This is a genomic window from Streptomyces sp. NPDC059010 (assembly GCF_042740355.1).
Taxonomy (GTDB): Bacteria; Actinomycetota; Actinomycetes; order Streptomycetales; family Streptomycetaceae; genus Streptomyces.
Genome location: NZ_JBHYJA010000028.1, coordinates 38,010 through 94,723 on the forward strand (window position 1 = coordinate 38,010; position 56,714 = coordinate 94,723).

Here is a 56,714-nt window from a genome sequence, read left to right on the forward strand (position 1 = left end):
TGCCCGCCCCGGGGGGGGGGGGGGGGGGGGGGGGCGGGGGGGGGGGGGGGGGGGCGATCGAGCCGCGCGGGGGCGGCCCCCCGCGGGGCGCGGCGGGGCGCCCCACGGCGGTCGCCGTGGCCGCGGCCCGCCAGCGCCGGGCCACCAGCAGCAGCCCGATGAACGCGGCCGGCGTCAGCTTGATCGCCGCCGCGAGACCGATACCGACGCCCGCCCAGCGCTCCCGCCCCGTGGCCAGCAGCCGACAGTCGAGCAGCACGAGGGCCAGCAGCAGGATGTTCACCTGGCCGAAGCTGAAGGTGTCCCGCAGCGGTTCGAACAGGGCCAGCGCGCAGACGGCGAGCGCACAGCCGTACCAGCCGTAGCGCTGCCAGGCCCGTCCGGCCAGGACGCGCAGCGCGAAGGCCAGGGCCGCCAGGTTGAGCAGCAGCGCCACGGCGATCGCGACATGCAGGCCGACCAAGGACATGGGCAGCATGACGACGGCGGCGAACGGCGGGTAGGTGAACCCGTATGTCGTGCCGGGCACCTGGTAGTCGTAGATACGGCCGCCGTGGTGGATCCAGCTGTCGATGGTGCCGTAGTAGACGCGCAGGTCGAACCAGTCGCGCAGCAGCGGAACGGTCGCGGTGAAGACGGTCACGGCGGCGGCGAGCACGAGCACCAGGGCGAGCCGGCCGCGGTCGGTACGCGGAAGTCTCATGCGGTGCGCTCCAACGCCGGGGCCTGCGCGGCCAGATGCGCCTGCCACAGGACGACCACGGCGAGCACGCCCCCGGACACGGCGAGGACCAGCTGTCCCACGTCCGCGGGCCCGCCGCTGGGCAGGACGGCGAGCGCGAGCACTCCGGTCAGGGCCGCCACCCGGTGCCGTACGGATGTGCTGGGCGCCGCGGCGGCGATGAGGAACAGGCCCCACAGCGCGTACCAGGGGCGGATCGCCGGCCCGAAGGCGGCCACGGCGGCCAGGCTCAGTCCGAGCGCATACACGGGGCGCGGACGCCAGCGCCACCATATGAGGACCACGAGCACCCCCGTGAGCACCATGCCGATGGCGTGCCACGCCGGGACGGCCAGCGGCGCCAGATCGCTGCCGACCTCGTCCAGCAGTGAGGCGGTGGCCCGGCCGAGCAGGCTGGTGAGCGCCCAGTTCTGGGTGGACACCGGGGTGTCGAGGGCGCCTATCCAGCCGTATCCCGTGCCCGCCACGGCCGTTGCGGCGACCGTGGTGGCGGCGGATGCGGCGACCGTGGTGAACACGGCCTTGGCCGGGTGGTGACCGGCCCGTATCTGCAGCAGCACCACCGCGGCCAGGCCCAGCGCGGCGGGCGCCTTGACCAGGGCGGCGAGGGTGACGAATACGGCGCCCAGGATCGGCCACCGGCCGAGCGCCGCGACCAGACCGGCGCCGAGCAGGCCCAGCATGATGGCGTCGTTGTGGGCGCCCGCGACCAGGTGCAGCAGCACGAGCGGGTTCAGGGCGCCCAGCCACAGCGCCGCGGCCGGGTCGGCGCCGCTGTGCCGGGCCAGGCGCGGCAGCGCGGCCGCCATCAGCGCCACCCCGAGCAGCGCTATCAGGCGCATGCCGAGGAGCCCGGCGGGGAGTTCGCCGCTGGTCAGGCCGGACAGCGCGGAGGCCACGCCGAGGAACACGGGGCCGTACGGGGCGCCCGTGTGCCGCCAGAGCGGGGCGACCTCGTCCGCGAGCGGGCCGCCGAGGTGGGAGGGGCCGTACGCGTACACGTCGATGTGCGCGTCGACCATCGCCCCTTGGGCCAGGTAGCTGTACACGTCCCGGCTGAACAGCGGCGGCGCGATCAGCAGCGGGGTGGCCCAGACCGCCAGCACCAGCAGCAGGGCGCGCGGGGTGGGCGGATCGGCGCTGCGCACGAGCCGGCCGAGCAGCAGCCAGGCCGCTATCAGCAGGACGACGCCGAAGTACACGCCGACCAGGCCCAGGGCCGCGTGCGCCGAGGACGGGGCCAGGAGTTCCCGGACCGGTAGCGCACCGGCCGTCTCACCGCCCAGGGCGAGAAAGGCGGTGCCGGCCAGACCGAGTATCTGGCAGCGGCGGAGATCGACGGGGAAAGCCATGGCCAACACTCGGTCAGCGTGTCAACGCCGAGTGGCCGGAAAGCGAAGGGGGACCCTCGGGGCAGCGACCTGCGCATGACCGCCGTGTGATCCATCCCGGTCAGAGCGTCACAGGAACCGCGAACTGGCCACCGGACCCGAGGAGGTAAGGCCGGCCCGGTCCCCCCGGAGCCAGCAGCCGCGCACGGCGGTGACGAAGTCGGTCAGGGCCTCGGCCCCGTCGGCGGGGGTCTGGCCGTCGCCCTCGTCGGGCGAGGCGTCGGCCGCCAGGATGTCGGCGGCGATCTCCCGCTCCGGCCGGTCGTCGGGGGCGCCGCGCTCCACGCTCCCGTCGCCGTCCGCGCGCAGCTGCCCCTCCCAGGGTGCCGTCGCCGACTGGTGCAGCAGGGCGACGCTGTCGGCGGTCACCACCGGCGGGTCGGTCCAGTTGCTCGCGTGCTCGTGCAGGACCTGCCCCGGAGCTCGTTCGAACAGCCCGCCGATGATGTCCGGGCCCCCGTCGGCGGCGGCCACCTCGTTCAGGTCGTACGCGACGACGACCGTGTCCTGGCGGTCGGGCGTGAACGGCTCCGCCGGCAGCCGAAGCGTCTCGGCCGCGGCGAGACCGAGGATCCTGCTGCTCCGGTCGGGCAGCAGCGACACCGATGTGGGGCGCACCCCGGCGGCGTCGAGGACCGTCTTCAGCCGCAGCAGACCCCGCAGGCAATGGTCGTGGGAGTCCTGCAACCAGGCGTACCGCCCGGCCATGCCCGCTTCGAAGCCGTAGGGGGACATCGAGCCGAGCACGGTGCCGCCGATGACGTACTGCCAGCCGCGCAGATCGCCGTGGTCCAGCGGGCTGACCGGCTCGGCGCTCGCGGCCCGGTCCAGCATGCGGCGCTGTCGGGCCTGGGTGGGCAGCCACATGGCGTCGTCGGGGTCGGACAAGCGGGCGTGCTGACGGCGGGCCAGAGCGAGGTCGCCGGACATGAGGGCGTTGAAGACCAGCAGATAGCGGTCCGGCCAGTCGGTGAGCCCGCTCTCGCGCGCGGCCAGGAGGTCCGTCGCCTCGCGGTGGCGGCCCTCGCGCTCGTAGGCCGAGACCAGCTCCCGCAGGACCGCCACCGACTCCGGCGCCTGGTTCAGTGCCCCGCGCAGGGCGGGTATCGCCAGGTGGGGCACGCCGCGCTCGATACAGGCGTACCCGAAGTCGTAGAGTGCCCGGGCCTTTTCGGGGCGGGCGGCGAGGGCGGCGGCCGCCTCGTGGAGGTCCTCGAAACCGGCCGCTCCGGCGGCCCGGGCGACCACGAGGGCGACCTCGCCCAGGGGGAGGTCGTCGGCGCCGTGCCGCAACTGGCGCAGGGCGCCGGGGATGTCACCCTCGTCGAGCGCTTCCCAGGCCTTGCGGAGTTCGGGGGTCTTCGGTCGGCGATTCCTGCGCGAGAACATGAGGAGGATCCTCACCGAAGATCCGGATCCTCCTCAACCGCATTACGCAAGGGTCTTGACCTGCTGGTCCTCGAAGTCGGATGAGTGAGCGTAACCATGTATGAGTGAGTGTCGTTGTCAGAGCGTGAATCTGACGGAATGGGCGAAGATGCAGGGTGTGCATCCGCAGACCGCGTATCGCTGGTTCCGTGAGGGGGCGTTGCCGGTACCGGCTCAGCGAGTCGGGCCACGCACGATTCTGGTGAATATCGACGCGAACACCACGCCCGAGGCCATCGGAGGCCTGGGGCTGTATGCCCGCGTTTCCGCGCACGATCAGAAGACCGACCTGGAACGCCAGGTCGCTCGGCTGTCGGTGTGGGCAGCGAAGGCCGGTCACCGAGTCGTTCGTGTTGAGGCGGAGATCGCTTCCGGGATGAGCGGCTGCCGTTCCAAGGCCCGGCGTCTGCTGGCCGACCCGCAGGTGACCTGCGTGGTGGTGGAGCACAAGGACCGGCTCGGCCGGATGAACGTCGAGCTTGTCGAGGCCGCCTTGTCCGCGACGGGCCGTCGCCTGCTGGTCTTGGACGACGGCGAGGTCGAAGACGACCTGGTGCGGGACATGGTGGAGGTACTGACGTCGTTCTGCGCCCGTCTGTACGGGCGCAGGTCGGCGAAGAACCGCGCCCGCAAGGCACTGGAAGCCGCCGAACATGGCTGACCTCCGCCCGATCACCGCGCCGTTCGTCGCTCTGGGCCCGTCTGGTGTTGCGATCCGTACCCGGCTGGGGGACATCACGCCCGAGGAGGAGAAGGTTCTGCGCCTGGTGGGGGCGCACCTGGGCTCGCTCGCCTCGAAGGACCTCAAAACGCGTTGCGTGGACGGCCTGGAGCACTCCACCGAGTCATGGGCGGCCCGTAAGAGGGACGTGACGGCCCAGTCGTCGTCCAGGTGGGCCGGGTCGATCACGAAGGCCACGCATGACCAGTGGGCGCTCGCCCGGCGCGGCCAGGCCGCGCACGTGAAGTCCCTCGAAGCCGGGATCACGACGATCAGGCACCGGCTTTCGCTGCCGGTCGGAGAGAAGGGCACCAAGCGGGCTCCGGGCGGCTACCGCTCCGCGCACGAGTGGTTTAACAAAGCACGCCGCCTGCATGCGCTGGAGGACCGGCTCGACCATGTTCGGGCTGACCGGGAAGCGGGCCGGGTGCATGTCGTGCGTGGCGGTACACGTCTGCTGGGCACCCGCCACAACCTCGACAAGGCGCAGCTCACCGAGGCTCAGTGGCGTGAGCGGTGGGAAGCCGGGCGCTGGTTCCTGCAGGCAGACGGTGAGTCGGGGAAAAGGTTCGGCAACGAGACGATCCGCATCACGCCCGAGGGTGAAGTGTCGATCAAGCTCCCGGCCCCGCTCGCCGGCCGGGCGAACGCCAGGCACGGCCGGTACGTACTCGCTGCGAGGGTGCGGTTCCCTCACCGGGGGCAGGAGTGGGCCGACCGTGTGGCGGCGAACCGGGCCGTGGCTTACCGCGTCCACTACGACACGGGGCGCGGGCGCTGGTACGTGGACGCCTCCTGGCAGATCCCACCCACCAGGACCATCCCGCTCAAAGCCGCCCTCGCCGAGGGCGTGATCGGCGTGGACACCAATGCCGACCACCTCGCCGCATGGCGCCTGGACCCTCACGGCAACCCGATCGGCCAGCCGCGCCGGTCCGTCTACGACCTGTCCGGCAACGCCCAGCACCGCGACGCCCAGGTACGGCACGCCCTCACACGGCTGCTGAACTGGGCCAAGAGCTGCGGCGTCAAGGCCATCGCGGTCGAAGACCTCGACTTCCAGGCCGAGAAAACCAGAGAGAAGCACGGGCGCAAGCGCCGATTCCGGCAGCTCATCTCCGGCATGCCGACCGGCAAGCTCCGCGCCCGGCTGACCTCCATGGCCGACGCCACAGGTATCGCAATCATCGCCGTGGACCCGGCCTACACCAGCAAGTGGGGTGCCCAGCACTGGCAAAAGCCGATGACCGGCCCCACTCGTAAGACCACCCGGCACGATGCGGCGAGCATCGCGATCGGACGACGCGCCCAGGGACACCCGATCCGGCGACGGACGACACCGCCCCGTGCACACCAGAGCGATGTGCACGGGCATCGGACCGTCCAGGCCGACCGGCGTGCCCTCGGGCGTGAGGGACCCCGCCCCCGCATCCCCGGACCACGGACACGATCCGTGCCGCCGGACGCGGCGAGAACGCGGGCGACCAGGACATCCAAAACCGTTCGGGGTGTCCGCAGTGACCAGGTATGGGTCCAGGACTCACTCCTGCTCACTGATTAGGAACGGTCAGAAGACCGACAGCCCGGTCAGCGTCGTGAAGCGGTCGAGGGCCGCCACGCCGGCCACCGAGTTGCCGCGCTCGTCGAGCCCGGGACTCCATACGCACAGCGTGCAGCGGCCCGGTACGACGGCGATGATCCCGCCGCCGACGCCACTCTTGCCGGGCAGCCCCACCCGGTAGGCGAAGTCGCCCGCCGCGTCGTACGTCCCGCAGGTCAGCATCACCGCGTTGACCTGTTTGGCCTGGCTGCGGGTGAGCAGGCGGGTGCCGTCGGCGCGGACTCCGTGGCGGGCCAGGAAGGACGTGGCCAGGGCGAGGTCGGCGCAGGACGCCGTGAGGGAGCACTGGCGGAAGTACTGGTCGAGCAGGACCGGCACGGGGTTGTCCATGTTGCCGTACGACGCCATGAAGTGGGCGAGCGCGGCGTTGCGGTCGCCGTGGGCCGACTCGGAGGCGGCGACGTCCTTGTCGAAGTCCAGGGCGGGGTTGCCGCTCTCGGCGCGCAGGAAGGACAGGAGTTCGCCGGCCGCGTCTCCGGTACGGGTCTGGAGGCGGTCGGTGACGACGAGGGCGCCCGCGTTGATGAACGGGTTGCGGGGGATGCCGTTCTCGTACTCCAGCTGGATCAGGGAGTTGAAGGGGTTGCCGGAGGGTTCGCGGCCCACGTGCTCCCAGAGTGCGTCGCCCTCGCGGGCCAGGTCGAGCGCGAGGGTGAAGACCTTGGTGATGGACTGCGTGGAGAACGGCTCGCGCCAGTCCCCCACGCCGTACACCGTGCCGTCGAGTTCCGCGACGGCCATGCCGAAGGCCCGAGGGTCGCGGGCCGCGAGCGCCGGGATGTAGTCGGCGGGCCGGCCACGGCCTGGGGTCCGCCCGATCTCCTCCGCGATGCGCTCCAGGATCGGCTGGAAGGTCAGTGACGACGTTGACGCTGCCATGATCACCATTGTGCCTCCCTGCCGGTCCCGGTGCGCATCGGCGGATTTCTGGAAAGGGTCAGGCCAGGGCCTGGCCGCTGCCCGCGACGACCTCCGGGCGCAGCAGGTCGGCGAGCCTCTCGGCGGGCAGCAGGCCCTTCTCCAGGACGAGTTCGGCCACGCCCCGGCCGCTGGCGAGGGCTTCCTTGGCGATGTCGGTGGCGGCCGTGTACCCGATGTGCGGGTTGAGGGCGGTGACCAGGCCGATGGAGTTCTCCACGGTCCGGCGCAGCGACTCGGTGTTGGCGGTGATGCCGGAGACACAGCGCTCGGCCAGCGTCACGCAGGCGTTCCTCAGATGCGTGATGCTCTCCGACAGCGAGTGCAGGATGATCGGCTCGAAGGCGTTGAGCTGGAGCTGTCCGGCCTCGGCGGCCATGGTGATGGCGACGTCGTTGCCGATCACCTCGAAGGCGACCTGGTTGACGACCTCGGGGATCACCGGGTTGACCTTGCCGGGCATGATCGACGAACCGGCCTGCACGGGCGGCAGGTTGATCTCGCCGAGGCCCGCGCGCGGCCCGGAGGACAGCAGACGCAGGTCGTTGCAGCTCTTGGAGAGCTTGACGGCGATGCGCTTGAGGACGCCGGACATCTGGACGAACGCGCCGCAGTCCTGGGTCGCCTCGACCAGGTTGGCGGCGGTGACCAGCGGCAGCCCGGTGATCTCGGCGAGGTGGCGGCGGGCCGACTCGGCATATCCGGCCGGTGCGTTGAGGCCGGTGCCGATGGCCGTGGCGCCCAGGTTGATCTCATGGATCAACTCGACCGCTTCGGCAAGACGGGACCGGTCCTCGTCAATCATGACGGCATACGCGGAGAACTCCTGCCCGAGGGTCATCGGTACCGCGTCCTGCAACTGTGTACGGCCCATCTTGAGCACCTCGCGGAACTCGACGGCCTTGCGGGCGAACGCGTCCTGCAGTACGGACATCGCCTTGAGCAACCCGCGCACCGCGAACACCGTCGCGACCTTGACGGCGGTCGGGTAGACGTCATTGGTGGACTGACCCAGGTTGACGTCCTCGTTGGGGTGCAGGTACTGGTACTCGCCCTTCGCGTGCCCCAGCAGCTCCAGCGCCCGGTTGGCGACGACCTCGTTGGCGTTCATGTTGGTCGAGGTGCCGGCGCCGCCCTGGATGACGTCGACGACGAACTGCTCGTGCAGCTTGCCGGTCCGGATCTCACGGCAGGCGGCGACGATCGCGGCGGCCTTCTTCGGCTCCAGCAGGCCGAGCTCCTCGTTGGCGAGGGCGGCGGCCTCCTTGACGGCGGCGAGCGCGTCGATGAGGTGCGGGTAGGCGGAGATGGGGGTGCCGGTGATGTGGAAGTTCTCGGTGGCACGCAGGGTGTGGACACCCCAGTAGGCGTCGGCGGGGACATCCCGGTCGCCGAGCAGATCGTGCTCGCTGCGGGTGACGGCGTTCATGAGGGAACGGTTCTTCTTTCTGAAAGTGAGGGTGAGCGCCCCTGTAGGGGCGCGGGGAACTGCGCGACAAGCCACAAACAACCCGCAGCCGCCGCACAGGAAGACCGGCACATCCCTAGGCGCATGCCGAAACAGCAACCGGCTCCAGCGAGCGAACGGGCTGCACACACCCGACCGCCTGACCGCCCCCGAGAAGTGCCTCGCCCTGGAACTCGGTGAGCAGGTCCGGATTGACCCCGGCCCACGCAAGAGCGGCGGCAGCAACCGGCACCCGCGCCCGGTTCGCCCCGTCGGCGATCTTCACGGCGATGGCACGGCCGTCGGGCAGCGCAGCGACCTGAACGCCCTCGAACCCGTCCTTTGCGAGCAGCCCCGGCACGGCCCGCATCAACGCGGCGACGTCCCGCCCGCTGCCGGAGGCCATCTCCGCGTGGTCCCGCATCGCGTCGGCGACCCGGGCCTCGGGCGTCCCCGGCACCGCGGTGGTGATCCGGGCGGCGGCACGGGCGAGGCCGTGCAGCGACACGGAGAACAGCGGGGCCCCGCAGCCGTCGACGGTCACCTGGGCGATCCGCTGACCGGTCAGGTCCTCGACGATCTCCGCGATGGCCTGCTGGAGCGGGTGCCCGGGGTCGAGGTAGTCCTCCAGGGACCAGCCGTTCAACCGGCAGGTGTACAGCATCGCCGCGTGCTTGCCGGAGCAGTTCTGGGCGAGGCGGGAGGGCAGGCGGCCCTCCCGCACCCAGGAGTCCCGGACGACGGGGTCGTACGGCATGTCCGGGACGTTGCGCAGGTGGTCCTCGGTGAGCCCGGCGAGTTCGAGGATGCGCCGGGTTCCGGCGAGGTGGCGTTCCTCGCCGGAGTGGCTGGCGGCGGTGAGCGAGAGCAGCTCAGCGTCGAGCGGGAGCCCGGCCCGCGCCATGGCGACGGCCTGGACGGGCTTGAGCGCCGAGCGCGGGTAGAAGGCGGCCTCGATGTCACCGAGCTGGAACCGGACCTCGCCGTCGTCACCGAGGACGACGACGGAGCCGTAGTGGATGCCTTCGATCATTCCGCCGCGTATGAGGTGGGCGACGGGGGCGTGGAGAGGTGCGCGGACAAGGGGTGCGTCCGCTATGGAACTGCTGAACATCACTGCCTGGTTGTGTTGAGTGGTCGATGTGGAGTCGTCGACCGGCACGGGTTTCACGTGTCGGCCTTCAGGGCGGTGCGGGCGACCCGACGGCGAATGCCGTACCAGCCCCCGACCAGTGCCAGGACGATCAGCGGCAGGCACTGCACGGTGGTGCGGCCGGCGCCTCCGTCGGCGTACATGAGGACCAGGACGGAGGCGAGGAAGGCCAGCGTCACGAGTTCGGTCCAGGGGGAGCCCGGCAGTCGGTAGCCGGGGCGGGTGAGCTCGCCCTTCTGGGTCTTCTGCCAGAAGAGCAGGTGACAGACCATGATCATGCCCCAGGTGGCGAGGATGCCGATCGCGGCGAAGTTCAGCACGATCTCGAACGCCTCGGCGGGGACGACGAAGTTGAGCCCGACGCCCAGCACACAGATACCGCTGGTCAGCAGGATGCCGCCGTACGGGACCTGGCTGCGGCTCATCACCGACGTGAACTTCGGGGCGGAGCCGGACATCGCCATGGAGCGCAGGATGCGGCCGGTGGAGTACAGGCCGGAGTTGAGCGAGGACATGGCCGCGGTGAGGACGACCAGGTTCATGACGCCGCCGGCCGCCGGGACACCGATGTTGGACAGCACGGTGACGAAGGGGCTCTCGCCCGCCTTGTACGACGACCAGGGCAGCAGCATCGACAGCAGGACGACCGAGCCGACGTAGAACAGGCCGACGCGCCACATGATCGAGTTGATCGCCTTCGGCATGATCTTCTCGGGGTTCTTGGTCTCACCCGCGGCGACGCCGACCAGCTCGACAGAGGCGTAGGCGAAGACGACACCCTGGACGATCAGCAGCATCGGCAGCAGACCGTTGGGGAAGACGCCGCCGTTGCCGGTGATCAGGGACGGGCCGGGGGTGTGGCCGTCCACGGGCTGCTGGGTGACCAGCAGGAAGATGCCGATGAGCATGAAGACGACGAGCGCGCCGACCTTGATGATCGCGAACCAGAACTCCAGTTCGCCGAAGAACTTCACCGAGATCAGGTTCACCGTCAACACGACCGCGAGGGCGATCAATGCGATCACCCACTGCGGGATGTCGGAGAACATGCCCCAGTAGTGGGTGTAGGTGGCCACCGCGGTGATGTCGGCGATGCCGGTGGTCGCCCAGTTCAGGAAGTACATCCAGCCCGCCGTGTACGCGCCCTTCTCACCCATGAACTCGCGGGCGTACGACACGAAGGCGCCGGACGAGGGCCGGTACAGGACGAGTTCGCCGAGGGCGCGCACGACGAGGAAGGCGAAGATGCCGCAGACCGCGTAGGCGATGAACAGGGACGGGCCGGCGTCGGCGAGTCGCCCGCCGGCACCGAGGAAAAGGCCGGTGCCTATGGCTCCGCCGATGGCGATCATGTTGACGTGCCGGGCCTTCAGCGACTTGCTGTAGCCGTGGTCTCCGGCGTCTACGTGACCGGACTGGGGGCGCGTCTCTTCTTTGAGGTGCTGTTCGCTCACGCCTCGGGTCCGCCTTCCGTGGTGCTGTCCGTGCGCGGGGGGCGCACGATGTCGGTGAGGGTGGTCTCGACGCGATCCAGGTGGTGGGCCATGGCGTCGGTCGCGTCGAGTTCGGAACCGTCGGTCAGCGCCTCCACGATCGCCCGGTGCTCCCGGTTGGACTGCTCGCGGCGACCGCCCAGTTCGTTGAGGAAGGCCGACTGACGCGCCAGTGCGTCGCGGATCTCCTCGATGACCCGGCGGAACACCGGGTTCTGGGCGGCCTCGGCCACGGCCAGGTGGAAGAGGGTGTCCATCGCTACCCACGCGGTGGTGTCCGTCTCCCGCTCCATGCGGTCGAGCAGGTGAGCCAGGTGGTCGAGGTTCTCCGGGGTGCGGCGCAGGGCCGCGTACCCGGCGACCGGGATCTCGACGTGCCGGCGCACCTCCAGCAGGTCGCTCGCCGAGTAGTCACCGAAGGTGGGGTCCTCGACGGCGTTGGCGACGACGAAGGTGCCCTTGCCGGTCTTGGAGACGGTCAGGCCCATGGTCTGCAGGGCCCGCAGGGCCTCGCGCAGGACGGGCCTGCTGATCTCCAGGGTCCGGCACAGCTCCGCCTCGGAGGGGAGCTTGTCGCCCACGGCGTATTCGCCGCGCTCGATCGCGTCGCGCAGATGCGCCAGCACCGCTTCCATGGCACTGACACGTCGCGGAGGCTGTCCGGCTGTCCGGCTGTCTGACAGGTTCACGGGAGAGATACTCCGGGTGAGCCGTGGGTGGTGTCAAGGGATGCGAATGGAGAGATTCACCGGGCGTGACGCTTGAAAGCCGGCATCACGCCCGGGCCGCTGCCCGGCATCACGCCCGGGCCCGGGTCAACTGTGGATCGCCCCGGCGCCCAGCAGCCCGAACAGCAGCAGGCCGACGACGATCCGGTAGATCACGAAGGCGTTGAAGGAGTGCTTGGCGACGAACCTGAGCAGCCAGGCGATCGAGGCGTACGCGACGGCGAAGGAGACGACGGTGCCGACGGCCAGCGGCAGCGCACCCGTGCCCGTCGTACCGAGGGCGTCCTTCAGCTCGTAGATGCCGGCGCCGGTCAGGGCCGGGATGCCGAGGAAGAAGGACAGCCGGGTGGCGGCGACGCGGTCCAGGTCGAGCATCAGCGCCGTGGACATGGTGGCACCGGAGCGCGAGAAGCCCGGGAAGAGCAGGGCGAGGATCTGGGAGCTCCCGACCAGCATCGCGTCCTTGAAGGAGGTGTCGTCCTCTCCGCGCTTGTGGCGCCCTGTCCGGTCCGCCGCCCACATCACCCCGCTGCCGACGATCAGCGAGCCCGCGACCACCCACAGCGAGGCGAGCGGCCCCTCGATGAGCGGCTTGGCGGCCAGGCCGACGACGACGATCGGGATGGTCGCGTAGATCACCCACCAGGCGAACTTGTAGTCGTGGTGGTACCGCTCCTCCTTGTCCCGCAGCCCCCGCAGCCACGCCGAGACGATCCGCACGATGTCCTTGAAGAAGTACACGAGCACGGCGGCGATCGCGCCGACCTGGATGACGGCCGAGAAGCCGACGACCGCGTCGTCGTCGACGGGGATGCCCATCAGACCCTCGGTGATCTTCAGATGGCCGGTCGAGGAGACGGGCAGGAACTCGGTCACCCCCTCGACGGCTCCGAGGACGACGGCCTGACCGACGCTGATGGCGCTCATGGGATCCAGTTCCGGGAAGGTGGGCAGGACAGTTGCGCGCACTGTCTACCAGGTCCAGGTATGGCTCCGTGGCCGTCGACGCGGACGCGTCCGCCTACGACCACCACGCCTGGGCGAGCGACGCGCCCAGGAACGCGGCACCGAGGCCCACGCCCACGCTGCCCACGACGTTGGCGGCGGCGTAGCGCCCGGCTCCCGTCTCGGTCAGCCGCAGGGTCTCGTAGGAGAAGGTCGAGTACGTGGTCAGGGCGCCGCACAGACCGGTGCCGAGCAGCAGCTGGAGGTGGGAGCTCGCGGCGCCGGCCGCCACCGCACCGGTGAGCAGGCCGAGGATCAGGCAGCCGGTGGCGTTGACGATGAAGGTGCCCCAGGGGAACACCGAGTCGTGCCGGGACTGCACCGCGCGGTCGGTGAGGTAGCGCAGGGGTGCGCCGACGGCGGCGCCCGCGATCACCAGGAGCCAGTTCACGGCGACTTCTTACCTTTCGTGTCCGATGTGCGCGGAGTGTCGTCCGTGTCTGGGGCGTCGTCACGGCCGGCGTATCTGATGACCTCGCAGTCGTCGAGGGTCACCAGGCCCTCGGTGACGAGCTCGTCGAGCTGCGGCAGGAAGGCCCGTACCCGCTCCTCGGTGTCCACGATCACGATGGCCACCGGCAGGTCCTCGCTCAGGGACAGCAGGCGCGAGGTGTGGATCACGGAGGAGGCGCCGAAGCCCTCGATGCCGCGGAAGACGCTGGCGCCCGCGAGACCGGCGGTGTGGGCGCGGTGGACGATCTCCGAGTACAGGGGCCGGTGGTGCCAGGTGTCGTGCTCGCCGACGAGGACGGTCAGGCGCAGGGCCCTGCCGGTCAGCCGTGTCATGACTGCCTCCACTTCAGGATGCGGCGGGCCGCCGCCGCGGCGAGCCAGACCGCCGTGAGCGCCGCGACCGGTGTCGCGGCGAGGTAGGCCAGTGCGGTGCGGGGGTGGCCGGCGTCGACCAGCCGCTGGATGTCGACCGCGTAGGTGGAGAAGGTGGTGAAGCCGCCGAGGACCCCGGTGCCGAAGAAGGGGCGGACGAGACGGTGGGCGGCCCACACCTCGGTGATGACCACCATGAACACGCCGATCACGGCACAGCCGACGACATTGGTCCAGAAGGTCGCCCAGGGAAATCCGCCCTGCTGGGCCGGCCACCCCAGGGAGAGCGCGTAGCGGGCCGTGGCACCGAGGGCGCCGCCTGCCGCGACCACCGCGACGACCGGCGCCTGGGTCCGCCAGGCGCGCTGCCGTCGGGGGCGGGCGGGGGCGCGGAGGCTCTCGGTTTCCGGGACTGTCATGGGCGTACGTCTCCTACTCGCCGGGGCCCGGGCGTGCGGGCCGCGTCGTCGCAAGTAGGGACCGTTGGCGGCGCCACTGCCGCGGTTCGGGTACGGCGGGCCCCACCGCCGCGCCGCGAGGGTGATCGCGGCCGGTCAACAGCGTAACGCTCCCGCCGGCCGGCCCGCCGCTGCGCTGCGGATGCCCGGCGTACCCCGCGCGGCTACTGTCGAAGGGCCCGCTGAGCAGCCGAGGCTTCGTCCCGCGGAAGGAGCGTGGTCGGCTTGGCCCGGAACCGCCGCCTCATCATGAGCTCGCCGTCCGAGGTCTGGAGCCTGCTGGCCGACGGCCGTCGCTACGGGGAGTGGGTCACGGGGACCCAGCAGGTGCTCGCCGTGGACCCGGGCTGGCCGGAGGTGGGCGCCCGCCTGCGTGTCCGGGTCGGTGTCGGCCGCCTGACCCTCGACGACACCGTCGTCGTCCGCATCTGCGAACCGCGGCAGCGCCTGGAGCTCGAAGCGAGGGCGGAACCCTTCGGGGCGGCCCGGATCGCGATGAAGCTGATCCCCTGGGGCGAGCACACCCTCTTCGCCATCGACTGGCACCCCCTGCGGGGCCCCGGCACCCGGATGCACGGGCTGCCCGTCGACTACGTCGTGGCGATCCGCAACGGCATGATGCTGACGAAGCTGGCCCGGATCGCGGTGCGCGAGCATCACGACCTCGGTGCGGAATCGGTACTGCGCGCGGGCTAGGCGGTTCCAGACCGGAAGCCAGTGGGTGCATCTGCCGGCGCGGACGGCCCTGTACCAGGACGGGTGTCGCGGGCACCTTCCTCTGGTCAGCCCGATGGTCCAAACACAAACTGCCTAGTCACCGTGGTCGCCGTTCAGCACTCTGCGACGTTCCTGTTCGCGCTTGGAGTAGGCGGCTGCCCGGATCGCCTCGTCGCTCTCCAAGCCCGATCCAAGGGCGCCGCCCACGGTGGCGACCGAAGCGACGAACCAGGACAACGTCCAGTACTCCGTGGCGTGCAGTGGGTTTCGTGTCATGGAAGCGAACACTTGGTCGTTGAGGATGAACAGCGCCCACATCAAGTTGATGACCATCAGACCCACGTAGCAGACGAGCACCCCGATCCCCACGGTCACGACCGTCGAGGCGTTGTAGAGCCGCGCCCTCTGCCTCGCCTCCGGCGAGCTCTCTGGTGATCGATGCCACAGCTCCGCGTCCACGATCAGCCAGCCGATCATGATCGCCACAGACCCGACCGTGGCGATCACGAGGCGTGGCGTGCTCAGGGACGCGGCCAGGCTCCAGACGGTGGAGTTCACGGTGGCGACTGCTCCCGTGGCGAGTGCGGCCGCCAGGGCTTTCGACAAGCCCGGCACCAACCGCCACGGCCGGTTGGCGCGGACCATTCCGACGAGCACCCGCAGGTAACCGCGCGGCCCGCTGACGACGTACCGAAGATCGTCGGTCCCCTTCTCACCGGATTGGCCGGGATGAACAGGCGCGAGACGATTGACGGAGGACCCCGGAAGCGGCTGACTTCGCGGAGGTCCTTCAGCCCCGGTGGTTTGCGGACCCGCCAAGCCAAGCACAGCTTCTTCGACGGCCCGCCGGGCCCTCGTCTGCAGCCGCAGGCCCCCCAGTGAGGGAAGAGAGAGCAGCGCCAGGCCGTGTTCGTGATTCAGATTCACAGCGAGCCTGCGCCCGTGAGAGTGCAGCGGAAGGTCGGTGAGGGCCACGACGATGTCCCAGTTCTCCGCACTCCCACGGTCCATGATCCGGCGCATCAAGGTGGGCGGGTCCTCGGTCCCCGAAGTGAAGGGCTCACTGACCACCTCGACGTCGAACCGCCGCCCCTGGCCCGACTTGTCGGCGAGCCGATCAGGAAGTGTCCGGGCCAAGCGCTGAGCGATCTCCGTCGGCGCGTCCGGGTCCGCGAGGAGCGCCACGACCGTAACGCCCTGCGACGACACCGGCATCACTGGACCCTTCTCGTCGGCTTTTTCCCACGATCGCAAGTACACACAGGATGCCCGCCGGGGTGGCGTCGGCGCCATGTGACACGCTGGCTCCCGCCGGCCGGTACAGGCGGTACGGCAGGCGCCGCCGGATCCGGTTCGTGCGCAGCAGGCCGATGTCCGCGAGGAGGCCGAGGGGTCGGCCGCCGGTCTCTGCGAGCACCTCGACGCGGGCCCCGGCGGAGTCCGCCAGGCCGTCGAGGCGCCGGATCCGGCCGTCCTCGACGCCGGTCAGCACGCGGCCGCGGGCGACGGCGACCACGTCTTGTGGACCGTGCCGTGTCATCCGCCCGGGTCCGCGAGCGGTATGTCACGGTTTACGAGGAATGTCTTCTGGCCACTCGGTCAGGCGCGCACAACAGTCGAGAGAGGGTGGTCGCATGTCACGTCCACCCCGGTGGTGTGCGGACCGCCGCCCCGGTAGAGGGGCCCGTGATCTGCGGCGGCCCCGTTGAACGTCCGGCACTTCTGGCCACACACGGCATGGCAGCGGCTGGGGCTCGCGGAGCTCTACCGGCGTGGCAAAGAGCTGGAGTTGTTGCACCGCGCCATGGGATTCGCCGCGCTCTCCCTCGTCACGCTGGCTCCGCTGCTGATCGTGGTGGCGGCCGTCGATCCCCTCGGGCGCGGCGGGTTCGCCCTGTGGCTGGTGGACGGCATGGACCTGTCCGGAAGGTCGGCCCGCGCCCTCTCGCAGGTCTTCACTCCGCCCAGCGAGGTCCTCAGCACGACCAGTGCGCTGAGCGTGGCACTGCTCGCCGTGTTCGGTGTGGCCTTCGCCGCCAGCGTCCAGAACGGCCACGAGCGGATCTGGCGGCTGCCCGCAGGGCCCTGGCACCGGGTGTGGCGGCAGACGGTCTGGCTGATCATGCTCATGGCGTATGTGTACGCGCAGGTGCAGACCCGGACTCTGCTGCAGGGCACACCCCGCATCCTGCTGAGCACGGCGGTGGGCGTGCTCTTCTTCTGGTGGGGGCCGCACTTCCTGCTCTGTGAGGTGCGCTGGCGGCAGCTCCTGCCCGGTGCGATCGCCACCATGGCGGGGCTGGTCGGGCTGCGCTGGTTCTCGTACCAGGTGTTCACCCCGCTGCTCGTCACCAACGCGATCAGCTACGGCCCCGTCGGGACCGTCCTGGTGGTGGAGTCCTGGCTGGTCGGGGTGGGGTTCGTGGTCTACGGCGGCGCCCTGGTCGGCCGGCTGCTGTGCGAGCGGTTCGGGGATGTCGACGAGCGGGACCGCACGGACAGCGAGGAGCCGGACCGCGCGGACGCCGAAGGGCCGGACCACGTGGACGCCGAGGAACCGGACCGCGCGACCCCGGAGCGGCGGCACCGCGGGCGAGGGTCGTCGGCCACCCGTTCCGCGGACCATGCGCAGCCCGGTGTGTCCGAGTAGGCGTACGGCCCGGTCGGGCAGGACGGGAAACCGAGTCCGTCCGGCGCCTGCAGCACACGGCCCGGGCTGCGCCGCTACCAGCCCTTCTCGAACATGCGCGCCACTTCGGCGATCCGCATCTCGTCGCGCCGGTAGTGCAGGCGCCGCCGGATCCGCTTGGTGCGCAGCAGGCCGATGTCCACGAGAAGGCCGAGGTCGGTCTGCGCGAGCCCCAGCGGTACGCCGAGTTTCGCGGCCACGGCGTCCGCGGTGACGCCGTCCTCGGCCGGGTCGCCCTGCCGCTGTTCCGGGAAGTGCGCGACCGGGTCCTTCAGCCATTCCAGGATGTCCAGGCGCCTTACGCTGACGGGAGTCCTCAGCATCTCGTCCCTCCCTCCGTCGGGCCGCGTCGTCGCGCGTGCTCCCACTGTCCCGCAGCAGAAGCCACCGTGTCCGGGACTCCTGGACCCTTGTCCGATACCGAACGGCCGTGCGAGAAAGGGTTGTTCGACCGTGACGTGGCGGGGCCCGGCCGCAGGGTGCGACCGGGCCCTTCGCGTCATGTGCTCAACGGTGGCTGAACCACGCCGTCGACGACAGCGCCGCGTCGTCGTAGCCGAACAGGGCCTGGTTCTCCCAGCCGTTGCCGGAGGAGGCGTCGGTGGGGTCCCAGCCGTTGCCGGAGACGGCGGTCCAGGTCGCCTCCCAGTAGAAGACGCCGAGACCGCGGCCGTTCGGGACGGCCTCCACGATGCTCGTCACGTCGTTCATCCAGCGGCGCTGCCCGGCCGTGTTCGCCGGGTAGCCGGAGACCAGTTCGCCGGTGGTGTTGATGATGTTCTCGTGCGAGTCCTCGCTGTCCAGCCGGAACGGGTAGGCCGTCTCGGCGACGAAGACCGGCTTGCCGTAGCGGGAGGCCGCGTCGTCCAGGGTCGTCTGGAAGTCGTAGAGCGAGCCGTGCCAGTAGCCGTAGTACGACAGGCCGATGGCGTCGAACTTCACGCCGTTCGCGACCGCGCTGTCGAACCACCAGCGGGTGCCGGACAGGTCACCGCCCTTGGCGAGGTGCAGGGCGACCGTGGTGGACGAGTTGACCGCCTTGACCGCGTCGTAGCCCGAGTTGAGCAGACCGGCCAGCTGCGACCAGTTGCTCGTGGAGCCCTCGTTCCACAGCATGCCGCCATTGATCTCATTGCCCACCTGGACCATGTCGGCCGTGGTGCCTTGAGCCTTCAACGCGTTCAACACGTCGTACGTGTGGTTGTACACGTCGGTCTTGAGTTGACTGTACGAGTGACCCGCCCAGGCGGCCGGCTTGCTCTGGGCGCCCGGGTCGGCCCAGGTGTCCGAGTAGTGGAAGTCGACCAGCAGCTTCATGCCGGACGCCTTGATGCGCTTGGCCATCGCGAGGACGCGCGTCTTGTTGTTGTAGCCGTCCGCCGGGTTGACCCAGACCTTCAGGCGCGCGTAGTTCATGCCGGCGTTCTTCAGGATGCTGATCGCGTCGCCGGCCGAGCCGGAACTCGTCCGGTAGACGCCGCCCTTGGCCTCGCTCTTGGCGAGGGAGGAGATGTCGGCACCATGGATCGACGTGCCGCCCGTGCCGGATGCGAAGGTCAGGTCGTCGACGTTGATCCAGTTGCCGGCGTTGGCGTCACTGTTGATGCTGATCGTGCACTGGTTGCTGGTCACATTGACGGGCACGACGATACGGATCCATCCGCTCGCCGAGACCGGAAGGTCGGTGCGCTGTTCGGCGCCGCCGCAGTTCTTCAGCGCCAGGTACGCCGAGTTCTGGCCGCCGCCGGAGCGGACCCAGGCGGTGAGCTTGTAGTTCCCGTTGGTCAGCCCGGACAGGTACTGGTACGTCTCCACCTTGTAGGCGGAGGACGCGTAGTGGGTCAGGCGGTAACTGCCGCCGTGGCCACCGGCCTCGGTGAAGGAGGCGGAGTTCTGCCCGGCCGCCGAGTACGTGGACCAGCCGGCCGGTGTCGCGGTGCCGGTGCCGTCGGACTCGAAGCCGCCGTTGGTGAGTGTGCTCGCCGCCGAGGCGGTCTGCGCGGGCAGGGCGGTGAGGGCGAGTCCGGCGGTGAGCGGTATGAGCAGGCCCCGGAGGGTGCGGGTGCGTCTGGGATGGAACATCGTCGTCCGTCGTCCCTTCGACGTAAGTGGGGTTGGGGGTTTCCTCGCTGGAGAGGTCGGCGAGGCGCCCCTCCGCCCGCGGCTCGCGGCACGCGCGGGCGGAGGGGAGTCGGCTCAGCCGTCGAGTCGTACGACCCGGACGGCTCCCGCGGGCACCTCAAGGCGGCCCGCGGCGCGTTCACCGGTCAGCAGCTCGGTGCCGGGCGCCTCCAGCGGCACCTTGGCGTCCGACGCGGTGTGGTTGATGGCGAACAGGAAGCTGCCCGACTCGCCGGCACGGCGCACCACCTCGACATCCCGGGGAAGGTCGACACGCGGTGCGACCTGCGCGTCCTCGATCGCCCAGCCCAGCAGCGCGTCGAGGCCCTCGGCGCCCAGTCGGGTGGAGACGTACCAGGCGGTGCCCTCGCCGAGCCGGTGCCGGGTGACGGCCGGGTGGCCGGCGGTCAGACCGTCGGCGTAGGTCCACACGGTCTCGGCGCCGTGCGGGACGACGAACTCCGACCACACGTCGCCGCTGAGCTCGGAACCGTCGGGACCGGTGACGCGCACCGGCTGGTCCCGCAGCAGCGGCGAGAACTCCTCGACCGTCAGGCCGAGGACGTCCCGCAACGGCCCTGGGTAGGCGCCCTCGTGCACGGCGTCGTGCTCGTCGACGATGCCGGAGAAGTACGAGACGACGAGGGTGCCGCCGTTCTCGACGTAGCGGCGCAGATTGTGGCCGGCCGTCTCCGTCATCAGGTACAGCGCGGGTACGACGACAAGGGGATAGGCCGACAAGTCGGCTTCCGGGTGGGCGAAGTCGACCGTGAGGTGGCGGTCGTAGAGCACCTCGTAGAAGGCGTCGGCGCGCTCGCGCGGGTCGTGGTCCTCGCTGGGGCGCCAGTCGAGGTTCTGCGCCCACCAGGAGTGCCAGTCCCACAGCATCGCCACGTCGGCCTGGGTGCGGGTGCCGATCACGGTGCTCAACGAGTCGAGGGAGGCGCCGAGTTCGACGACCTCGCGCCACACGCGGGTGTCCGTGCCGCCGTGCGGGACCATCGCCGAGTGGAACTTCTCGGCGCCGCGCCGGGACTGCCGCCACTGGAAGAACATGGCGCCCTCGGAGCCGCGCGCCACATGGCCGAGGGAGTTGCGGGCCATCTGGCCGGGGGCCTTGGCGGGGTTGCGGGGCTGCCAGTTGACGCCCGAGGTGGAGTGCTCCAGGAGGATCCAGGGCGCTCCCCCGGCCACCGAACGCGTGAGGTCGGCGGCCATGGCGAGGTTGACGTGGGTGCGGCGGCCGTCGGTGATCAGGTAGTGGTCGTTGGTGACGATGTCGACCTCGCAGCCCCAGGCCCAGTAGTCGACGGAGTCGCACTGGCTGAGGGCCGTCATGAAGTTGGTGGTGACCGGGACGCCCGGTGAGAGGCGGTGCAGGATGTCCCGCTCCATGCGGAAGTTCTCGCGCATGGTGGCGTCGGCGAACCGCTTGTAGTCCAGCGCCTGCGCCGGGTTGACGGCCGTCGGCGTCGTGCGCGGCGGGTTGATCTGCTCGAAGCCGGCGTAGCGCTGGCCCCAGAAGGCGGTGCCCCAGGCCGCGTTGACCGCGTCGACCGTGCCGTACGTCGACTCCAGCCAGCGGCGGAAGTGTGCGGCGCAGGAGTCGCAGTAGCAGGCGGAGACGGGGACGCCGTACTCGTTGTGCACGTGCCACATCGCCAGCGCCGGGTGGTCGCCGTAGCGTTCGGCGAGCTTGGTGGTGATGGTCGCGGCGGCCGTGCGGTAGTCGGCGTTGCTGTGGCAGATCGCGGCGCGGGAGCCGAACTCGTGGCGCACGCCCTCCGCCGTGACGGGCAGGGCCTCGGGGTGGGCCCGGTAGAACCAGACGGGCGGGCAGACGGTGGGCGTGCCCAGGTCGACGCGGATGCCGTGCTCGTGGAGCAGATCGATCACGCGGTCGAGCCAGTCGAAGTCGTACTGCCCGGGTGCGGGCTCCAGCAGGGCCCAGGAGAAGATCCCGACACTCACCATCGTGACGCCGGCCTCCCGCATCAGCCGGACGTCCTCCTGCCAGACGTTTTCCGGCCATTGCTCGGGGTTGTAGTCCCCACCGAAGGCGAGCCTGGTGAGGCCCCTGGGGGTGGTCTCCGGCATGGATCTCTCCCGTTTAATCGATCATTTGGGAACGTGCACACACTGGATCAGCGGTGCGAGCCCAACATAACCGCACAGCAACAACCATTGACAAGTGTCCGGGATGTTTCTCTACTGTGAACGCTCACAGAAGCATGGCAGGTCTTCGCAGCAGGCGGAGACCCCAGGTCAGGGGAGAGATCCATGCCCATCACGAAGCGCCGGCGGCTCTTTGTCAGAGGTGCAGCCACGTCCGTCGCCGTCGCCCTCGGCGCCACCACGCTCGCCGCTTGCGGCTCCGAAGACGCCAGTGACGACCCCTCCGGGCCGGTCGCGCTGACGTACTGGACCTGGACGCCCGGCATGGACAAGGTCGTCGACCTGTGGAACAACGGCCCGGGCAAGAAAGACCGGATCACGGTCACGGTCAAGAAGCAGGCGTCCGGCGACACGCTGGTCACCAAGATCCTCACCGCGCACAAGGCCGGCAAGGGCCCGGACCTGGTGCAGGCCGAGTACCAGGCGCTGCCGACGCTGGTCAGCAATGACGCGGTCGCCGACATAGCGAGCGAGGTCGGCGACGCGAAGGGCAAGTTCGCCGACGGCGTGTGGCAGCAGACCACGCTGGGCACGGACGCGGTCTACGCGGTCCCGCAGGACATCGGTCCGATGATGTTCTACTACCGCCAGGACCTGTTCAAGAAGTACGGCCTGACGGTCCCGGCCACCTGGGAGCAGTTCGCCGAGACGGCCCGCGCGCTGAAGAAGAAGGCCCCGGACAAGGACCTGACCACCTTCTCCGCCGCCGACTCCGGCCTCTTCGCGGGCCTGGCCCAGCAGGCCGGCGCCAAGTGGTGGACGACCTCCGGCGACAAGTGGAAGGTCGGCATCGACGACGCCGCCTCACAGAAGGTCGCGGGGTTCTGGGGCGGCCTCGTCAAGGAGGGCGCCATCGACGACCAGCCGATGTACACGCCGGCCTGGAACAAGGCGCTCAACACGGGCAAGCAGATCGCCTGGGTCAGCGCGGTGTGGGCGCCGGGCACGCTGACCACGGCCGCGCCCGACACCAAGGGCAAGTGGGCCATGGCCCCGCTCCCCCAGTGGTCGCAGTCGGCCAACGTCACCGGCAGCTGGGGCGGTTCCTCCACCGCCGTCACCACGGACTCCGAGAACAAGGCGGCCGCGGCGAAGTTCGCCGCCTGGCTGAACACCGACGACGCCGCCCTCCAGGCGCTGGCCAAGGAGAGCGGCATCTACCCGGCCGCCACGAACGCCCAGACCAGCGGCGCCTTCGCCACCCCGCCGGACTACTTCTCGAACCAGTCGGACTTCTACACCAAGGCCGCCGAGATCGCGAAGACCACGGCACCGTCCGCCTGGGGCCCGAACGTGAACGTCGCCTACACGACCTTCAAGGACGCCTTCGGCAAGGCCGCCAAGGACAAGTCGGACTTCGTCGCCGCATTGAACACCGTGCAGGACGACACGGTCGCCGACCTGAAGAAGCAGGGCTTCGAGGTCTCCGAGTGACCAGCACAAGCCGGAGGGCGTACGGGGTGAAGGGGGCCCCGTATGCCTTCCTCCTCCCCGCAACAGTCCTCTTCCTGCTGTTCTTCGCACTGCCCATCGGCTACGCGGTCTGGCTCAGCTTCCACAAGGTGAAGGTCTCCGGGCTGGGCCTCGGCTCCGGTGCCCGCAAGGAGGTCTGGGCCGGCCTGGAGAACTACACGGACGCCCTCACCGACAGCGAACTCGTGTCGGGCGCGCTGCGCGTGCTCGGCTACGGCTGCATCGTGGTGCCGGTGATGCTGGGCCTCGCCCTGCTGTTCGCGCTGATGCTGGACTCCGAGAAGGTGCGGCTCGCGCCCTTCACCCGGCTCGCGATCTTCCTCCCGTACGCCATCCCCGGCGTGGTCGCCGCACTGCTGTGGGGCTTTCTGTACCTGCCGGACGTCAGCCCCTTCTACTACGTGCTGGAGAAGCTGGGCCTGCCGCAGCCGGACCTCCTCGACGGCGGCCCGCTCTACCTCGCCCTGTCGAACATCGCGGTCTGGGGCGGCACCGGCTTCAACATGATCGTCATCTACACCTCGCTGCAGGCCATCCCGGCCGAGGTGTACGAGGCGGCCAGGCTGGACGGTGCCACGCCGGTGCAGATCGCGCTGAAGATCAAGATCCCGATGGTGGCGCCCTCGCTGGTGCTGACCTTCTTCTTCTCGATCATCGCCACGCTCCAGGTGTTCAACGAGCCGACCACGCTGAAGCCGCTCACCAACTCCGTGTCCACGACCTGGAGTCCGCTGATGAACGTGTACCAGGACGCCTTCGGCAAGGGCGACATCTACGCGGCGGCCGCCCAGGCGACGATCATCGCCCTCGCGACGCTGCTGCTCTCCTTCGGGTTCCTGCGGGCCGCGAACCGTCGTAACAAGCAGGAGGCGGCCCGATGAGCTCCCTCGCCGTCACCAAGACCGACACGGCCGCGGGCGTCACGCCCGGCACGGACCAGAGCCGGCCGCCGCTGCGCCGCCGGATCGCGCTGGTCCCGACGGTCACGCTGCTGCTGGGCGCGCTGTACTGTCTGCTGCCCGTGGCGTGGGTGGTGATCGCGGCGACCAAGTCCGGCAGCGAGCTGTTCTCCACGTTCACCTTCCTGCCGGGCAGCGGGTTCGCCGACAACCTCTCGGATCTGAGCGCCTACCGGGACGGTGTGTACTGGCAGTGGATGGCCAACTCCGCCCTGTACGCCGGTCTGGGCGCGCTGCTGTCGACATGTGTGTCGGCGTTCAGCGGCTACGCGCTGGCGACCTACCGCTTCCGGGGCCGCGAGACGCTCTTCAACGTGCTGCTCGCAGGTGTGCTCATGCCGCCGGTCATCCTCGCCGTCCCGCAGTACCTGCTGCTGGCCAAGGCCGACCTGACGGACTCGTACCTGGCCGTACTGCTGCCGCAGCTCCTCTCGCCGTACGGCGTCTACCTCTCGCGGATCTACGCCGCTGCCGCCGTCCCCGCTGACGTGGTCGAGGCGGGGCGGATGGACGGCGCGAGCGAGTGGCGGATCTTCACCCGGATCGCGCTGCCGATGATGGTGCCGGGCCTGGTGACGGTGTTCCTGTTCCAGTTCGTGGCCGTGTGGAACAACTTCCTGCTGCCGTACATCATGCTCAGCGACGACGAGAAGTTCCCGATCACGCTGGGTCTGTTCACGCTCCTCGAACAGGGCGCCAACACCCCGGCGCTGTACACGCTGGTGATCACCGGCGCGTTCCTCGCGGTGATCCCGCTGGTGGCGCTCTTCCTGGTCGTCCAGCGGTTCTGGAGCCTCGATCTGCTCTCCGGAGCCGTAAAGTCATGACCATGAGCAACACGGGGGGCCGACGCAGACCGCCGACGATCCACGACGTGGCGCGCGAGGCCGGAGTCTCAAGGGGCACCGTCTCGCGCGTGCTCAACGGCGGGCACTACGTCAGCCCGACCGCCCAGGAGGCGGTCAACGCGGCGATCCGCAAGACCGGTTACGTCGTCAACCGGCATGCCCGCTCGCTGATCACCGGGCGGTCGGACTCGATCGGCTTCCTGCTGACCGAGCCGCAGGAGAAGTTCTTCGAGGACCCCAACTTCAATGTCCTGCTGCGCGGTTGCACCCAGGCGCTGGCCGCGCACGACATCCCGCTGCTGCTGATGCTGGCGGGCACGCAGGACGAACGGCGGCGCATCACGCGGTACATCACGGCCGGGCATGTGGACGGGGTCCTGCTGGTGTCCAGCCACTCCGGTGATCCTGTGGCGGAGGAGCTGCGTGAGGCGGGTGTGCCGCTGGTGGCCTGCGGCAAGCCGATCGGGCTCGGTTCCAAGGTCAGCTATGTGGCCGCGGACGACCGGGACGGCGCCCGGGACATGGTGCGCCATCTGCTGTCGGTCGGCCGTCGCCGTATCGGCGTGGTCACCGGTCCGCTGGACACGCCGGGCGGTGTGGAGCGGCTCGCCGGCTACAAGGAGGTGCTCGCCGAGGCGGGCATCGAGTTCGACGACCGGCTCGTCGTGTCCGGCGACTACAGCCGGGCCAGCGGTGAGGCGGGGGCCGAGCGGCTGCTGGGGCAGGCGCCGGACATGGACGCCGTGTTCGTCGCGTCCGACCTGATGGCGCAGGGTGTGCTGACGGCCCTGGAGCGGGCCGGGCGCCGGGTGCCGCAGGACGTCGCGGTCGGCGGATTCGACGACTCGCCCGCCGCGCTGGCCGCCCGCCCCGAGCTCACCACGATCCGGCAGCCCTGGGACCGGATCAGCGCGGAGATGGTGCGGGTGCTGCTGGCGCAGATAGGCGGTGAGGACCCGGCGGCGGTGATCCTGCCGACGGAGCTGGTGAAGCGGGAGTCCACGTAACGGCGCGAGCCGGCCACGAGGGCGCGTCGCACGGTGATCGAGCCGTCGGCGCGCCCTCGGCGTGCGGTCGGCGGGCGATAGGTGTGGAGTCGGCGGGCGATCGGTCAGGAATCGAGAAGTCCGGACCCGCTCCCCCGTCCTAGCGTGAAACCACCGACGGGACACGTCGGACCACGCTTCACCGAGGAGGACGCCATGACCGCCGGAGTCAACACGATCATCTACCCCGTCAAGGACCTCGACCGGGCGAAGGCCCTGTTCAGCGCCCTGCTGGGCACGGAGCCGTATGCGGACGAGCCGTACTACGTCGGCTTCAAGGAGGCCGGCCAGGACGTCGGCCTGGACCCCAACGGGCACGCGAAGGGCATGACCGGCCCGGTCCCCTACTGGCATGTGACCGACATCAGGGCGACCCTCGCGGCCCTGCTGGCGGCGGGTGCCGAGACGCTGCAGGACGTGAAGGACGTCGGCGGCGGCAGGCTGATCGCCTCCGTGAAGGACGCCGACGGCAATCTCGTCGGGATCCTCCAGGATCCGGCCGCCTGAGCCCGTATCCGTCGGCACCCGGGCACAAATTGCACATGCACTAGTTGCACACTCAATAAATGGCTGAATCGGTGCTACCGTGCCGGTATGGCAGCGAAGACGGCCGACGCAGGGCTCGAAGACCGGTGGCGGGACATCCTGTCGGTGCACGCGCGCACCATGTGCGAGATCGACCGCGTGCTGCACCCGCACGGGCTGGGCGCCAGCGACTTCGAGGTGCTGGACATCCTGGCGGCGGCCTCACCCGAGGAGGGCGACCAGTGCCGGGTGCACAACCTGGTCGGACGGGTCCATCTCAGCCAGAGCGCGCTGTCCCGGCTGATCGGCCGGCTGGAGAAGGACGGCCTGGTGGAGCGCTCCGTCTGTGTGGAGGACCGGCGCGGCGTGTTCGTCACCCTGACCCGCAAGGGCCGCGATCTGCACAGCGAGGTGCTGCCCCTGCAGCGCGATGTGCTGGCCCGGATGCTGAGCGGCTGACGTCGTAGGTCGTAGAAGGACGGCGGGTCGCGGGCGGCTAGAGCACGAACTCGGTCCCGTCCGGCAGGATTTCGACGCCGGTCCCGGACACCTGTGAGCGGGCCGGCGAGCCGGGGTCCAGCAGGGGGTTCGTGTCGGCGAGGTGGGTGTAGATCCGGCGGGCCTGCGGGTGGCGGGCCAGGGCGGTGAGGCTGCCGCCCGGTCCCGAGACGGGCAGATGGCGCCCGGCCCGCCCCGCCTCGTCCGTGGTGAAGTGCGTGCCGTCCAGGACGGCACAGTCCGCGGAAGCGACGAGGTCGTCCAGCGTCGGGGCCCAGGTGCTCACGCGCGGTGCGTACACGAGGACCCCTCCGGTGGCCAGGTCCTCGATCCGGTACGCCGTCACCCAACCGCGGTCCTTCGCCCGGCCCGGCACATACGTCGGCGCCGCACCGGCGACCGGGTGCGCCGTGACGACCAGGCCGCCGGCCAGCACGAAGCCGCCCTCGGTCAGGCTGTCCGCCCACTCCCACGGGGCGTCACGGTCGAGGGCCGCCCGCGCCGGGGCCAGGGCGGCGAGCACCGGCGGGGCCGCGTAGGTCTTGAGCCCGGCAGCCGCCCGCAGCACGGCCAGGCCCGCCAGATGGTCGGGCTCGGCGTCGGTGAGCAGGACTCCCCGCACCGGCGTGACCTGCGGTCCCGGCCAGAGGGCGGAGGCGGCGTTGAGCTGGCCGCGGATGTCGGGCGAGGTGTTCAGCAGCCACCAGTCCCGGGAGTTGCCGGTGACGGCCGCGCACTCCGGGGTGCGGGTGGGCAATTTGCCGTCACGGGCGGCGGCGCACCTGGCGCAGGCGCAGTTCCATCGTGGGAAACCGCCTCCCGCGGCAGTGCCGAGCAGGACGACCCTCAAGACGACCCCCCATCCCTTCGCGTCGGCCCTCCCGGTGGGATCTTCCCTCTCCATACGGCCGAACCACCCCGCGACGGGGAGCAGTTCCGGCCGACCTTCACGGGCCGACCGGGATGGGGGCGCTCAGGGATGCTCAGGGGGCGTTCATCGACGGCAGGGGACACCGATGGTGCCGGTGCCCCCGGGGCCGCCGCCCGCCCTCGGTGTGATCACGGGCGGGCGAGCAGGGTCCGTACGCCCTCCGAGGTCAGGGTGAGGGGGTGGGGCGAGCCGGCGTCGATGGCCAGGGCCAGTTCGTCGGCGGGCCACTGCGAGGCGAGGGCGCCGAGGGGCACCAGGCGGTAGCGGGAGACGAAGGGCAGCAGCTCCGCCATCGCGGGCTCGGAGGTGAAGACGGGGACGACCGGCTCGCCGCCCGCCTGCTCTATGACCGGCAGCGCCACGGCGCCGGGGTCGGTGGCGTCCGCCTCGCTGGCGTCGTCGGGCACGGGGACGAGGACGTCGCTGCCGGCGAGCGTGTCCATCGCCGTCCTGTCCTCGGTGTTCCCGGCCAGCGCGTCCAGCGCCCGGCGGGCCGGAGTGGCGGTGTAGTGGTTCGCGGGTGTGTCCATGGCAGATCCCCTGTCAGCGGCGGTAGTGCGGTCCGCCCGGGGCATGATCGCGGGAGCGGTGCCCAACCCCGGCGCGGCCCTGCTCACGTACCCGATCCGGACTGGAGCATTCCTAAGACCGGCCACGGGCCGGGACGGGCGTGGTCCGCCGTGCGCGGGAGCATCCGCAGGTCACGGGATCAGCGGGATGTCGCCTGACGGGATCCCCAGGCGGTCGCAGCCGACCCGGCGGGCGAGGGGCTCGGCCATGCTGGGGCCCACATGGGTCCAGTACGTGGCCGCGTCCCGGAAGTAACGCTGCATCCGCTCGCCGTCGCGCGCGTGCCGGGAGCCGGCCGTGCGGAAGAGGGTGCCCTGGAGGATGTCCCAGGCCATCCGGCCCGCGTTCAGGAACATGAGCGCGAGGCGGTTGTCCTCGGCCGCGGTGAAGGGGGCCTCTCCGGTGACGTTGCGCCGGCAGGTCTCCATCCATTCCTGGGCCGTGTGCCGCAGTGCCGCCTCGGCCGTGTGGATCACGCCGAGGGCCTCGCCGAGGTGGCGCTGGTAGTCGTGGAGTTCGGCGCGGGTGCGGTGGGGTTCGAGGAGCAGGGGGCGGTCGGTGACGGCGCGGGCGTACTCGTCGGCGGCGGCGTGGGCGGTGCCGATCATGATGGCGGCCAGTTCGCCGTGGAAGAAGCTCGGCGCCCGGCCGGCGTACATGGGGTTGCCGTGCAGTTCGTAGCCGACGCTGCCGCCCTCGACGGGCAGGTCGAGCAGGCTCGCCTCGCAGGTGAGGTACTCGGGGATACGGGCCTTTTCCATGTGGACACTGTTGGAGCCGCTGCCGCGCAGGCCGAGGACGCCGTGCCAGTCGTCGAGGACCGTCCACACCGAGCGCGGGGCGACGAACAGCACCGGCGGTCCGGGCGGGGCGCCGGGCCGGTCGGGGGCGCGCAGGGTCTGGCCGACGTAGTGGGTGGAGTACGGGGAGCCGGAGGAGTACGGCCAGGTGCCGTCGAGCATGACGTGGCCATCGTCGTCGGGCTGTGCGATGCCGATGGGCGCGACGGTGGACGCGGCCCGGAAGTCGCCGTCGGTGCCGAAGATCTCGTCCTGCGCCTTCTCCCCGAAGAGCGCGGCGACCTGGAGGACGTGGGCCGCGGTGAGCGAAAGGGCCCAGCCGGTGGAGGGACAGCCGCGGGCGATCTCGGTGACCACGCGGTAGAAGGTGGGCAGGCCGAACTCGTAGCCGCCGTACCGGCGCGGCTGGAGGATCCGGTAGAAGCCGGCCCTCAGGAAGTCGTCGTGGGTGTCCTTGGGGTAGTGCGTCAGCCGTTCGGTCTCCGGCTGGCGTTCGAGCAGCACGGGCCGCAGGTTCGCGGCGCGTTCGACGATGTCGCGTTCGGTCAGTGCGGGCTCGGGAGCGGCGATCACGATGCCTCCTGACGTGTGGGGCCGTCCGTTCGTGCCGTGATGCGGGACGCGATACAGGTGATTGAACACGGCAACTGCCGTGGGGTACCGACGCGAAATCGCCAAGTGCCGAGGCCACGGGACGGCCCGCGTCGGTCGCGGGCGAACAGTCGTAGCCTGAGAAGGACGGGACAGGCTCCCGCCCTGGTGGGCGCGGGAGGCGGTGTATGCGTTACGACGACCGCAGGGCGGCCGGGCGGCTGCTGGCCGGGCGGCTGGCGGAGCTGCGCGGTCGGGATGTGGTGGTGCTGGGGCTGCCGCGAGGCGGCGTCCCCGTGGCGGCCGAGGTGGCCCGGCGTCTCGACGCCCCGCTGGATGTCCTGGTGGTGCGCAAGCTGGGGGTGCCCGGGCAGCCGGAGTGGGGCTTCGGGGCGATCGGCGAGCACCAGGTCCGGGTCCTGAACCGGGATGTGATCGACGCGGCCGGGCTGAACGCCGGCGAGCGGGAGGCCGTGGAAAAGGCCGAGCGGGGCGAGCTGGAACGGCGGGTGCGCAGCTACCGGCAGGAGCGGGCCGCGCTGCCGGTCACCGGGCGTACGGCGGTCGTCGTGGACGACGGCCTAGCCACCGGCGCCACGGCCGAGGCCGCCTGTCGCGTCGTACGGGATCAGGGCGCGGCACGGATCGTGCTGGCCGTGCCGGTCGGGGCGAGCCACAGCGTCGCCCGGCTGCGGCGGGTGGCCGACGAGGTGGTCTGCCCGCACACGCACCGGGTCCTCGGCTCGGTGGGCGCCTGGTACCGGGACTTCGCCCAGGTCTCGGACGCCGAGGTCACGTCCCTGCTCGCGGAGGCCGCCCGCGCCACGCCCCGCTCCCCCGCCGCGCCGTCCCCCGAGGCCCCGGCTCCGCCGAAGCCGGTGGGGCACGCCTCGCCGTCGGACCGCGAGGTGCGGATCCCGGCCGCGGGCGCGCGGGTGGGCGCCCGCCTGGTCGTGCCGGACGAGGCGTCGGCGGCGGTGGCGTTCGCGCACGGCAGTGGAAGCAGCCGGCACAGCCCGCGCAACCGGTATGTCGCCACCGCCCTCAACCGCGCGGGCCTGGCCACCCTGCTGCTGGATCTCCTCACCGACGACGAGGCGCACGACCGGCACAACGTCTTCGACATCCTGCTGCTGGCCCGGCGGCTGCACGCCGCGTCCATGTGGCTGCGCGGTGAGACCGGTCTGCCCGTCGCCTATTTCGGGGCCAGTACCGGAGCCGCCGCCGCGCTGGAGGCGGCCGCCCTGTCCGGGTCCGACGTCCGCTCGGTCGTCTCCCGGGGCGGCCGCCCCGACCTCGCCACCCCGGCGGCGCTGACCCGGCTGCGGGCGCCGACGCTGCTGATCGTCGGCAGCCGTGACACCCAGGTGCTCAGCCTCAACCGCCTGGCCGCCGACCGGATGCACTGCGAGCACCGGATCGCCGTCGTCCCCGGCGCCACCCACCTGTTCGAGGAACCCGGCACCCTCACCACCGTCGCCGAACTGGCCCGCGCCTGGTTCACCGCCCACCTCGACCGGCCCACCACGGGGACGCCGCGCCGTTCCGCGTAGGCCGGGCGGCCGGTTCTCGACGGCGGCCGACGGGCTGTTCACCTACGTCGGCCCGGCCGACGCCTCCGCCCCACCGCCCGCCCAGGCCGTCTACGCCAGCAGCTCGGCGACCGTCGTCACCCGGATCAACGGCCGGTACAGGTCCAGCACCTGCAACGCCTTCGCGTGGGTGTCGTCGTCCGCTCCCGCGCAGGCGTCGGCGACGACCCTCACCTCGACGCCCGCGTCCGCGGCGGCCAGGGCCGTCGACAGGACGCAGCAGTCGGTGCTGACGCCGGTCAGCACCAGGCGGCCCTCCGGGGTGGCGCGGCGGGCCAGTTCCGGGGTCCATTTGCTGAATGTGCCGGCGTCCAGCACATGCCGTGCGTGGGGGGCGAACTCGTCGGTGAGCTCCCAGAGCCGGGCCTGCGGGGGTTGCAGGGCGAAGGGCCAGCGTTCGTAGTACGCCCGCCAGGCGCCGTCCGGTTCGGCGGGTGCCACGAAGCGGGTGAACGTGACCCGGTCCCCGAAGGCCGGCAGCAGACGGCGTACGCCCGTCGCGGCATCGGCGAATCGAGGGGTGGCCCAGGGGCTGTCGGGCTCGGCGAAGACGCGCTGCATGTCGATGACGGTGAGCAGCCCGGTGGTCATACCGTCGCCCCTTCGTCCGCCGTCGGGCTCGGTGCCTGTGCCTCCTGGGCCCGGACCCGTCCGCGCCGCAGCACCAGCGTGCCGAGGAAGCCGAGGGCGAGGGCCGCGAGGACGCCGAGGTTGGCGTAGGCCCAGTCGCCGGACCTGCCGCCGAGGCCCAGCGGGCCGAGCAGATAGCCCTGCCACTCCAGCCAGTTCGCCGTCGCGTTGGTGACCAGGCCCCAGCCGAGGGCGGTGGCCGTGAGGGTCAGGAGCAGCGGGGTGAGCGGTACGTCGCCGTAGCGGCCGGTCGGGCGGTAGAGGTCGGGCTCGTCGTAGTCGCGGCGGCGCAGCGCCAGGTCGGCGAGCATGATGCCGCACCAGGCGGCGATGGGGACGCCGAGCGTGGTGAGGAAGCCCATGAACGGGCCGAGGAAGTCGTCGGCGACGAAGACGATGTAGATCGAGCCCGCGATCATCAGGACGCCGTCGAACAGGGCGGCCATGTAGCGCGGCACGCGCAGGCCGGCCGAGAGCAGGGCCAGACCGGACGAGTAGATGTCCAGGACCGCTCCGCCGACCAGGCCGAGGACGGCGACGACGGCGAACGGGACCAGGAACCAGGTCGGCAGGATGGTGGTCAGCGCACCGATCGGGTCGGCGGCGACGGCGGCGTTGAGTTCGCTGGAGGAGCCTGCCAGCAGGAGTCCGAAGACCAGCAGGAGCAGGGGGGCCAGTGACGCGCCGAAGGCGGTCCAGCCGATCACGCCGCGGCTCGACGCGGTGCGCGGCAGATAGCGGGAGTAGTCGGCGGCGGCGTTGACCCAGCCGAGGCCGAATCCGGTCATCATGAAGACGAGGGCGCCGATGAACTCCTGGGCGGAGCCGGCCGGTACGGCGCTGACGGCGGACCAGTGGACGTGGTCGGCGACGAGGACGACGTAGACGACGGTGAGTACGCCCGTGACCACGGTGATCAGGGTCTGCAGCCGCATGATCAGGTCGAAGCCCATGACGCCGACCACGACGGTCAGCGCCCCCACCAGGACGAGTGCGACCACCTTGGTCTCGGTTCCGCCGCCCCAGCCGAGCCGGTCGAACACCGTCGCGGTGGCCATGGTGGCCAGGGCGCAGAGCACGGTCTCCCAGCCGACGGTGAGGATCCAGGAGATCACCGACGGCAGCCGGTTGCCGCGCACCCCGTAGGCGGCGCGGCCGAGCACCATCGTCGGGGCAGAGCCGCGCTTGCCCGCCACGGCGATGAATCCGCACAGCAGGAACGAGAAGACGATGCCGACGACTCCGGCGGCCAGCGCCTGCCAGAAGGAGATCCCGAAGCCGAGTGCGAAGGCGCCGTAACTCAGGCCGAGGATCGACACGTTGGCGCCGAACCAGGGCCAGAAGAGGGTGCGGGGCGTGCCTTTGCGGTCGGCGTCGGCGATCACGTCGAGGCCGTGGGTCTCCATCTGGAGTCTTCGGGCCGGGGGTCGGTCGTCGCGTGGGTCGGGCGTAGTGATCACCCCGGCATGGTCGCATCGCTCACCCGGCCGGGGAAGACGCGGATGGTCAGCCTGCGGTGGTGGCCCGCAGCGCATGGGTGCGCAGCGCCAGCAGTGCCTCGAACCGGAAGCGCGGGTCGCCGAGCCGGTCGCCGAACAGCGCCTCCAGCTGGCGCAGTCGCTTGCGGGCGGTCTGCGGATGGATGCCGAGCGCGTGGGCGACCTCGGGGGCCGTACGTCCCCAGGACATCAGCAGGGCGTCCAGGGTCTCGGCGAGTCGGGCGGCGCGTCCGTGGGGCAGGTCCGCGAAGACGCCCAGGACCCGTCGGCCGAGCAGCTGCCCGATGGGGGCGCCCCTGAGCAGATGCAGCTCCGCCAGTTCGTCGTCGACCCGCAGGAAGGCCCCGTCGGCCGGTTCCGCCGGCAGTTCGGCGCGCCGGTCGAGGGCGAGGCGGGCGCATTGGAGGGACAGCCATGTCTCGTGCGGGGGAACGGCCGGGCCCACGACGGCGACCCGGCCCCGGGCGGCGTCCCGCACCCGGTCGAGCAGTCGGCCGGTCTCCGGTTCGGGCACGATCAGGACGAGGTCGCTGCCCCGGCCGAGGGAGAGCAGTTCACCGTCCGCGCCGGGCACGGAGAAGGGCCCTGCCGACCGCACCACCACCGCCGCGACGGCGTCCGGCACCGCCCAGCGGGCGCGCTCGGCCAGCGGTCCCAGCGGTGCGCGCTCTTTTCCGCGCGGCGGCTCCAGCAGCCGTTCCACCAGCGCCCGGCGGGCACGCTTCACCTCTCCTTCCGAGCGCAGCTGCGCCGCGAGGAAGCCTTTCACCGACTCGTTGGACAGGGCGTTGATGTGGATCAGCACGGCCTCGTGCAGGGTCAGGACGGTCCCGGGCGGCAGCGAGGCCTCCTGCACGAACTCGGCGTAGCGGCGGCTGCCCACGCGGGCGCCGACCCGGAAGGCGGCCTGGAGGGCGTCCGTGGTGCGGCCGTTGAGGAACTCGATGCGGCCCAGGTGCCGGAAGTGGTCCAGGTGATGGTCCTGCGCGCTGTCGGGGTGCTCGATCAGCTCCGCGAACTGCAGCACGGCCCGGCGGATCGACTCGGTCAGGTCGCGGCCGAGCGCGGAGTCGAGCGAGCGGCGGTAGGCGGGCACCTCGTCGCGGATCGCCCGGGTCATGGCGGCGACGATGCCTTCGGCCCGGGAGCGGATGAGCGCGGCCAGCACCGGGGGCAGCTCGTGCCAGGGCTGACGCGTGAACGTCTCGGCCGGTGCCGTCATCGCGGTGACTCCGTCTCGGGCGTGGGGCGTGTGCTCGCCGTGGTGGGCGGGCGCGGGCGATGCGCTCGCCGTCGGTGGCGGCTTCGGGGCAGGGTGCTCGCCGGGACGGCGGGCGTGGGCGGGTGCTCGGCATGGGTGGCCGGCGTGGTGCGCACAGGACTGCTCCTGGTGAGGTGCAGCCCGGGAAAGGTGTCACGCCCATGACACCTTTCCCCTCCCCCGCCGCGGATCTTCTGGTCGGCTCCCGCGGGCGACGCGAGTGTGGATCCGACGTTACGCGCCAGTAGCTTCCGTGTCCCGTCCTTGTCACAAGGCTTCACAGGGTCCTGACCCATCCCCTTGTGACCAGGGCACACGGATCCGCCGGCGGTCCCCACGAACAGGCGGAGGAGACTCCTCATGCACACCCGCAGACTCCGGCGCACCCGGCGCCGACGCCTTGTGTTCTCGTCCCTGGCCGGGCTCACCGCGGCCGTCTGTATCGGCGTCGCCGGCGTCGACCGGTCCCAGGCGGCCCCGGACCCGGGCGACGCCGCGCCGGTCGCGGCGACCGATCCGCAGGGCCCGCCGCAGGACGACTTCGCGTCGGCGTTCGCGTACTCCCTGGCCCATCCGACGGCCGTGCCCTCCGGCGCCAACGACTTCACCTGCCGCCCCGGCGCCGCGCATCCGCGTCCCGTCGTCCTGGTGCACGGCACCATGGAGAACCGCTACGACAACTGGGCGGCGCTGGCCCCGCGGCTCAAGGAGGCCGGGTACTGCGTCTTCGCCCTCAACCACGGCGGCACCTCAGGCCCGCTGCTCGGTACCGCCGACATGGCCGCCTCGGCCCGGCAGCTGGCGGACTTCGTCGGCCGGGTCCGGTCCGCCACCGGCGCCGCGAAGGTCGACCTCGTCGGGCACTCGCAGGGCGGCATGATGCCGCGCTACTACATCAAGAACCTCGGGGGCGCGGCCGAGGTGGACAAGCTGGTCGCGCTCACCCCGTCCAACCACGGCACCACGTTCTCGGGCCTGGGCCTCCTCGCCCTGGTGATCCCCGGCGGCAACGAGGTTCTCGGAGCAGGCTGCAAGGCGTGCAGTCAGCAGCTCATCGGCTCGGACTTCCTCAAGGCGCTCAACGCGGGCGGCGAGACCGACCCGGGCGTCACCTACACGGTGATCACCACCCGGTACGACGAGGTCGTCACCCCGTACACCTCGGCCTACCTCGACGCGGCCCCGAACGTCACCAACACCAAGCTCCAGGACGTGTGCCCGGCCGAGTCCACCGACCACGTCAACATCAGCTACAGCGCCCTGGCCTCGCGCCTGGTCCTGAACGCGCTCGACCCCGCCCACGCCCAGCGCCCGACCTGCTGAGGCACTGCGCGGTCACCTGTCCGTGCGCGGCTCCGCGCACGGACAGAGGGCGCGTTCAGTACTTCTTCGCGCCCGCCACGATCGCCTCCCGGATGCGGTGGTACGTCCCGCAGCGGCAGACGTTGCGGATCTCGTCCAGGTCGGCCTGGCTGATCTCGCGGCCCTCCTCGCGGGCCTGGCGGACCTTGGCGACGGCGGTCATGATCTGGCCGGGCTGGCAGTAGCCGCACTGGGCGACGTCGTACTCCAGCCAGGCCTCCTGCATCGGGTGGAGTTCGCGGCCGACCGTGGCGGGCAGGCCCTCGATGGTGGTGACCTCGTCGGTGGGTTCCAGGTTCTTCACGGGGACCGAACAGGGGTTGAACGCTCTGCCGTTGATGTGGCTGGTGCAGGCCTGGCAGACGCCGAGGCCGCAGCCGTACTTCGGGCCGGTGACGCCCAGGACGTCCCGCAGCACCCACAGCAGCCGTACGTCGTCCTCGATGTCCACGGTCACGGACTCGCCGTTGAGGATGAAGGTGTGTTCGGGCACGATGGCTCCTAGAAGGCGCGGTTCAGGCCGTCGGTGGGGGACGCGGGGATCGGCGGAGTGGTGGGCAGCGGCTCGAAGCCGAGCGGTTCGCCGTGGTTGAGGGGGAAGGTCGTCGGCATCGTGCCCGTCGCGCGTCCGTAGGCGCAGGCCACCGCCGCCATCGCGCCCGCGACCGCCAACTCGCCTGCTCCGCCGGGTGTTTCGGTGGTCGTCGGCATCACGACGATCTCCAGCTCCGGCGGGGTGTTCCACTGGCGGGTGTAGAAGTAGTTGTCCCAGCTGCCTTCCTGGAAATGGCCGTCCGCGAGATGCAGCCCGGAGCTCAGGGTGATCGCGATGCCGTCCATGATGCCGCCCATCATCTGGGCCTCAAGGCCACGGGGGTTCACCGCCAGGCCCACGTCCACGGCACACACGACCTTGGTCACGCGCGGGCCCGTGTACGCGTCGGGGATCTCCCGTCCCGTGGTCTCGGGGCGGCAGTCGATCTCGGCGAGGACCGCGACGTACGCGTGGTACTCGGGGTGCAGCGCGATGCCCTGCGCCGTCCCCGTCGGCATGCTCCGTCCCCACTCCCCCACCTCGGCGACCTTGTCGAGGACGGCCCGTGCCCGCTCGTCCTTCAGGAAGGACCGCCGGAACCGGTAGGGGTCCTTTCCCATGCGTCTCGCCAGCTCGTCCACCACCAGTTCCTGAGCGCACCGCACATTGGGCGAGTAGATGTTGCGCATGGAGCCGGTGTTGAAGCCCTTGTCGGTCTCGCTGAGGAGTTGGGTGACGACGCCGAAGTTGTAGGGGGTCTGCTGGGTGAGCGTGAAGATCGTCTCGGAGAAGGTGAGATCGCCGACGGGCAGCCGGGCCGCCTCGGCCGTGATGATCTCGCCGACGCCGTGGCCGAAGTCGGTGGCCACGGAGGTGTGGTGCTGGTCGTAGGTGAGCACCTGGCCGAGGGCGTGGGTGGCGCGCACCCGGGAGGTGGACATGGGGTGGGTGCGGCCCTGCCGGAAGTCGTCGGTGCGGTGCCACATCAGCCGGACCGGCTTGCCCATGGCCCGCGATACCTCGGCGGCCTCGGCGGCGGCGTCGTGGAAGAGCTTGCGGCCGAACGAGCCGCCGCCCTCCGTCACATGGACCTTGACCGAGGTCACCGGGAGGCCGAGCTTGAGGGCGATCTCCTCCTGCGCGACGATCGGGGACTTCAGGCTCGCCCAGATCTCCGCCGAGTCCTCGCGTACGTCGGCGACGGCGCAGTTGGTCTCCAGGGCGCTGTTGCTGGCGAAGTGGAAGGTGAAGCGGGCGTCGACCGACTTGGTGAGCAGGTCGAGGCCGGGGAGCGGGAGTTCGGCCTTGCGGAGTTCGGCGCGGACGGTGTCGTCGGTGGCGCCCTCGGCCGTTCCCGGACCCCAGGTGACCTTGAGCGCGCGGACCGCGTCGATGCACTGTCCGAAGGTGCGGCCGCGCACCGCGACGCCGGTGGAGACGCGTACGACGTCGGTGATGCCGGGCATGGCCCGCACGGCGTCCAGGTTGTCGACCGAGCGGACGGTGCCGTTGATCGTCGGCGGGCGGCACACCATGGCCGGCAGGGCGCCCGGCACCTGCACGTCCATGGCGAACTTCTTGCGGCCGGTGACCGCGTCCAGCGCGTCGATACGGCCTCGCGGGGTGCCGATGACCTTGAACTCGGCGGGCTCCTTGAGGGTGACGGGGACCTGGCCGGTGGCGTTCGAGGCGGCCTTCTCGGCGAGTTCGCCGTAGGTGAGGCTCTTGCCGGTCACGGTCGAGGTGATGACCCCCGCCTTGGCGGTCAGGGTGTCGACGGCCTCCCCCAGTTCCAGCGCGGCGGCCTTCAGGAGCCGGCCGCGTGCGACGGCCGCCGCCACCCGGATCGGGGTGAAGGTGGAGATGGTGGTGTTGGAGCCGCCGGTGAGCTGGTTGAAGAGCAGCTCGGGCCGGGCGTCGGCCAGGGTGACGTGGATCTTCTCCAGTGGGAGGCCCAGTTCCTCGGCGATGAGCATGGCGCTGGAGGTGGTGATGCCTTGGCCGACCTCGGCGCGGGGCAGGGCGAAGGAGGCCGTGCCGTCGGGGTCGAGACGGATGGTGATCAGGTTCGCCGTGGGCAGCGCGGCGTGGGTGAGCATGTCGTTGAGGTCGTAGATCTCGGCCGGGCCCGGCACCGAGGGGACCGCCGCGGCCGCCTCGGTGGGCACGAGGAGCGCCTCGCCCAGCGGGGCCGCCACGGTCAGGGTGGAGGCGGCCACCACGTATCCGAGGAATCCGCGCCGACTGACGCCCTCCGTGACGACGGACGCAATGTCCGGCCGCTCCGGGTCGTGGTGAGCTCCCATCGGCGGCCTCCCGAAGTCAGGGCCATGCGGCCGTGCATGGCGGTTCCTGACTGTGCACGGCCCGCACGCGTTCCGGAAGATCCCCGCAGCTCTTCCACACGCAACACCCACAACACGGCTCACCTGTGAAGCGCCGGGTGGCCGGTTGTGGCCGCCTCAGAGCTTCAGCGTCGCCACCGCGGAGACGATGACGGGTGCGATGGGCCGGCTCGGCGCCCTGAAGCGGCACCGTGAGGGCGTCCTGTTCGGTCCGCAGAGCGTGCTGGAGGGCGACTTCGTCGGCGCCCGCCTGGCGCACGCCCTTCTGCGCGGGTGCAGATCAGGACGGGCCCTCACGGTGGATCCGCGCTCGGGGAGCTGATCAGCGTGCAGATCCCCGAGACGGCTCTCGGCCGACGGCCGGCGCCGCCGCGCACGCGCCGGAGCCGCAGGCCGTCAGCCACTGGTCGAAATCGGCGTCGTACCGGGTGCCGATCTCGGTGGCGTAGACGGCGTAACCGCCGGCGTAGTCGCCTGCCCGGAAGCGGGCGAGCATCCGCTGGACGTCGGCCGGGTGCTTCTCGAACATGTAGCGGACGGCGAGGTAGCCCCACGGGTAGGTGCGGGTCACGTCGCTGTTGGCGTACGTGTTCTGGAACAGCGTGCTGAGCCGGTACGTGTGCCTGCCCGCCTCCGTGACGGCCTGGTCGTAGGTGACGCGGCGGTAGCCGTAGGAGACGTACTCGGCCACGCCCTCGATCCACCAGACGTCCGGCACCGAGGTCTGCTGGGCGAAGTCGCCCTTCATGTCGTAGCGGGCGTCGAGGTAGTGCGTGTACTCGTGGTTGAGGTTCCAGATCCGGGCGGCGTGCCCGGTGTCCTGGCTCTTCTGGTACATGACCGCGAACGGCCGGTTGGCGGAGTCCTTCGGATCGCCGATCACGGTCATGCCGCCGTTGTCCGTACTGATGCCGAAGATCGCTCCGGCGTACGTCCGGTAGTCCTGGGCGCTGGTGAAGACGGCGAAGTCGAGGGTGGACAGGTACTGGCCCGGGATGGGTCCGTCGTCCTTGACGATGTCGTGGAGGTAGGTGTCCTGGCCCAGCACGCTGGCGCACGCCGCGGCGAGGTCGGCCGAGGTGAGCGACTGCGCCCGGATGGTGCGTGTGGCGTCGCAGTCGTGGGTGATCGGCAGGGCCGCCCGCTTCAGCTGGCCGGACAGGTCGCAGACGCCGTAGTAGGCGCAGTTCGCGCGGTCGTAGGCGTCGGCCTGCGTCGCCACGGCCACCCAGAGTCCGGCCGTGGGTCCGGTGATCCGGGACGAGTCCAGCAGCTGCTTGGCCCGGGGGCGGACCGTGGGCTGCAGCGCCGGGTGTTGGACGTAACGGCCCAGGTTCATCCCGGCGTTGGAGGTGAGGTAGGCGCGGTCGGTGCCGAGCAGGTCCAGATGGCCCAGCGCGAACGTCTGGAGGGTCTGGATGACGGACGGGTCGGCGGTGACCGCCTTGACGTAGTCCGGGTTCCAGTTGCCGCGCCACAGCGGGGTGTAGACGTTGTTCACGGCCACGAGCATGATGCGGATGGCGTCGTAGGAGCTGTTGTAGGCGTTCAGCATCCGCTGGTAGACCCGCAGATAGCGGGCCTGCTGGTCGGCGCTGTCGGTGAGGATGACGACCTCGCTCAGCACGGCGCCGTTCGCGGCCGTGACGTCCCCGGAACGCGGGCGGGCGAAGAAGGTGTCCAGGCCCCGGGTGGTGTTCCGGGCCAGGGACGCACCGTACGGGCCGACGTCGGCCGGGTGGTTGAACTGCACGAAGTAGCCGGCCCGCAGGAACAGCACGAGTTGCAGCACACGGGAGGAGTTGTCTCCGCCGTAGGTCCCGGCCGTACTCGTGAACGCCTGCGCGATGCTGATCATCTGGGGCTCGCGGAAGACGGCGCGGGCGTCCGAACCCGTCACCGAGAACAGGGTGTTGACGCACTCCGTGGTGGAGGCCTTCACGAACGCGACGAGTGCCGCGCCGGTCCTGCCGCCGAAGTCGCCCGGAGTGCAGGAGAACTTGTCCCGGACGGCCCCCGCACGCGACGGTGTCGCGGTGGGCGTCGCTGTCAGGGGCGGGAGTTGGGCGGGGGTGAGGGCCTCCTTCTGTACGGCGGTCCGGGCGCCGGAGGTGGCGAGTGAGCCGGTCGGGGACGGGGGCGCCGCGGCTTTCCGGGGTGGGGTCACGGAGGCGGTGGGGTCGGTGCCCGGCGGGGGTGCCGCGAAGGCGGGAGTCCACAGCAGGCCGGAGAGCGTTGCGCAGACGGCGAGTGCGCCCAGCATGCGTCTGGGCAGCACGGAGCGGTAGCGCATCTGGATTCCTCATTCCTGAACGGAACGGATGGGGATGCGCCTCGGAGGGGTGCTGAGGCGTAACAGGCACTGTCCCAACGCCCATCCGCCTCAACAATGGTGTGTGACATAGCACATTGCGCTGCGGAGCCATAACGCCGGGCGGGCCGCCGTTCGCGCCGCCTATGTCTTCGACACACTCCAGGTGCGCGCCGCCCAGTCCCTCAAGTGCGGGGAGTGCGCGGCCAGTTGGCGGTAGGCGACGGTGGCGCACTGCAGGAGGGCGTCGGCCGTGCGCTCGGTCACCGCGTCACGCCGCCAGGCCAGTACGTAACGGCACCACAGCGGTGTACCGGTCAGCGGTTTGATGACGACCTGCGGGATCGGCCGTGTGGTCGCCTGGACGATGGCCACGCCGAGGCCGTCGGCGATCATTCCCTGCAACTGGAGCCGGTCGCCCAGGAATTCGTGCACCGTCGAGGGGGTGAAGCCGGCCGCGGTGCAGGCCGCGTAGAAGACCCCGGGCCATCCGGCCCCGTCGTCCGGCGTCACGAACCACGCCTCCTCGGCCAGATCGGCGAGCGAGATCTGGGCGCGGCGCGCGAGCGGGTGGCTGGACGGCAGCGCGACGAAGTTCGGCTCGGTGACGATCCCGCGGTGGGCGATCGTGTCCGGGTGCTCCAGTTCCCTGCCGGGGTAGTCCGCGGCGATCGCGGCGTCCACCGCGCCGTCCTGAAGGAGTTCCACGATGCGCGAGGAGGCGTACACACTGCTCACGGAGAGCGAGACGTCCGGGAGTCTGGCGCGGACCCCCGAGACCATGCCCGCCAGCACTGGGGAGTTCGTCGCCGCCACCCGCAGGATCCGGCGCCCCGACGTCGGGCCGCCGGCCGGGCGGCGGCCGATCATGGCGGCCCGGGCCAGCACGTCACGGGCCTGGCCGACCACCTCGGCACCGTACGGCGTCGGCCGCACCCCGCTCGGTCCGCGCTCGAACAGCGGCTCACCGAAGTGCCCCTCGATGCGCCGGAGTTGGGTGCTCACGGCGGGCTGTGAGTACCCGAGGTCCGACGCGGCCCGGCCCACGCTGCCCGCGTCGGCGACCGCACACAGCACCCGCAGATGCCGCAGCTCAAGTTCCACGTGTCACTCCCCCCATCCGCATTTCGCCTGAATTACCTCAATGTCGGGCATCTTGCCTTACGCGAGACCCCCCTTTGAAGGACAGTCGCACCCTGCGGTTAGCATATGAGCGCCTCCTAGCTCGAAAGATAGGCCTGTGACTGTCAACGACGACTCGTTCACCAACTGGAAGAACCGCGAGGAGATCGCGGAGTCGATGATCCCGATCATCGGGAAGCTGCACCGTGAGAGGGACGTCACCGTTCTCCTCCACAGCCGCTCCTTGGTGAACAAGTCGGTGGTCAGCATCCTGAAGACCCACCGGTTCGCCCGGCAGATCGGCGGCGAGGAGCTCTCGGTCACCGAGACCCTGCCGTTCCTGCAGGCCCTCGCCGCGCTCGACCTGGGCCCGTCCCAGATCGACCTCGGCATGCTGGCCGCGGCGTACAAGGCCGACGACCGCGGGCTGTCCGTGGAGGCGTTCACCGCCGAGGCCGTCGCCGGCGCCACCGGCGCCAACAAGATCGAGCTTGGCGAGGGACGCGACGTCGTCCTGTACGGCTTCGGCCGCATCGGCCGGCTCGTGGCCCGCCTGCTGATCGAGAAGTCCGGCTCCGGCAACGGGCTGCGGCTGCGCGCAATCGTCGTGCGCGGCGGCGGCGATCAGGACATCGTCAAGCGTGCCTCGCTGCTGCGCCGCGACTCCATCCACGGCCAGTTCCAGGGCACGATCACCGTGGACGAGGACAGCAGCACGATCTTCGCCAACGGCAACGCGATCAAGGTGATCTACGCCAACGACCCGTCCGAGGTCGACTACACCGCGTACGGCATCAAGAACGCCATCCTCATCGACAACACCGGCAAGTGGCGCGACCGCGAGGGCCTGTCCACGCACCTGCGCCCCGGTATCGACAAGGTCGTGCTGACCGCGCCGGGCAAGGGCGACGTCCCGAACATCGTGCACGGCGTCAACCACGACACGATCAAGCCGGACGAGCAGATCCTGTCCTGTGCCTCCTGCACCACCAACGCCATAGTCCCGCCGCTGAAGGCGATGGAGGACGAGTTCGGCGTGGAGCGCGGCCATGTGGAGACCGTCCACTCGTTCACCAACGACCAGAACCTGCTGGACAATTACCACAAGTCCGAGCGTCGCGGCCGCAGCGCCCCGCTGAACATGGTCATCACCGAGACCGGTGCCGCCTCGGCCGTCGCCAAGGCGCTGCCCGACCTCAAGGCGAAGATCTCCGGCAGCTCGATCCGCGTCCCGGTGCCGGACGTCTCGATCGCCATCCTCAACCTCCAGCTGAAGCGCGAGACGAGCCGCGAGGAGGTCCTGGACTACCTGCGCGACGTGTCGCTGACCTCGCCGCTGCGCCGCCAGATCGACTTCATCACGGCGCCCGACGCGGTCTCCAGCGACTTCATCGGCTCGCGGCACGCCTCCATCGTGGACGCCGGCGCCCTGAAGGTCGACGGCGACAACGCGATCCTCTACCTCTGGTACGACAACGAGTTCGGCTACTCCTGCCAGGTCATCCGAGTCGTCCAGCACGTCTCCGGGGTGGAGTACCCGACCTTCCCCGCACCGGCCGTCTGATCCGGCGCGTCCGACCCGTCCGCCGCCGCCGCGCTCCCGCGCGGGTGCGGTGGGCGGGTCGCTGTCGTGGCGGCGGTCGCCCGCCGCGCGGTCAGTGTCCGCGGAACGCCTCCTCCAGCCACCAGGACCCGCGGTCCGCGACCACCTTGGCGTCGATGAGCAGCGGCGCCGACCGCGGACCGGCGACCCAGTCCACCACGGCCTTCAGGTCGGCCCGCGTCCGAACGGTCACCGCCTCGAAGCCATAACCCCGCCCCACGGCCGCGATGTCCGTCGGCGGGAAGCGCACGGTGTCCAGCGGATGCCCGTCGGGACCGAAGTGGTGCACCTCGGCGCCGTACGCCTCGTCGTCGTACACGACGACCACCATGGGCAGCCCGAGCCGCCGCACGGTGTCCAGCTCGGCGGCGCCCATCAGCGCGCCGCCGTCCCCGAGCGCGGCCACCGGCAGCCGGTCCGGGCGGGCCAGCGCCGCCCCGATCGTGGTCGCCAGGCCGAGCCCGATCGACTGGAACGCCTGCGTGAAGCAGAAGCCCTGCTCGTCCGGCACCGACAGATACGCGCTCGGGTAGCCCATGAAGTTGCCGGAGTCCACGCCGACCACCCGCTGCGCGGGCAGGATGTCGTCCAGCGCGATGCTCAGGGTCCGCGGGTCGATCCGCTCACGTGTGCCGGTGTCCTGGTACGGCACGTCCCGCAGGCGCACGCGGGCCGCGATGGCCGCGCCGTTCTGCGGGCTCCGGTAGCCCTGCCGCCGCTCACCGGCGGTCTCGGTCACCCGGTGTGCGGTGAGCTTGACGTCGCCGGTGACGCCGAGGTGGACCGGCCGGTGCGCGCCGAGCGCGGACGCCTCGTCGTCGACCTGTACGACGACGGTGTCGGCGCCGATGAGGCTGCCGTGCCGCATGGTCCACATGTTGAGGGCACAGCCCCAGCCGACGATCAGGTCGGCGCCCCGGATCAGTTCGGAGGCCAGAGGTGAAGCGAAGCCGCCGGAGATGTCCAGGGACCAGGGGTTGCCGTGGAAGAGGCCGCGGGCGACGGCCGAGGTCGCCAGGAGGGCGCCGCAGCGCTCGGCGAGCGCCTCCAGGGCCTCCCGGCTGCCGGGGCCGCGTGCTCCGCGTCCGGCCACGAAGACCGGCCGCCGGGACTGCCCGAGCAGTGCGCCCAGGGCCGTCGCTTCGGCCGCGTCCGGCTCGACCGCGGCCCGCTCCTCAGGGGGCGCGACCTGTGCCATCGCACCGTCGGGCACCTCAAGCGCCTGCACCGGCAGCGGGAGGCCGAGCAGGACGGTGCGCCGCTCCCGCACCGCCAGCCGTACCGCCGCACAAGCCTGCTCGACCGCTTCCTCGGCCGAGCTGACCCGCACCGTGGCCGCGCCCACCGCACGGGCCAGCGCCTCCTGGTCGACGTGGAAGTTGGACCTGGGTTCGGTCACCTCGGCCGCGAGCACGACCAGTGGCGTACGGCTCTTCGCCGCCTCCGCGATCCCGGTCATCGCGTTCGTCAGGCCGGGCCCCTGGTGCACGCTGACGGCCGCGACCTCGCCTCTGGTGCGGGCGTACGCGTCGGCCATGGTCGCCGCGCCGCCCTCATGGCGTGCGGCGACGAACCGTGCGCCGGCCGCGACCATGGCGTTCGTGACGTGGAAGTTGCCCGATCCGACGACCCCGAAGACCTGGCCGATCCCGGCCGCGCACAGCGCCCGGCCGACCGCTTCCGCGACCTTCATCGGCGCTCCACCAGTGCGAGCACGCGCGCGGGGGCACCGGAGCCGGTGACGATGGGCAGCGGCCCGGCGATGACGACCGCGCCGGTCGGGGGCAGCGCGGCGAGGTTCTGCAGCTGGGTCAGGCCGTACTTGTCGCTGCCCATGAGATAGGAGTGGCAGGGGTAGGCGGGGTCGAAGGAGTGGGCGCCCCCGGCGTCCGTGCCCACCGTCTCGACGCCGAGGCCGATGACCGGGGCCTCCTCGGCGACCCAGCGGGCGCACTGAGCCGACAGGCCGGGGGTGTGCGGGCCGTTCTCGTCGGCGTTCAGGAACGCCTCCTGGGAGTGCGAACGGGCGTCCCAGCCGGTGCGCAGCAGCAGCCAGCCGCCCTCGGGCAGGGGGCCGTGCTCGGCCTCCCATGCCTTCACATGGCCGATCTCGACCAGGAAGTCCGGGTCCTTGGCCACCTCGGCGGTGAAGTCCAGCACGGCCGCGGGGGCGATCAGCCGGCCTGCCGGCACGGAGGCCACGTCGGTGAGGTCCTTGCCGGTGACCCAGTGGTTGGGGGCGTCGAAGTGAGTGCCGGTGTGCTCGCCGCTGCGGAAGTTGTTCCAGTACCAGGCCGGGCCGCGGTCGTCGTACCGGCTGATCTCCTCCAGCTCGAAGACGGCCGTCTGCCCGAACTGGGGCGGCAGTTGGAGCACCGGTGTCGACGACGACAGGGGCGAGGTGAGGTCGACGACTTCGATCGAGCCGCCGCGCAGGGCGGAGACCAGCGCGGCAAGGACGGACGGTTCGGGCATGGGCGCCTCCTCGGTGGGTGCTGCAACCGACAGCATCGCAGGCCGATGTGACGGCTGTTCAGAAGGAAGCGGCCACGCATTCGGCCACCCAGGCCAGGAAGACCCGCACCTCGTCGGCGGGCAGGGCGGTCGCGGCGGTGCGCGAGGGGCGTTCGTAACTGCGCAGGGCTGCCTGCAGAAGTGGCCGGAAGCGTGGCTCGGACGCCGCGACCGACCGCGCCGCCCGGCGCTTGGCCGTCCAGTGGCCGGTGCGGCAGTACTGCACGGAGCGGCAGCCGTTGAGGACGCGGTTGTCGGCGAGATGCCCTTCGCCGGTGCTGTGTTCGCGGACCGAGGCGCGGATCGCGGTGAGCACGTCGGCGCGGGCGGGTTCGGCGATGGTCTCCCGGGCCGGTCTGCCGTACAGCGCGCGTCCGGCCTGATGGGCGACGGAGCGGTCGATGACGTACCAGAAGGCCGGGGATTCGGCCGGGTCGAGGCTGACCCGTTCGGGCAGCAGCGGTCCGGTGTTGAGGTCCAGCAGGTATCCGGCCCCGCCGGCCGGCCGGGCCGCGAAGTCCTCGTCGTAGACGACCAGTTCCAGTCCGGCCGCGGGGCAGGGCAGCGCGGGGTGGGCCAGCGCGGCGGCCAGGTCCGGCAACGCCCGCTCGGGGAGGGACGCGTCCACGACGACCGTCACATCGGTGTCGCTGCGCCCGTGCCGGTAGTCGCCGAGCGCGACGGAGCCGACCGCGACGACGCTCACCAGGTGGGGTCCGCAGACGGTGCGGGTGCGGCGGACGAGCTCCTCCAGGTAGGGGCGCAGCTCGGCGGGGACGGAGTGGGGGTCGGTGAGCGTCCGGGTCATGGGGTCAGTGTCGCGCAGGCCGGAAATCGACGATTGCCCGAGAACATCCGCGTCGCGTGACGTCCCGTGTCTCGCGGTGCATGGAGAATCAAGCCAATGTCGGCGGGCGGCGCCTCGGCGCGAAGGAGGCTCCCCCGGCCCTTGCGGGGTTCACGCCCCCTGCGATGCCATGCGCATATGCGCCCCAGACAGCGCTTTCACGTTCTCGCCACATAAACACCACATCAGGAACACATTCGGCCGATCGGTCCCCGGGGCGTTCCTCTCGGGGCAGACGGCGGGTGCGTCGGCTGTCTAGCCTCCCGGGCGATGCGATCACCCGGACCGGCGGGCCAGCCGGACGGCCCGCCGAAAGCCCCGCGCAGAAGCCTCCCTCTGCGCGGGGCTCGACGGCGTTCACCGCCGCGTGTCCCAGGAGGCGGCTCAGGCGAGTTCCACGAGCAGGTCGCCGCCCTCGACCTGCTGGATGCGGTTGATGGCCAGCCTGGCCACCCGGCCGGACTTCGCGGCGGTGATGGAGGCCTCCATCTTCATCGCCTCGATGGTGGCCACCGTGGCACCGGCCGCCACCTCGTCCCCCTCGGCGACCGTGAGGGTCACCACGCCGGCGAACGGCGCCGCGACATGGCCGGGGTTGGCCCGGTCGGCCTTCTCCGTCACCGGGACGTCCGAGGCGGCCGCACGGTCGCGGACCTGGATCGGCCGCAACTGGCCGTTCAGGGACGACATCACGGTGCGCATACCGCGCTCGTCCGCGTCGCCGATCGCCTGCAACTCGATCAGCAGCCGCACACCGCGTTCGAGGTCGACGGCGTACTCCTTGCCCGGGCGCAGCCCGTAGAAGAAGTCCTTGCTGTCCAGCACGCTGGTGTCGCCGTAGGTGTCGCGGTGTGTGTCGAACTCGCGCGTCGGCGCCGGGAACAGCAGCCGGTTGAGCGTCGCCCGCCGGTCCTTGGCCAGCCCCTCGCGGTCGTCGGCGGCGAGCTCCTGCACCGGCTTGGCCTCGGCGCGGCCCCGCAGCGCCTTGCTGCGGAACGGCTCGGGCCAGCCGCCGGGCGGGGTGCCCAGTTCGCCGCGCAGGAAGCCGATGACGGAGTCGGGGATGTCGAACCGGTCCGGCTCCCCCTCGAAGTCCTCCGGGGACACACCGGCGCCCACCAGGTGCAGCGCCAGGTCGCCGACCACCTTGGACGACGGGGTGACCTTCACCAGGCGGCCCAGCATCCGGTCGGCGGCGGCGTACATCGCCTCGATCTCCTCGAAGCGGTCGCCCAGGCCCAGCGCGATCGCCTGGGTGCGCAGGTTGGAGAGCTGCCCGCCCGGGATCTCGTGGTGGTAGACGCGGCCGGTCGGCGAGGCCAGACCCGCCTCGAAGGGGGCGTAGACCTTGCGGACGCTCTCCCAGTAGGGCTCCAGGTCGCCGACGGCCTGCAGGTCGAGGCCGGTGGGCCGCTCGGAGTGGTCGGTCGCGGCCACGATCGCGGACAGCGACGGCTGCGAGGTGGTGCCCGCCATGGAGGCCACCGCCCCGTCCACCGCGTCCGCCCCGGCCTGGATGGCGGCCAGGTAGGTGGCGAGCTGGCCGCCCGCGGTGTCGTGGGTGTGGATGTGCACCGGCAGGTCGAACTCCCGGCGCAGGGCCGACACCAGCTTCGCCGCGGCCGGTGCCCGCAGCAGACCGGCCATGTCCTTGACGGCCAGCACATGGGCGCCCGCGTCCACGATCTGCTCGGCGAGCCGCAGGTAGTAGTCCAGCGTGTACAGCTTCTCCGACGGATCCGACAGGTCGGAGGTGTAGCACAGGGCCACCTCGGCGACGGCCGTTCCGGTGTCGCGTACGGCCTCGATGGCGGGCCGCATCTGGTCGACGTCGTTCAGGGCGTCGAAGATGCGGAAGATGTCGATGCCGGTGGCGGCGGCCTCGTGCACGAAGGCGTCGGTCACCTCGGTGGGATACGGCGTGTAACCCACGGTGTTGCGGCCGCGCAGCAGCATCTGCAGGCAGATGTTCGGCGCCGCCTCCCGCAGGGCGGCCAGCCGCTCCCAGGGGTCCTCGGCGAGGAAGCGCAGGGCGACGTCGTAGGTCGCGCCGCCCCAGCACTCCAGGGACAGCAGCTGGGGCAGGGTGCGGGCCACCACCGGGGCGACGGCGAGCATGTCCTTGGTGCGCACCCGGGTGGCGAGCAGCGACTGGTGGGCGTCGCGGAACGTGGTGTCGGTGACGCCGATGGTCGGCGAGGCGCGCAGCCAGCGGGCGAAGCCCTCGGGGCCGAGTTCGGCGAGCTTCTGCCGGGACCCGGCGGGGGGCTCGCCGGCCGGCAGCGCGGGCACCTTGGTCAGCGGGTCGAGCAGGTCGGGCCGTTCACCGTGCGGCTTGTTGACGGTGACGTCGGCCAGGTAGGTGAGCAGCTTCGTGCCGCGGTCGGCGGAGTGACGGGCGGTGAGCAGATACGGGCGCTGCTCGATGAACGACGTGGTGACCCGGCCGGCCTGGAACTCGGGGTCGTCGAGGACCGCCTGCAGGAAGGGGATGTTGGTGGCCACGCCGCGGATGCGGAACTCGGCCACGGCGCGCCGGGCACGCCCGACCGCGGTGCTGAAGTCCCGGCCCCGGCAGGTCAGTTTCACCAGCATCGAGTCGAAGTGGGCGCTGATCTCCGTACCGGCGTGGGTGGTTCCGCCGTCGAGCCGGATGCCGGAGCCGCCCGGAGAGCGGTAGGCGCTGATGCGGCCGGTGTCGGGACGGAAGCCGTTGGCCGGGTCCTCGGTGGTGATACGGCACTGGAGGGCGGCGCCGCGCAGGGTGACGGTCTCCTGGGCGAGGCCGAGGTCGGCCAGCGTCTCGCCGGCGGCGATGCGCAGCTGCGACTGCACCAGGTCGACGTCGGTGACCTCCTCGGTGACCGTGTGCTCGACCTGGATGCGGGGGTTCATCTCGATGAAGACGTGGTTGCCGTCGCGGTCGAGGAGGAACTCGACGGTGCCGGCGTTGCGGTAGCCGATCTGCCGGGCGAAGCGCACCGCGTCGGCGCAGATCCGGTCGCGCAGCTCCGGGTCGAGGTTCGGCGCGGGCGCCAGCTCGATCACCTTCTGGTGGCGGCGCTGCACCGAACAGTCCCGCTCGAAGAGGTGGATGACGTTGCCGTCCCCGTCGGCGAGGATCTGCACCTCGATGTGGCGGGGCTCGACGACGGCCTTCTCCAGGAAGACGGTCGGGTCGCCGAACGCGGACGCCGCCTCACGGGACGCGGCCTCGATGGACTCCCGCAGCTGGGCGGGCTCCTCGACGCGGCGCATACCGCGCCCGCCGCCGCCCGCGACGGCCTTGACGAACACCGGGAAACCGATGTCCTCGGCGGCTCGGACGAGCTCGTCCACGTCGTTGGACGGCGCCGAGGATCCCAGCACCGGCACGCCCGCCTCCCGCGCGGCGGCCACCGCGCGGGCCTTGTTCCCGGTCAGCTCCAGGATCTCCGCGCTCGGTCCGACGAACGTGATGCCCGCCTCTTCGCAGGCGCGGGCCAGATCGGGGTTCTCGGACAGGAAGCCGTAGCCCGGGTAGACGGCGTCCGCCCCCGCGCGACGCGCCGCACGGACGATCTCCTCCACCGAGAGATACGCCCGCACCGGATGTCCCGGCTGGCCGATCTCATAGGCCTCGTCGGCCTTCAGCCGGTGCAGGGAGTTGCGGTCCTCGTGCGGGAAGACGGCGACGGTGCGCGCGCCCAGCTCGTAGCCTGCGCGGAACGCACGAATCGCGATCTCACCGCGGTTGGCGACCAGCACCTTGCGGAACATTCTGGATCCCTTCAGCCTGCCGGTGACTGAGAGCCTGTGTCATATCCCCGGCCGGATCAGCGCGCGGCGTCTGGTGCGTGCGATCGCAAGGCGCCGGAGCGCCCTCGTGGCGGAGCCACGTGGGCGGTTCGGCAACGCGGCGAGCGTGCGTGCCAGGCGTCGCACGCCCGGCCGGGGATATGACACAGGCTCTGAAGCACCCATGGTGTCGGCGACGCTCCATTCACGCCATGTGAGCCGGGCCACTTATCGATGATCGATCACAGGTCCGTGGGCGGCCGGACGGGCCTAGGCTGTCCTTGAGCCTCTTGTGGTCAAGGGCGGTGTGAGCGAGGTGCCCCTATGACCAGCGCGAGTCACCGCAGTGCACATGCGCACGACACGATCGGCGATGCGCCGGATCCGCGCCCGTCCGCGGCCGGACATGCCGGGGTGTTCCAGGACCTGCTCCCGATCGCCCTCTGGGTGGTCGATGCCGACGGGCGCCTGGTGCAGTGGTCGCTGGCCGCGCAGGACCTGCTGGGTCACACGTCGGACCAGGTCGTGGGCCAGGACGCCAGGCGCGTCCTCGTACCCGACGAGAACCGGGAACTCGCCGACCGCCTGGGCCGGGCGGTGCGGACGGGTGCGGCGGTGGTCGCGCGGCTGCCGGTCCGGCATCGCGACGGAACCCTGGTCGACATGGAGATGTGGCACTGTCCCATCACGGATGCGCGTGGGCGTACCGGTGTCCTGGCCATCGCGGCGGAGACCTCCGCCGTGGAGCGCATGCGCGATGCGCTGGCCGCGCTGGAGGGACTCTTCACCCAGTCCCCGATCGGCCTGGCCATGCTGGGTCCCGACCTGCGTTTCCTCCGGGTCAACGACGCTCTGGCCCGGATCGACGGCGTCCCGGTCGCCGAGCACGTCGGCCGAACCGTGACCGAGGTCGCCCCCGGCGCCGGCCCGCTGGAGTCGGTGATGCGACAGGTCCTCGACCGGGGCGAGGCGGTGGTGGACTTCCGTCACATCTCCGGCACGGCGGACCCGGAACGGCAGCGGACCTGGTCCTGCTCCTACGCCCCCTTGCTCGGCGGGGCCGGCCAGCGGATGGGAGTGATCGCGTCGCTGATCGACATCACGGAGGGGCAGCGGGCCCATGTGGAGGCGGAGCGGGCACGGGAGCGCCTCGCACTGCTGGCGGAGGCGGGTACCCAGATGGGTTCCACCCTCGACCTGACGCAGACGGCGCAGGAGGTGGTGCGCGTCCTGGTGCCCCGGCTCGCGGACTCCGCCGACGTCCAGCTGCTGGAGGAGGCGGTGGCCCCGGACGACACCGCCGCGTCGGCGCACGGTGTGGTCCGGCGCGTCGCGGCGACCTTCACGGATCCGGCCGCGCCCGCCGACTACCTCGCGGTCGGCATGACCCTTCAGGTCCCGCCCGGCTCGATGTACGAGCGGCTCATCAGTGCCGGGCGTCCCATGAACCTCTACCTGAGCGACATCGGCCCGCTGGTCACCACCCCCGGCGCCGACCGGTTGCGCGAGTACCTGCGGGCCCGCGTGGGCTCGGCGCGTCTGATCCCGCTGGTGGCCCGCGGCACCGTCCTCGGCGCGGTCGCGGTGACCCGGACCCGTGATCGGGAGCCGTTCGACGACCAGGACACGCTGTTGATCGACGAGCTGGTCGCCCGAGCCGCGCTGAACATCGACAACGCACGCATGTACAGCCGGGAACGCGACGCGGCGCTCACCCTCCAGCGCAGCCTGATGAACCCCTCCCTGCCCAGCGTCCACGGGCTGGAGCTCACCGGGCGCTATCTGCCGGCCGGTGACCACGAGGTCGGCGGCGACTGGTTCGACGCGATCGCCCTGCCGGGCGGCCGGACCGGGCTGGTGATCGGGGACGTGATGGGGCACGGCATCCACGCGGCGGCGGTCATGGGACAGCTGCGCACCGCCGTACGGACCCTGGCACGCCGGGACACCCCGCCCGACCAGCTGCTGCGCTATCTGGACGCCGCCGTGGCGGATCTGGGCGACAACGAGATGGCCACCTGCCTGTACGCCGTGCACTATCCGGTCACCGGCGACTGCCTGATCGCCAGGGCCGGCCACCCGCCGCCCGTGATCGCCGACGAACGGGGAAACGTCGCCTTCCTGGAGGGCCCCGCGGGGCCGCCCCTGGGCGTGGGCAGGCAGGACTGCGAACTGCAGCAGACGGTCCTGGCGCCCGGCAGTCTCCTGGTCATCTACACCGACGGTCTGATCGAGACCCGCGGCACGGACCTCGATCACGGCATGCGCCGTCTGGCCCAGGCGCTACGGCACCCCGGGCGCCCGCTGGAGACGGTCTGCGACGACCTCCTGGCCCACGTCATGCCCGAGGTGGCGGACGACGACGTGGCCATACTCCTGGCGCGTGCACTCCCCGGCTGACCTCGACCGATGTCCCCTGACAGGCATGCTCCGCAAGCGCGACGAGAAGGCACACGGTGGCCGTTCCACCGATACTGGTGGTGAGCCGCCGCACGGTCGGGCACTCGGAACGGCAGGCATGCCCCGGGCGCCCCACCAGGGGCCCCGCGAACGGTGCGAGATGGGTGGGCGATGCAGGACACATCACCTACGACGCTCAGCGAGAGCCCGGAGGATCCGTTCTCGATCCACCAGTCCGCGTCCGCTGTGCTGGACGGCCGCGGAAGGGTCGTCGCCTGGAGCGAACAGGCCACCATGCTCCTCGGATATCCGGCCGAGGAGGTGCTGGGCCGCCCTGTGCGCGAGGTGCTCGTCGAGCACGGCGACGCGGCCCTGGTCGCCGAGGCGACCAGGGCATGTCTGCGGGAGGGCGGCTGGTTCGGGCTGCTGCCGGTCCGGCATCACGCGGGTCACCGCCTGTACGTGGGCTTCAGGGCCCGCAAGGTGCAGAGGCTGGACTCCGCCGTCGAATGGCTCCTGGTCGGCTCGCTCGCCGAGGACATCGTCCAGTGGGACATCGACCGGGCCGTGCTGGACGGCTTCTTCCGCCGGTCCCCGGTGGGTGTCGCGGTGCTCGGCCCGGACCTGCGCATCCTGCGGGTGAACCGCGCCATCGCACGGTTCGGCGGGCTGCCCGCGGACGCCTACCGCGGACTGCGCACCGCCGACTTCCTGCTCGGCCCGGACAGCGAGCTGATCGAGGAACGGCTCCGGCGGGTTATGGAGACGGGCCAGCCGCTGATCTTCGCCGAGCAGCGCTGCCGGCTGCTGCAGGACCCCCAGAGCGAACTGATCGTCTCCGTGTCCGCCTTCCGGATGCAGGACCCCTCCGGCAGGGTGCTGGGCGTCACCGAGATCGTCGAGGACGTCACCGACCGCCACCGGGCCCGGCGCCGGCTGGCGCTGCTCAACGAGGCCGGCACCAGGATCGGCAGCACCCTGGACGTGGCCAGGACGGCGCGTGAGCTGGCCGAGGTGGCGGTGCCGGCGCTCGCCGACGCCGTGTCGGTGGATCTGCTGGAACCCGTGCCCCGCGGGGAGGAGCCGGCGCCCGGCGCCCTGGGCCCGCTGCGCCGGATGGCGGTGCGCAGCATCCGGCCCGAGACGCTGGAGGTGATGTATCCCGAGGGCCGTCTGTTCTCCTTCCCCGAGGACACCGCGCCCACCCGCTGCCTGGCCGAGCGCCGCCCGGTCCTGGACCCCCTCCTGGAAGGCAACCAGGGATGGTTCTCGGCCGAGCCGGAGCGCACCGAGAGGGCGCTCGCGCTGGGCGTCCACTCGCTGATGGTGGTGCCGCTGGCCGCGCGGGGTGTGGTCCTCGGCCTGGTCTGCCTGTGGCGCTCGCAGCGGCTGGAGGCGTTCGAGGCGGACGACCTCACCCTGGCGGAGGAGTTCGCGGCGAAGGCCGCGGTCAGCATCGACAACGCCCGCCGCTACACCCAGCAGCGCCAGGCCGCCGAGGCCCTGCAGCGCAGTCTGCTGCCGAGCGAGGTGCCCGAGCACCCGGCGGTCGAGACGGCCCACCGCTATCTGCCCGCACAGGCGTCCACCGGTGTCGGGGGCGACTGGTTCGACGTGATCCCGCTGTCCGGACTGCGGGTCGCGCTGGTCGTCGGGGACGTGGTCGGCCACGGCATGCACGCCTCGGCCACCATGGGGCGCCTGCGTGCCGCCGTACGCACCCTGGCGCACCTCGACCTGGCCCCGGACGAGGTCCTCGCCCGGCTCGACGACCTGGTGGACCAGTTGGCCACCGAACAGCAGCAGACCGATGCCAGTACCCCGCAGATCGTGGGCGCGACCTGCCTGTACGCGATCTACGACCCGGTCTCCCGGCACTGCACCCTGGCCCGCGCGGGACACCCGCCACCGACCGTGCTGGATCCGGACGGCCGGGTGCGCCCGATCGACCTCCCCGCAGGGCCGCCGCTCGGCCTGGGCGGGCTGCCGTTCGAGTCGGCCGAGTTCGAACTGGACGAGGGCAGCCTGCTCGCCCTCTACAGCGACGGCCTCCTGCTGGCCGACGACCGCGACATCGACCAGGGACTGGCCCTGCTGCGCACCGCGCTGGCCGCTCCGGCGCCTTCGGTGGAGCACATCTGCAAGGCGGTGGAGGACGCGCTGCTCCCCGACCGCCCCGCCGACGACGTCGCGCTCCTGCTGGGCCGGACCCGGGTGCTCGGGCCGGAGCGGGTGGCCACGTGGGAGCTGCCGGCCGAGGCCACCGCCGCGGGCCGGGCCCGGACCCTGGTAGGGGACCGGCTGACCGAGTGGGGGCTGGAGGAGCTGGCCTTCACCACCGAACTGATCGTGAGCGAACTGGTCACCAACGCCTACCGGTACGCCGGCGGCCCGGTACAGCTGCGACTGATCCGGGACGGCCACCTCATCTGCGAGGTCTCCGACACCAGCAGCACCTCCCCCCACCTGCGCCAGGCCCGCAGCACCGACGAGGGCGGACGCGGCCTGTTCCTGGTGGCCCAGCTCTCCGAGCGGTGGGGCACGCGCTACGGCCGGAACCGGAAAACGATCTGGGCCGAGCAACCGCTGCCTCAGCCGCACACGCCGACATCCTGACGCGGCCCATCTTGACGCGTCAATGACAACAGTGGCTTGATGTCCCTATGGGAGCGCTCCCACCCACCCACGCGCGGAGCGCGCTGTCGGATGCAGCCAGGGAAGGGAATCCAATGCGCGACACCCGCCCATCGCACTTACGCCTCCTCCCGCTCCTCGGCCTGCTGGCCGCCCTGCTCCTGCCCCTCGGAGTGGCCCTCGCACCGCCGGCCTCGGCCGCCCCGGCCGCCGCGCCGGTGCGCATCATGCCGCTGGGCGACTCCATCACCGGCTCCCCCGGCTGCTGGCGGGCCGTGCTCTGGAACCGGCTGCGGAGCGCCGGGTACACGGACATCGACTTCGTCGGCACCCTCGGCCCACAGGGCTGCGGACAGCCCTACGACGGCGACAACGAGGGCCACGGCGGCGAGCTGGTCACCAACGTGGC

At 71.2% G+C, this 56,714-nt stretch carries 47 protein-coding genes and 1 pseudogene (1 of these 48 only partly in view); 17 read left to right on the top strand and 31 right to left on the bottom strand.

Annotation, left to right across the window (positions count from 1 at the left end):
- The 3 genes from ACFWYS_RS28010 to ACFWYS_RS28020 form a co-directional block, all read right to left on the bottom strand.
- Positions 1-703: glycosyltransferase family 87 protein (locus ACFWYS_RS28010; protein ID WP_384774563.1), on the bottom strand; the 703-nt coding region annotated here is incomplete at its 3' end.
- Positions 700-2,094: a polyprenol phosphomannose-dependent alpha 1,6 mannosyltransferase MptB gene (mptB, locus tag ACFWYS_RS28015; RefSeq protein WP_384774566.1), complete on the bottom strand. Its 1,395-nt coding sequence runs from the start codon at positions 2,092-2,094 to the stop codon at positions 700-702. The genes mptB and ACFWYS_RS28010, both read right to left, overlap by 4 nt.
- Before the next feature lie 108 nt (positions 2,095-2,202).
- Positions 2,203-3,522, bottom strand: coding sequence for a tetratricopeptide repeat protein (locus ACFWYS_RS28020; RefSeq protein WP_384774569.1), 1,320 nt, complete (start codon positions 3,520-3,522; stop codon positions 2,203-2,205).
- 124 nt (positions 3,523-3,646) lie between these two features.
- On the opposite strand from ACFWYS_RS28020, the gene ACFWYS_RS28025 reads away from it, so the two are divergent.
- Positions 3,647-4,222 (top strand): IS607 family transposase, encoded by a 576-nt coding sequence (locus ACFWYS_RS28025; RefSeq protein WP_384774572.1) that lies wholly within the window; start codon positions 3,647-3,649, stop codon positions 4,220-4,222.
- Positions 4,215-5,843, top strand: coding sequence for an IS200/IS605 family accessory protein TnpB-related protein (locus ACFWYS_RS28030; protein ID WP_384774575.1), 1,629 nt, complete (start codon positions 4,215-4,217; stop codon positions 5,841-5,843). Before ACFWYS_RS28025 ends, ACFWYS_RS28030 begins: the two co-directional genes overlap by 8 nt.
- A 6-nt stretch (positions 5,844-5,849) precedes the next feature.
- On the opposite strand, the gene ACFWYS_RS28035 is transcribed toward ACFWYS_RS28030, so the two are convergent.
- The 9 genes from ACFWYS_RS28035 to crcB (ACFWYS_RS28075) form a co-directional block, all read right to left on the bottom strand.
- The gene (locus tag ACFWYS_RS28035) at positions 5,850-6,791 is read right to left on the bottom strand and encodes a glutaminase (protein ID WP_384774578.1); all 942 of its coding nucleotides are present in this window, start codon (positions 6,789-6,791) and stop codon (positions 5,850-5,852) included.
- A 49-nt stretch (positions 6,792-6,840) separates the two neighbouring features.
- A complete protein-coding gene (aspA, locus tag ACFWYS_RS28040) occupies positions 6,841-8,250 on the bottom strand; it encodes an aspartate ammonia-lyase (RefSeq protein WP_384774581.1) in 1,410 nt (469 codons plus the stop codon).
- A 115-nt stretch (positions 8,251-8,365) separates the two neighbouring features.
- Positions 8,366-9,382, bottom strand: a complete 1,017-nt coding sequence (locus ACFWYS_RS28045; RefSeq protein ID WP_384774584.1) for an asparaginase — start codon at positions 9,380-9,382, stop codon at positions 8,366-8,368.
- 53 nt (positions 9,383-9,435) lie between these two features.
- Entirely contained in the window at positions 9,436-10,875 is a 1,440-nt protein-coding gene (locus tag ACFWYS_RS28050) for an amino acid permease (RefSeq protein ID WP_384774587.1), read from the bottom strand.
- Positions 10,872-11,549: a FadR/GntR family transcriptional regulator gene (locus ACFWYS_RS28055; RefSeq protein ID WP_384774590.1), complete on the bottom strand. Its 678-nt coding sequence runs from the start codon at positions 11,547-11,549 to the stop codon at positions 10,872-10,874. Before ACFWYS_RS28055 ends, ACFWYS_RS28050 begins: the two co-directional genes overlap by 4 nt.
- A 180-nt stretch (positions 11,550-11,729) precedes the next feature.
- On the bottom strand, positions 11,730-12,569 hold the full coding sequence (locus ACFWYS_RS28060; RefSeq protein ID WP_384774593.1) for an undecaprenyl-diphosphate phosphatase: 840 nt from the start codon (positions 12,567-12,569) through the stop codon (positions 11,730-11,732).
- A gap of 94 nt (positions 12,570-12,663) precedes the next feature.
- Positions 12,664-13,038 carry a fluoride efflux transporter CrcB gene (crcB, locus tag ACFWYS_RS28065; RefSeq protein ID WP_384774596.1) on the bottom strand — a complete coding sequence of 125 codons (375 nt, stop codon included), beginning with the start codon at positions 13,036-13,038 and terminating at the stop codon, positions 12,664-12,666.
- Complete coding sequence (locus ACFWYS_RS28070) at positions 13,035-13,433, bottom strand: DUF190 domain-containing protein (RefSeq protein ID WP_384774599.1); 399 nt, start codon at positions 13,431-13,433, stop codon at positions 13,035-13,037. Before ACFWYS_RS28070 ends, crcB (ACFWYS_RS28065) begins: the two co-directional genes overlap by 4 nt.
- Positions 13,430-13,891, bottom strand: a complete 462-nt coding sequence (gene crcB, locus ACFWYS_RS28075) for a fluoride efflux transporter CrcB (RefSeq protein WP_384774602.1) — start codon at positions 13,889-13,891, stop codon at positions 13,430-13,432. Before crcB (ACFWYS_RS28075) ends, ACFWYS_RS28070 begins: the two co-directional genes overlap by 4 nt.
- 264 nt (positions 13,892-14,155) lie before the next feature.
- Between crcB (ACFWYS_RS28075) and ACFWYS_RS28080 the strand changes: the two genes are divergently transcribed.
- Positions 14,156-14,626 carry an SRPBCC family protein gene (locus tag ACFWYS_RS28080; protein WP_384774604.1) on the top strand — a complete coding sequence of 157 codons (471 nt, stop codon included), beginning with the start codon at positions 14,156-14,158 and terminating at the stop codon, positions 14,624-14,626.
- A gap of 114 nt (positions 14,627-14,740) precedes the next feature.
- Here ACFWYS_RS28080 and ACFWYS_RS28085 read toward each other — a convergent pair whose 3' ends face one another.
- Both ACFWYS_RS28085 and ACFWYS_RS28090 read right to left on the bottom strand, forming a co-directional pair.
- The gene (locus tag ACFWYS_RS28085) at positions 14,741-15,862 is read right to left on the bottom strand and encodes a hypothetical protein (RefSeq protein WP_384774609.1); all 1,122 of its coding nucleotides are present in this window, start codon (positions 15,860-15,862) and stop codon (positions 14,741-14,743) included.
- 166 nt (positions 15,863-16,028) lie between these two features.
- Positions 16,029-16,187: pseudogene (locus ACFWYS_RS28090) on the bottom strand (SMP-30/gluconolactonase/LRE family protein); the annotation flags it as partial.
- Between the two features lie 264 nt (positions 16,188-16,451).
- Here ACFWYS_RS28090 and ACFWYS_RS28095 point away from each other — a divergent pair.
- Positions 16,452-17,297 carry a ribonuclease BN gene (locus tag ACFWYS_RS28095; protein WP_384774776.1) on the top strand — a complete coding sequence of 282 codons (846 nt, stop codon included), beginning with the start codon at positions 16,452-16,454 and terminating at the stop codon, positions 17,295-17,297.
- A 74-nt stretch (positions 17,298-17,371) separates the two neighbouring features.
- Here ACFWYS_RS28095 and ACFWYS_RS28100 read toward each other — a convergent pair whose 3' ends face one another.
- From ACFWYS_RS28100 to ACFWYS_RS28110, 3 genes are all read right to left on the bottom strand, one after another.
- The gene (locus tag ACFWYS_RS28100) at positions 17,372-17,659 is read right to left on the bottom strand and encodes an ArsR family transcriptional regulator (RefSeq protein WP_384774612.1); all 288 of its coding nucleotides are present in this window, start codon (positions 17,657-17,659) and stop codon (positions 17,372-17,374) included.
- A 184-nt stretch (positions 17,660-17,843) separates the two neighbouring features.
- Entirely contained in the window at positions 17,844-19,418 is a 1,575-nt protein-coding gene (locus ACFWYS_RS28105) for an arabinogalactan endo-beta-1,4-galactanase (RefSeq protein WP_384774615.1), read from the bottom strand.
- 114 nt (positions 19,419-19,532) lie between these two features.
- A complete protein-coding gene (locus ACFWYS_RS28110; protein ID WP_384774618.1) occupies positions 19,533-21,554 on the bottom strand; it encodes a beta-galactosidase in 2,022 nt (673 codons plus the stop codon).
- 183 nt (positions 21,555-21,737) lie between these two features.
- Here ACFWYS_RS28110 and ACFWYS_RS28115 point away from each other — a divergent pair, with 183 nt between their 5' ends.
- The 6 genes from ACFWYS_RS28115 (at position 21,738) to ACFWYS_RS28140 (ending at position 26,942) form a co-directional block, all read left to right on the top strand.
- Positions 21,738-23,066 (top strand): ABC transporter substrate-binding protein, encoded by a 1,329-nt coding sequence (locus ACFWYS_RS28115; protein WP_384774621.1) that lies wholly within the window; start codon positions 21,738-21,740, stop codon positions 23,064-23,066.
- Positions 23,063-23,986 (top strand): carbohydrate ABC transporter permease, encoded by a 924-nt coding sequence (locus ACFWYS_RS28120; RefSeq protein WP_384774624.1) that lies wholly within the window; start codon positions 23,063-23,065, stop codon positions 23,984-23,986. Before ACFWYS_RS28115 ends, ACFWYS_RS28120 begins: the two co-directional genes overlap by 4 nt.
- Complete coding sequence (locus ACFWYS_RS28125; protein ID WP_384774627.1) at positions 23,983-24,891, top strand: carbohydrate ABC transporter permease; 909 nt, start codon at positions 23,983-23,985, stop codon at positions 24,889-24,891. Before ACFWYS_RS28120 ends, ACFWYS_RS28125 begins: the two co-directional genes overlap by 4 nt.
- Positions 24,888-25,919, top strand: a complete 1,032-nt coding sequence (locus tag ACFWYS_RS28130) for a LacI family DNA-binding transcriptional regulator (RefSeq protein ID WP_384774630.1) — start codon at positions 24,888-24,890, stop codon at positions 25,917-25,919. The genes ACFWYS_RS28125 and ACFWYS_RS28130 overlap by 4 nt, the downstream gene beginning before the upstream one ends.
- A gap of 195 nt (positions 25,920-26,114) precedes the next feature.
- Positions 26,115-26,465 (top strand): VOC family protein, encoded by a 351-nt coding sequence (locus ACFWYS_RS28135; protein WP_384774632.1) that lies wholly within the window; start codon positions 26,115-26,117, stop codon positions 26,463-26,465.
- Positions 26,466-26,552: 87 nt separating this feature from the next.
- The gene (locus ACFWYS_RS28140; protein WP_384774635.1) at positions 26,553-26,942 is read left to right on the top strand and encodes a MarR family winged helix-turn-helix transcriptional regulator; all 390 of its coding nucleotides are present in this window, start codon (positions 26,553-26,555) and stop codon (positions 26,940-26,942) included.
- 37 nt (positions 26,943-26,979) lie between these two features.
- Here ACFWYS_RS28140 and pqqB read toward each other — a convergent pair whose 3' ends face one another.
- From pqqB to ACFWYS_RS28155, 3 genes are all read right to left on the bottom strand, one after another.
- Entirely contained in the window at positions 26,980-27,885 is a 906-nt protein-coding gene (gene pqqB, locus ACFWYS_RS28145; RefSeq protein WP_384774638.1) for a pyrroloquinoline quinone biosynthesis protein PqqB, read from the bottom strand.
- 155 nt (positions 27,886-28,040) lie between these two features.
- Positions 28,041-28,442, bottom strand: a complete 402-nt coding sequence (locus ACFWYS_RS28150) for an SseB family protein (protein WP_384774641.1) — start codon at positions 28,440-28,442, stop codon at positions 28,041-28,043.
- Positions 28,443-28,613: 171 nt separating this feature from the next.
- Positions 28,614-29,855 carry an acyl-CoA dehydrogenase family protein gene (locus ACFWYS_RS28155; RefSeq protein ID WP_384774644.1) on the bottom strand — a complete coding sequence of 414 codons (1,242 nt, stop codon included), beginning with the start codon at positions 29,853-29,855 and terminating at the stop codon, positions 28,614-28,616.
- A 206-nt stretch (positions 29,856-30,061) separates the two neighbouring features.
- Between ACFWYS_RS28155 and ACFWYS_RS28160 the strand changes: the two genes are divergently transcribed.
- A complete protein-coding gene (locus ACFWYS_RS28160; protein ID WP_384774647.1) occupies positions 30,062-31,426 on the top strand; it encodes a phosphoribosyltransferase family protein in 1,365 nt (454 codons plus the stop codon).
- 90 nt (positions 31,427-31,516) lie between these two features.
- Here the strand turns inward: ACFWYS_RS28160 and ACFWYS_RS28165 are convergent, their stop codons facing one another.
- The 3 genes from ACFWYS_RS28165 to ACFWYS_RS28175 all read right to left on the bottom strand — a co-directional run bounded on the left by ACFWYS_RS28165 (position 31,517) and on the right by ACFWYS_RS28175 (position 34,816).
- A complete protein-coding gene (locus ACFWYS_RS28165) occupies positions 31,517-32,056 on the bottom strand; it encodes a cysteine hydrolase family protein (RefSeq protein WP_384774650.1) in 540 nt (179 codons plus the stop codon).
- Complete coding sequence (locus tag ACFWYS_RS28170; protein ID WP_384774779.1) at positions 32,053-33,501, bottom strand: purine-cytosine permease family protein; 1,449 nt, start codon at positions 33,499-33,501, stop codon at positions 32,053-32,055. The genes ACFWYS_RS28165 and ACFWYS_RS28170 overlap by 4 nt, the downstream gene beginning before the upstream one ends.
- Before the next feature lie 100 nt (positions 33,502-33,601).
- Entirely contained in the window at positions 33,602-34,816 is a 1,215-nt protein-coding gene (locus ACFWYS_RS28175) for a helix-turn-helix domain-containing protein (protein ID WP_384774652.1), read from the bottom strand.
- Between the two features lie 399 nt (positions 34,817-35,215).
- On the opposite strand from ACFWYS_RS28175, the gene ACFWYS_RS28180 reads away from it, so the two are divergent.
- Positions 35,216-36,178 carry an esterase/lipase family protein gene (locus ACFWYS_RS28180; protein WP_384774654.1) on the top strand — a complete coding sequence of 321 codons (963 nt, stop codon included), beginning with the start codon at positions 35,216-35,218 and terminating at the stop codon, positions 36,176-36,178.
- Between the two features lie 55 nt (positions 36,179-36,233).
- On the opposite strand, the gene ACFWYS_RS28185 is transcribed toward ACFWYS_RS28180, so the two are convergent.
- Together ACFWYS_RS28185 and ACFWYS_RS28190 are read right to left on the bottom strand one after the other, a co-directional pair.
- Positions 36,234-36,710: a (2Fe-2S)-binding protein gene (locus tag ACFWYS_RS28185; protein WP_384774657.1), complete on the bottom strand. Its 477-nt coding sequence runs from the start codon at positions 36,708-36,710 to the stop codon at positions 36,234-36,236.
- An 8-nt stretch (positions 36,711-36,718) separates the two neighbouring features.
- Positions 36,719-39,058 carry a molybdopterin cofactor-binding domain-containing protein gene (locus ACFWYS_RS28190; RefSeq protein WP_384774660.1) on the bottom strand — a complete coding sequence of 780 codons (2,340 nt, stop codon included), beginning with the start codon at positions 39,056-39,058 and terminating at the stop codon, positions 36,719-36,721.
- Between the two features lie 187 nt (positions 39,059-39,245).
- On the opposite strand from ACFWYS_RS28190, the gene ACFWYS_RS28195 reads away from it, so the two are divergent.
- Positions 39,246-39,419: a hypothetical protein gene (locus ACFWYS_RS28195; RefSeq protein ID WP_384774663.1), complete on the top strand. Its 174-nt coding sequence runs from the start codon at positions 39,246-39,248 to the stop codon at positions 39,417-39,419.
- Here ACFWYS_RS28195 and ACFWYS_RS28200 read toward each other — a convergent pair whose 3' ends face one another.
- Entirely contained in the window at positions 39,420-41,390 is a 1,971-nt protein-coding gene (locus ACFWYS_RS28200) for a collagenase (RefSeq protein WP_384774666.1), read from the bottom strand.
- A 162-nt stretch (positions 41,391-41,552) separates the two neighbouring features.
- Positions 41,553-42,512, bottom strand: a complete 960-nt coding sequence (locus ACFWYS_RS28205; protein WP_384774668.1) for a LysR family transcriptional regulator — start codon at positions 42,510-42,512, stop codon at positions 41,553-41,555.
- 136 nt (positions 42,513-42,648) lie between these two features.
- Between ACFWYS_RS28205 and ACFWYS_RS28210 the strand changes: the two genes are divergently transcribed.
- Positions 42,649-44,094 (top strand): glyceraldehyde-3-phosphate dehydrogenase, encoded by a 1,446-nt coding sequence (locus tag ACFWYS_RS28210; protein ID WP_384774671.1) that lies wholly within the window; start codon positions 42,649-42,651, stop codon positions 44,092-44,094.
- Positions 44,095-44,185: 91 nt separating this feature from the next.
- On the opposite strand, the gene ACFWYS_RS28215 is transcribed toward ACFWYS_RS28210, so the two are convergent.
- The 4 genes from ACFWYS_RS28215 to ACFWYS_RS28230 form a co-directional block, all read right to left on the bottom strand.
- Entirely contained in the window at positions 44,186-45,826 is a 1,641-nt protein-coding gene (locus ACFWYS_RS28215; RefSeq protein WP_384774674.1) for a thiamine pyrophosphate-binding protein, read from the bottom strand.
- Entirely contained in the window at positions 45,823-46,608 is a 786-nt protein-coding gene (locus tag ACFWYS_RS28220) for a cyclase family protein (RefSeq protein WP_384774677.1), read from the bottom strand. The genes ACFWYS_RS28215 and ACFWYS_RS28220 overlap by 4 nt, the downstream gene beginning before the upstream one ends.
- Before the next feature lie 58 nt (positions 46,609-46,666).
- Positions 46,667-47,455, bottom strand: coding sequence for an aminoglycoside adenylyltransferase domain-containing protein (locus ACFWYS_RS28225; protein ID WP_384774680.1), 789 nt, complete (start codon positions 47,453-47,455; stop codon positions 46,667-46,669).
- A 423-nt stretch (positions 47,456-47,878) separates the two neighbouring features.
- The gene (locus ACFWYS_RS28230; protein WP_384774683.1) at positions 47,879-51,253 is read right to left on the bottom strand and encodes a pyruvate carboxylase; all 3,375 of its coding nucleotides are present in this window, start codon (positions 51,251-51,253) and stop codon (positions 47,879-47,881) included.
- 342 nt (positions 51,254-51,595) lie between these two features.
- Between ACFWYS_RS28230 and ACFWYS_RS28235 the strand changes: the two genes are divergently transcribed.
- From ACFWYS_RS28235 to ACFWYS_RS28245, 3 genes are all read left to right on the top strand, one after another.
- The gene (locus ACFWYS_RS28235) at positions 51,596-53,671 is read left to right on the top strand and encodes a SpoIIE family protein phosphatase (RefSeq protein ID WP_384774685.1); all 2,076 of its coding nucleotides are present in this window, start codon (positions 51,596-51,598) and stop codon (positions 53,669-53,671) included.
- A 171-nt stretch (positions 53,672-53,842) separates the two neighbouring features.
- Positions 53,843-56,287 carry a SpoIIE family protein phosphatase gene (locus tag ACFWYS_RS28240; protein ID WP_384774688.1) on the top strand — a complete coding sequence of 815 codons (2,445 nt, stop codon included), beginning with the start codon at positions 53,843-53,845 and terminating at the stop codon, positions 56,285-56,287.
- A gap of 113 nt (positions 56,288-56,400) precedes the next feature.
- Positions 56,401-56,714: the 5' portion of a GDSL-type esterase/lipase family protein gene (locus tag ACFWYS_RS28245; RefSeq protein ID WP_384774691.1), read on the top strand. Its footprint extends 784 nt past the window's final position; 314 of the gene's 1,098 nt are visible here — the first part of the coding sequence; its start codon is at positions 56,401-56,403; its stop codon lies beyond the right edge, outside the window.

Bases quoted from the DNA above. Each gene is read 5' to 3' on its own strand.
- ACFWYS_RS28170 (WP_384774779.1), bottom strand. From the start codon at position 33,501: ATGGAGACCCACGGCCTCGACGTGATCGCCGACGCCGACCGCAAAGGC.
- ACFWYS_RS28150 (WP_384774641.1), bottom strand. From the start codon at position 28,442: ATGGACACACCCGCGAACCACTACACCGCCACTCCGGCCCGCCGGGCG.
- ACFWYS_RS28070 (WP_384774599.1), bottom strand. From the start codon at position 13,433: ATGACACGGCTGACCGGCAGGGCCCTGCGCCTGACCGTCCTCGTCGGC.
- ACFWYS_RS28125 (WP_384774627.1), top strand. From the start codon at position 23,983: ATGAGCTCCCTCGCCGTCACCAAGACCGACACGGCCGCGGGCGTCACG.
- ACFWYS_RS28190 (WP_384774660.1), bottom strand. From the start codon at position 39,058: ATGGGAGCTCACCACGACCCGGAGCGGCCGGACATTGCGTCCGTCGTC.
- ACFWYS_RS28175 (WP_384774652.1), bottom strand. From the start codon at position 34,816: ATGACGGCACCGGCCGAGACGTTCACGCGTCAGCCCTGGCACGAGCTG.
- ACFWYS_RS28180 (WP_384774654.1), top strand. From the start codon at position 35,216: ATGCACACCCGCAGACTCCGGCGCACCCGGCGCCGACGCCTTGTGTTC.
- ACFWYS_RS28045 (WP_384774584.1), bottom strand. From the start codon at position 9,382: ATGTTCAGCAGTTCCATAGCGGACGCACCCCTTGTCCGCGCACCTCTC.
- ACFWYS_RS28230 (WP_384774683.1), bottom strand. From the start codon at position 51,253: ATGTTCCGCAAGGTGCTGGTCGCCAACCGCGGTGAGATCGCGATTCGT.
- ACFWYS_RS28215 (WP_384774674.1), bottom strand. From the start codon at position 45,826: ATGAAGGTCGCGGAAGCGGTCGGCCGGGCGCTGTGCGCGGCCGGGATC.
- ACFWYS_RS28220 (WP_384774677.1), bottom strand. From the start codon at position 46,608: ATGCCCGAACCGTCCGTCCTTGCCGCGCTGGTCTCCGCCCTGCGCGGC.
- ACFWYS_RS28130 (WP_384774630.1), top strand. From the start codon at position 24,888: ATGACCATGAGCAACACGGGGGGCCGACGCAGACCGCCGACGATCCAC.
- ACFWYS_RS28140 (WP_384774635.1), top strand. From the start codon at position 26,553: ATGGCAGCGAAGACGGCCGACGCAGGGCTCGAAGACCGGTGGCGGGAC.
- ACFWYS_RS28105 (WP_384774615.1), bottom strand. From the start codon at position 19,418: ATGTTCCATCCCAGACGCACCCGCACCCTCCGGGGCCTGCTCATACCG.
- ACFWYS_RS28200 (WP_384774666.1), bottom strand. From the start codon at position 41,390: ATGCGCTACCGCTCCGTGCTGCCCAGACGCATGCTGGGCGCACTCGCC.
- ACFWYS_RS28235 (WP_384774685.1), top strand. From the start codon at position 51,596: ATGACCAGCGCGAGTCACCGCAGTGCACATGCGCACGACACGATCGGC.
- ACFWYS_RS28240 (WP_384774688.1), top strand. From the start codon at position 53,843: ATGCAGGACACATCACCTACGACGCTCAGCGAGAGCCCGGAGGATCCG.
- ACFWYS_RS28165 (WP_384774650.1), bottom strand. From the start codon at position 32,056: ATGACCACCGGGCTGCTCACCGTCATCGACATGCAGCGCGTCTTCGCC.
- ACFWYS_RS28035 (WP_384774578.1), bottom strand. From the start codon at position 6,791: ATGGTGATCATGGCAGCGTCAACGTCGTCACTGACCTTCCAGCCGATC.
- ACFWYS_RS28160 (WP_384774647.1), top strand. From the start codon at position 30,062: ATGCGTTACGACGACCGCAGGGCGGCCGGGCGGCTGCTGGCCGGGCGG.
- ACFWYS_RS28085 (WP_384774609.1), bottom strand. From the start codon at position 15,862: ATGCCGGTGTCGTCGCAGGGCGTTACGGTCGTGGCGCTCCTCGCGGAC.
- crcB (WP_384774602.1), bottom strand. From the start codon at position 13,891: ATGACAGTCCCGGAAACCGAGAGCCTCCGCGCCCCCGCCCGCCCCCGA.
- ACFWYS_RS28030 (WP_384774575.1), top strand. From the start codon at position 4,215: ATGGCTGACCTCCGCCCGATCACCGCGCCGTTCGTCGCTCTGGGCCCG.
- mptB (WP_384774566.1), bottom strand. From the start codon at position 2,094: ATGGCTTTCCCCGTCGATCTCCGCCGCTGCCAGATACTCGGTCTGGCC.
- ACFWYS_RS28100 (WP_384774612.1), bottom strand. From the start codon at position 17,659: ATGCTGAGGACTCCCGTCAGCGTAAGGCGCCTGGACATCCTGGAATGG.
- ACFWYS_RS28225 (WP_384774680.1), bottom strand. From the start codon at position 47,455: ATGACCCGGACGCTCACCGACCCCCACTCCGTCCCCGCCGAGCTGCGC.
- aspA (WP_384774581.1), bottom strand. From the start codon at position 8,250: ATGAACGCCGTCACCCGCAGCGAGCACGATCTGCTCGGCGACCGGGAT.
- ACFWYS_RS28195 (WP_384774663.1), top strand. From the start codon at position 39,246: ATGACGGGTGCGATGGGCCGGCTCGGCGCCCTGAAGCGGCACCGTGAG.
- ACFWYS_RS28115 (WP_384774621.1), top strand. From the start codon at position 21,738: ATGCCCATCACGAAGCGCCGGCGGCTCTTTGTCAGAGGTGCAGCCACG.
- ACFWYS_RS28020 (WP_384774569.1), bottom strand. From the start codon at position 3,522: ATGTTCTCGCGCAGGAATCGCCGACCGAAGACCCCCGAACTCCGCAAG.
- ACFWYS_RS28060 (WP_384774593.1), bottom strand. From the start codon at position 12,569: ATGAGCGCCATCAGCGTCGGTCAGGCCGTCGTCCTCGGAGCCGTCGAG.
- ACFWYS_RS28055 (WP_384774590.1), bottom strand. From the start codon at position 11,549: ATGGAAGCGGTGCTGGCGCATCTGCGCGACGCGATCGAGCGCGGCGAA.
- ACFWYS_RS28095 (WP_384774776.1), top strand. From the start codon at position 16,452: ATGGGATTCGCCGCGCTCTCCCTCGTCACGCTGGCTCCGCTGCTGATC.
- pqqB (WP_384774638.1), bottom strand. From the start codon at position 27,885: ATGGAGAGGGAAGATCCCACCGGGAGGGCCGACGCGAAGGGATGGGGG.
- ACFWYS_RS28135 (WP_384774632.1), top strand. From the start codon at position 26,115: ATGACCGCCGGAGTCAACACGATCATCTACCCCGTCAAGGACCTCGAC.
- ACFWYS_RS28110 (WP_384774618.1), bottom strand. From the start codon at position 21,554: ATGCCGGAGACCACCCCCAGGGGCCTCACCAGGCTCGCCTTCGGTGGG.